The following is a 55427-nucleotide window of genomic DNA, read 5'->3' as shown; positions in this document are numbered from 1 at the left end:
ACGATCGCCACCAAGCTGCCGGAGCTCGAGCAGCAGCTGAATCGCGAGCCGACGCCGAGCGAGATCGCCGAGCACCTCGAGGTCGAGGTGGTCGAGGTCGAGCAGGCGCTCGCCGCGAAGGGCTGTTTCAACGTGTTGTCGCTGGACCGTCCCGCCGAGGCCGACGCCGAACTGACGCTGGCCGACGTGGTCGCCGACGACGATGACGCGAGCATCGACCAGCTGGAAACAGTCGAGATGCTCGAACCCGTACTCGCCGATCTGGGCGAGCGCGACCGCCGGATCCTGCAACTGCGCTTCATCGAAGGCTGGACGCAGTCGGAGATCGGCAACGACATCGGCGTCAGCCAGATGCAGGTGTCGCGGGTGCTGCGCCGGATCCTCGACGACCTCCGCGACAAACTGGCCCCGGTCCAAGCCGCGGCCTAAGCGTCGCGCGTCCCGACCCTCGACCCTTCCGCGGGACTTTGAGCACCTACCAACCAGCTGAGCGGCCGCCAGTTGGTTGGTAGGTGCACAAAGTGCGGCGAGTCGGTTCGGTGGTGCTCACCGCGGATGCGGGGGAGCGGCACAATGGGGGGAGGACGAGGGGATACGTAGTTGCTGTTGGCCTTGCGCATGTTCAAGACCGTGCCCGCGGACGCGGTCTCGGTGCTGCGCGCGTACCCGCCGATGGTGGTGTGCTTCGCCGCTGCGCTGACCGGCACTGCCGTTGTGTTCGACGTCTTCTATCTCGTCGCCAGCCCCGGCCTGACGCTAGCGCTTGTTTATACAGTCCCGGTGCTCGCCGGCCTGATCGCGGGCCTCGTGGCCGCGGCCGACGACGTCGGGCTCGAGCGGCGGGTACTTCTTTGTACTGTCGGTCTGGCGATTGCCCTCGGCATCACCAACTCGATCGTGGTGGCGATGATCGCCGCGATGTCCCGCACCGATCCGTCGAACTGGTCGTCCGGCGGCCAGTCCGTCCTGTTCGCCGGCTGCACGGTGCTCGCCGTCGCGGTCTCGATCGTTGCCTGCAGCAAACTGATCGATGCGCTCGGCATCGAAATGAGCACCCGCCTCCCGCACCGCCGTCGTCCGGTCCCGGCGGCGACCGTCTCACTCGTGGCACCGCGTCCGCGGGTGAGCAAGGAGTCGGCCGCGCGCGCCCAGCCTGCCCCACCGTCACCTCCGCCGGTCGTCGTCGAGGATGAGGAAGAGACGATCCCGGTCTTCGTCCCGCCACCCCTCAAGGTGGTCGATCCGGACGAGGCCCGCCCGGTGACCGCGTCCGGCCAGCTCACCCCCCACGCCCCGCGCATGCGCCGTACGACCCGCCGCGGCAACAAGCCCGGCCGCCGCCCCGGCACCTAGCAAGACTCCGGGGTACTGCGAGACTGACCCCGTGTGGGATCTGGTGATTGTGGGGGCCGGCCCGGCGGGTGCCGCGGCCGCGCTCGGTGCGTTGGGGGCGGATCCGAGTCTGTCGGTGCTGCTGGTCGACCGGCACGACTTTCCGCGGGACAAGGCCTGTGGCGACGGCATCGCTCCGCACGTACTCGATCTGCTCGCCGGCGTCGGCGTCAAGGGGATCCTCGACGACTGGACCCCGGTACGGCGGTTCGTCCTGAACCGCGGGAGCGCCGGCGTCGACCGAGAGATGGCCCGGCCGACCTGGGTCGTGCCGCGGATGGTGTTCGACGAGCGGCTCGTCAAGGCCGCACAAGAGGCCGGCGCGCAGCTGATCCGGCGGCGGGTCCGCAGCCTGGCAGTCCAGCGGCAGTCCGTCACGGTCGACGGCGACCTGCACGGTCGGTTCGTCGTTGGCGCGGACGGCGCCCATTCCGTCGTACGGCAGGAGCTCGGAACGAGGCCCGGTCCGGTCGCGCTCGCGATCCGCGGCTACGCGCCGACACCCTCCGCGCGGGCGGCGAGCCAGGTGATCGCGTATGGTCCCGGCCGGCAACCGTCGTACGCATGGTCCTTCGATCGCGGCGACGGCTGGTCGAACGTCGGGTACGGCGAACTCCTCGCCGGCACGCGCCCCACGCGGGCCGACCTGCTCAAGAACCTCGAGACGCTCCTGCCGGGAGCGACCGATGGCGGCAAGTCGTGGTGGGGCCATCACTTGCCTCTCGCCGGCTGGTCATGGCGACCGCAGAGCGGGCCGGTGCTCCTCGCCGGCGATGCGGCCGGTCTCATCAATCCGATGACCGGTGAAGGCATCTATTACGCAGTCGCGACGGGGCTCATCGCCGGCCGGTCGATCGCGGATGCACTACGGTCGGGCGACTCGGACGCAGGTACGCCGTACCGACGCCGGACGTCCCGCCTGTTGTCGAGGCACCTGCGGCATACCGCACTCGTCGCGCAGCTCAGCCGCTCCGACCGGATCCTCGACGCTGGCATCCGCGCGGCCAACGCCGAGCAGGGCATCTTCGACGACCTCGTCGAACTGGGCCTCGCCGACGGCTACCTCACTCGCCGGCTGCTCCGGAAGCTGCTGCCTTGACGGCGTAGTCGACTGCATCGGTCACACGCTCGACAGGCCAGCCCAACGCGGTCGCCAGCTCGTCAGGGCTGAGGTGGCGCTCGGCCTTCCAGAGGACGGCGAGAACAGAGAGGCAGTCATGGAAGCCCGCGCCGCCGGACATGTCCTCGCTGAGTCGCTGGAAGAACTCGGCCATCTGCGTCAGCCGCTCGCCGGCCGGGGTGTCGCGCCCGACCAGGTCGACGCCCTCGGCCGCGGTCTCGGCCCAGTTGAAGTTGGTCCGCGCACTGATCTCCCACGCCTTCAGCCAGACATCCTCGGCGATCACGTAGTGCTGGAGCCGGCGCTCCGGGTCGGGCTCGCGATGAACCATTCCAACCCGCTCCAGGTATCCGATCGCCTTCGAGATCGATGCCGGGCTGACCCGCAACTCCCGCACGAGATCAGCCGCGGTGAGCGTGCGCGAGTCCGACGTATAGAGCAGTGCGAGGACCCGGGATGCCATCCGCGGCAACCCGCCGTCCACCATCATCTCTGCGAACCGTTCGACGTACGCCGCGCGCGGATCGCTGGGCCGACTCGTGCTCGCCGTACGACTCGCATCCGGCTGCCGTCGCCGGGCCCGGGAGGCGGTCGCGTAGTGCGCGTGATCCGCCCGGTATCCGCCCGCGCCGCCGTTGCGGTTGACCTCGCGGCTGATCGTGGACGTCGGCCGCTGCAGTTGACGCGCGATCTCGGCGTACCCGAATCCGTCGGCCAGGCCGGCCGCGATGTCGAGCCGGTCCTGGTGACTCAGCCTGCCTCCGGGCATCCGGTTCCTCCGCGCGTTTACCGTCAGGTCATTGCAACGCATTGCGTTCTCTCACAATCTCATTGCACAGAATGCCAGGTATTACAGGGTTTTGCGAGCAGCGATCCTTCTATCACGATTGCCGGTTGAGTGAACGCAACGTAGCTTCGCTGCCATGGTGCTGACAGTGGACGGTCTGCGGATGCGGTACGGCGACCGCGAGGTCCTGCATGAGGTGTCGTTCGACGCGAGCGCCGGCGAGGTGATCGCGTTGCTCGGCCCGAACGGCGCCGGCAAGAGCACGACGATCGAGATCCTCGAAGGCTTCCGGCTTCGTTCGGCGGGCCGGGTCGAGGTGCTCGGCGTCGACCCGGCCGCGGGTGACGAACGGTGGCGGTCGCGAATCGGCATCGTGTTGCAGTCCTGGCGCGACCACGGCAACTGGCGGGTCCGCGAGCTCCTGCATCACCTGGGCTCGTACTACGCGCCGTACGCGGCTCCTTGGCCGGCAGACGAACTGCTCGACGCGGTCGGGCTCGCCGCGCAGGCGCAGCAGAAGATCCGGACGCTGTCGGGAGGCCAGCGCCGGCGGCTCGATGTCGCGATCGGGATCGTTGGTCGGCCCGACGTACTGTTCCTCGACGAGCCGACAGCCGGGTTCGATCCGGAGGCGCGGTACGAGTTCCATGAACTGGTTCGGCGGTTGGCGGTCGATCAGGGTACGACGATCCTGCTCACCACTCACGATCTCGACGAGGCGAGCAAGCTCGCGTCCCGCATCCTCGTCCTCGCCGGGGGCCGCATCATCGCGTCCGGCACAGCCGCGCAGCTGATCGCGGCGGTCGATGCGGGCTCGCTTGAAGATGCCTATCTGGCCTTGGTTCGACAGGAGCACCCATGAGATTCCGACCCGGCCTGCAGCGCGGGCTGATCGAACTGCGTCAGTCGTTCACGAACCCGGCCGAGCTGACCAGCCACTTCCTTTGGCCGGTGCTGATGCTGATTGCACTGTTCTTCCTCCGTCATCGCGACTTCGGCTCGACCGGTCTGTTGCTCGGCGCGCTTGCGCTGCCGAGCATCCTCGGCATGAACGCCGCGATGGGCATGGTCAGCATGAGCCAGCTCCTCACGGCCGATCGAGCCGACGGCACGCTGCTCCGCGCAAAGGCCATACCAAACGGTATGGTCTGCTACCTCATCGGCAAGGTCGTTTCGGTCGCGGGCGGGCTGTTGGTCGATCTGGCGATCCTCTTGATCCCCGGCTTGATCATCGTGGACGGGATTGCACTCGGCTCGGCGCACTGGTTCACGTTGGTCTGGGTCCTGTTGCTGGGCCTGGTGGCGACGTTGCCGATCGGCGCCGTTCTCGGTTCATTGCTCACGACCGCGCGGTCCCAAGGACTGATCCAGTTGCCGATGCTTGCGCTGATCGCAATCTCCGGCATCTTCTATCCCATCACCGCACTCCCCAGCTGGCTGCAGTCCATCGGCCAGCTCACCCCCATCTACTGGATGGGCCTAGGCATGCGCTCCGCCCTCCTCCCACCCGAAGCCGCCACCGTCGAACTAACCAACTCCTGGCGCCCCCTGGAAACCGCCACAGCCCTCGGTCTCTGGGCTGTCGCTGGTTTGTTGCTCGCTCCCGTCGTCCTCCGCCGAATGGCTCGCCGTGAGTCCGGCTCGAAGCTCACCGAACGCCGCGACCAAGCCCTCCGCCGCGTCGCGTGATCGTGAGTCGGATGATTGAGAGATGATGCAGGCGTGGGTGGTCGAGCGGCCTGGGCCGGTTGACGGTGGTTCGCTTCGCAGGGTGCGGCGGGCGCTGCCGGAGCCGGGGCCTGGTGAGGTTCTGGTGAAGGTCGAGGCCTGCGGGATCTGCCGGACCGACCTGCACCTCACCGAAGGCGACCTCCAACCGAAACACCCCGGCGTCATCCCGGGCCACCAGGCCGTAGGCACCGTGATCGCCCGAGGGCCAGCAGACAGCCAGACCACGACCGCCCGCGCCGCGACCGGCGACAGCTTGGCGGGTCGTGGGCGGTTTGGGGTGGGGGAGCGGGTGGGGATTGCTTGGTTGCGGGGGACTTGTGGGAGGTGTGAGTTCTGTCGTGGGGGTAGGGAGAACCTCTGCCCGTGGTCGACGTATACGGGCTGGGATGCCGACGGCGGGTTTGCGGAGTACGCCGTGGTGCCTGAGGACTATGCCTACGCCCTGCCGGATGACCGGCCTGCGGAGGAGCTGGCGCCGTTTCTGTGTGCTGGGATTATCGGCTACCGCTCCCTGCTGCGGGCGAACCTGCCGCCCGGTGGCCGGCTTGGGATCTACGGGTTCGGGTCCAGTGCGCACCTGACCGCGCAGCTTGCGAGCGCCCAGGGGGCCGAGCTGTTTGTGGTGACCCGTGGCGAGAAGAACCGCGCGCTTGCGCGCGAGCTGGGTGCGGCGTACGTCGGCGACCGCCCACCGGTGCCGCTGGATTCGGCGATCGTGTTCGCCCCGGCCGGCGACGTGGTCCCGCATGCGCTCGAGGCGCTGAAGCCCGGTGGCACGGTCGCGGTTGCCGGCATCTACCTGTCTGACGTACCGGTGCTGAACTACGAGCGACATCTCTTCCACGAGCGCGACCTCCGCAGCGTCACGTCCAACACGCGTCGCGACGGGGAGGAACTGTTCCGCCTGGTGGCCCGTCTGCCGGTCCGGCCGCATACGACGGTCGTCCCGTTCGACAAGGTCGATCAGGCGCTCGCAGACGTCGCCCACGGGCGTGCGAGCGGCTCTCTGGTTGCGGTCCTCGACAGTTGAACCGCTCCGCCCCGCCGCGCGTTTCCACTAGACAGGGGAGCGTTAGAACTGGGTGAAGATTCGACCGGGTGGGCGGGCCGAACTTCAGAGCTGACTGCTAGCTGCGTTAGATTTGATCAAATCTAACCGAGCTGCCAGGGAGCGTGAGCATGCGTAGACAGGATCCGGCCAGGCAACAGTGGTCGATCCTTGCTGCCGCGGCCCGGAAGGACGGCCGGTGCTGAGCAAGGTCCTCGGCGCGGTGGGTCTTCTCCTGCTGGTCGTCGGGGCGGTGTTCGCTGTCCGGCCGGTGCACGCCGGCGGTGACGGCTGTGGCTCGGTCTTCCAGCCAGACAAGGGCATCACGCCGATGCAGTGCGACGCCCGGCTGAGCAGCCGCGGCGACCTGGTCACCGGCTTCGGCGCGGGCGGCGCCGCGCTCATCGTCACGGCCGTGGCGGTCGCCGCCGTCCGCGACCGCCGTACCCGCGTCACCTCCTCCTGACGACTGCCATCGGGGATCAGCGAACGATCGTCGCGAGCACCTCGTTGAAGGCCTCGGTGGAGGACGGGTGCGTGTAGATCGAGTCGCGTAGTTCGGTGGCGGTGATCCGGTGCCGCATCGCGAGCGTGACCACGTTGATCAGCTCCTGCGCGTCGATGCTCAGCAGCGCCGCCCCGAGGATCTCGTCGGTCTCGGCGTCGATCACGAACTTCATCACGCCGCGGGTCTCCTCGACGATGTACGCGCGCGGCATCGCGATGATGTCCGCCACGTTCTCCATCCCGATCCGGACCTGGTACCCCGCTTCGCGTGCCGCCTTCTCGGTCAACCCGACCGTCGCCAGCGGCGGCGACATGAACAGGGTCTGCGGTACGGCGACCCGGTCGGCCGTCGACCGCTTCCCGCTACCGAGCAGCTGGTCCAGCACGATCCGGCTGTCGTCCAGCGAGATGTAGGTGAACTGCGGCCCGCCGTTCACATCGCCGAGCGCGAAGATGTGCGGCCGGCTGGTCCGCAACTGCGCGTCGACCTCGATCGCCCCGGACGACGTCGTACGGACGCCCGCGTTCTCGAGCTTGAGCTCGGCAGTGGCCGGCGCACGTCCGGTCGCGGCCAGGACCGCGTCGACCGTGAGCGTGTGCTCGCGACCGCCCTTGCGGTAGACGACGGTGTCCTCGTCGCGGATCTCCAGTACTTCGGCGCCGGCGACGATCTCCACGCCCTCGCCGGCCAGGATGTCCGCCGCCACTGCCGCGACATCGTCGTCCTCGCGGCCGAGGATCCGGTCCGACGACTCGAGTACGGTCACCTGGGTGCCGAACCGGCGGTAGATCGAGGCGAACTCGATGCCCTGGTACCCGCCGCCGATCACGGCCAGCCGGCCGGGCAGGTGCGCGGTGTGGATCAGGTCGACGTTGGTCACGGTCCGCGGGCTCTCGCGCAGTCCGGGGATGTCCGGGATCACCGACTCCGACCCGGTGTTGATCAGGATGGTCTCCGCGGCGATCCGTACGTCGCCGACCGCGACGGTGTGCTCGTCGACGAACGACGCCGTACCGGTGATGACGGTGATGTTCTCCGCGTCGTTCAGCGCGCTGTAGTTCCCGGCCCGGAACGTCGAGGTCAGGGCCTTCACCTCGGCGATCGACCGCTCGAACCACTCCTCGGGCGAGTCGTCCGGCCGACGCTTGCTGGAGTGGTGGACGAGCTGCTTGGTCGGCACACAGCCGACGTTCGGGCAGGTCCCGCCGTACATCTGGTCGGAGCGTTCGATCAGGATCACCCGACGACCGGCCCGGCCGAGCGCGGCGGCCGTCACCTTCCCGCCCTTGCCGAAACCGATCACGACGACATCTGCCGTCAGGTTGGAAGTCATGCTCTTGAGTCTGCGACGTAGTCTTGAGTCAGAACAGTCGATAAGTGCTCAATTTCATGCTGAGGCGTCTCATGGATCTGATCAGTCACCTCGTCGGCCTGGCCCGCATCGGGGCCAGGGTCGACAAGCGCTGCCTGTTCGCGGCCGACACCGAGATGAAGGTGCCGGCGTACGCCGACGACGAGGCCGCGTTCCACTTCGTCCTCGAGGGCGAATGCACACTCGAGCTTCCCGACCGCGAGATCCAGCTGAGCGCGGGCGACGCGGTCCTGCTCGCCGAGAGCCCCGCGCACATCATCCGTACGCCGGGCGCGGGCCGGCTGCGGGCGTCCGTCGAGACACCGGGTACGGCGTTCGACACCGTGAACAGCCCGTCCGGCGAGGTGACCACCGACATCTTCTGCGGCCACTACACGGTCGGATCCGGCTCCGGCGTACTGCTCCTGCGCAGCCTGCCCGATCCGCTGGTCGTCTCGTTCGGCACCGACGAATCGGTCCGGGCGCTCGCCGAGCTGCTGCGCGCCGAGGCCCGCGACGAGGGTCCGGGTACGGCGGCGATCGTGGACTCGCTGTGTGCCGCGCTGCTCGCGATGATGCTCCGCCGCGGCGGCCTGCCCGGCGCCGCGCCCTGGACCGCACTCGCCGACCCGCGAATCGCGACCGCGGTGGAGGCCGTACTGCGGGACCCCGGCGCCGACTGGACCCTCGAGCGGCTGGCCGCGACCGCGTCGATGTCGAGGGCAACCTTCGTCCGGCACTTCGCCCGGCTCACCCCGACCAGCGTCGCCGCTTTCGTGACCCAGCTGCGGATGATGGTGGCCGCCGACCTGCTGACCGACGACCAGACGGTGGCAACGGTCGCCGGCCGGGTCGGGTACCGCTCGGAATCGGCGTTCAGTCAGGCGTTCCGGTCGGCCACCGGCAGCACGCCCGGGAGGTATCGCCGTACTCTCAAGGCTTGACCTTGACACTGTGTCAAGCCGGAAGGTCGTGGCATGTTCACCATCGGAGACTTCGCCGCGTTCGGTCAGGTGTCGGCGCGGATGCTGCGGCACTACGACGCGCTCGGGCTGCTCCGCCCGGCCGTCGTCGACGAGGTGACCGGGTACCGGTTCTACTCGGCCGACCAGTTCAGCCGGCTGAACCGGATCGTCGCGCTGAAGGATCTCGGGTTCACCCTGCAGCAGGTCGGCGAGATCGTCGACGCGAAGCTGTCGGCCGAGGAGCTGCGCGGCATGCTGCGGTTGCGGCAGGCCCAGCTCGAGGACGAGCTCGCCCGCAGCACCGCCCGGTTGACCAGCGTCGAGGCGAGGCTCCGACTCATCGAGAGGGAAGGTCACATGCCTACCGACGACGTCGTCCTCAAACGCATCGCCCCGGCCCGGGTCGCCGAGCTGTCCGCGATCTCGCCGAGCTACGACGGTGAGGACATCGGTCCCGTGCTGCAACCGCTGTTCGGTCAGCTCTTCGAACGACTCGGGACGGCCGGTATCAACCCGTGCGGCTCGCCGGTCGCGTACTACGAGCAGGCCGACGGCGAGACGGTCCGCGTCCACGCCGCCGTACCCGTCGACGCCGCCAAGACGGCCGACGTCGACGTCCTCGAGCTGCCCGAGATCGCGCAGGCGGCCACCATCGTGCACAAGGGCGACATGATGGAGGCCGAGCGCAGCATGCAGACACTCGCGCGGTGGATCGAGGACAACGGCTACCGCAGCCAGGGGTACGCGCGCGAGGTCACGCTCCAGTTCGACCCGGACAACCCGGCGAACTGGGTGCACGAGTTCCAGATCGCGGTCACAAAGCCGAACTGATCGTCGCGAACGAATGCGGCGGCAGCGTCACCCGTAGACCGCGGGGCTCCGGCTCGACACTGAGCGGAGCCGGAGCCACCGCGTCGGGATCGCCGGGCGTGTTGAAGGCCTGCGGCTTCGATGCCGTCAGCAACCGTCCGGCCGGATCCCGCACGTCGGCACCGCGCAGATCCAGTACGACGTCCAGCGGCGCCGCCGGATCGAGGTTGCTGACCGACACCAGTGCCCGGCCGTCCTTCACCGACGCGGACGCCGACACCAGCTCCATCGACCCGTATGTCGGCTGCTCGACCACATGCACCGGTACCGCGGTCGCGTCGTGATGTCCCTTGTTCATCTCGAACACGTGGTACGTCGGGGTCCGCACCAGCCCGCCCCCTGGGTCACTGTCGTCGGTCAGGAGCATCGCCTGCAGCACGTTCACGGTCTGCGCGATGTTCGCCATCACCAGCCGCTCCGCGTGCTTGTGGAACACATCGAAATGCAGGCTCGCCACCAGCGCGTCCCGCATAGCGTTCTGCTGGTACAGGAAGCCCGGGTTCGTGCCCGGCTCGACGTCCCACCACGTGCCCCACTCGTCCAGCACGAGACCGAGCTTGCGCTCCGGGTCGTACGCATCCATCAGCGCGGAGTGCCCGCGGATGACCCGGTCGATGTCCTGCGCCTTGCGGATCGTCGCGTAGTACTCGTCGAGACCGAAGTCGGTCGCGCTGCCCTTGTGCTCCCACGTCCCAGCGACCGTGTAGTAGTGGAACGAGATCGCCTGGAACAGGTTCTTCGGACCCCGCTCGCACCCGAGGCAGCTGACCGCCTTCAGCAGTGCTTCGGTCCACGCCAGGTCGTCGTCGGCCGCACCGGCCGCGATCCGGTACAGCTTGTTGTCGCCGTGGTCCTTGAGGAACGTCGCGTACTGCCGGGCCAGATCGGCGTACGCGTCGGCCCGCATGTTGCCGCCGCAGCCCCAGGTCTCGTTGCCGATCCCCCAGAACGGGACCTGCCACGGCTCGTCCCGGCCGTTCGCCCTGCGTGCGCGGACCATCGGGCTGTCGCCGTTGCGGGTCAGGTACTCGACCCACTCGCTCATCTCCCGCACGGTCCCGCTGCCGACGTTCCCGTTCACGTACGGCGCCGCGCCGAGCAACTCGCACAACGCCATGAACTCGTGGGTGCCGAAGTGGTTGTTCTCCTCGACGTTGCCCCAATGCGTGTTGACCATCGACGGCCGGTCCGCCTTCGGCCCGATCCCGTCCTGCCAGTGGTACTCGTCCGCGAAACACCCGCCCGGCCAGCGCAGGTTCGGGATGTCCAGCGCCAGCAACGCCTCGACCACGTCGAGCCGGATCCCGCCCTCGTTCGGGATCGGGGAGTCCTCGCCGACGTAGAAACCGCCGTAGATGCAGCGCCCGAGATGCTCGGCGAAGTGCCCGTACAGGTGCCGGCTGATGGTCGGACCGGGGACGTCGAGATCGATCACGACCCGGGCAGTGGATGCGATGGACAACGGATTTCTCCTTGAGCTAGATAGTCAGGTTCGGTCCGACCGCGGCCAAAGCCGCTACTGTACGGCGCAGTCTCGTCGGAGACTCCTCTACGTAAGGTGGGTGACATGAAGCGAGCGGGGCGGCGGGGTGGGGATGGACAGAAGCCGGCCACGACCGCGGTGACGATGGCCGATGTCGCGCGGTCCGCGGGGGTGTCCACGATGACCGTGTCGAACGTGATCAACGGGCGACCGCGGGTCGGTGCCGCGACGCGTGAACGGGTCCTGCGCGCGATCAGCGACCTCGGGTACCAGGTCAATCTGGCCGCCCGGCATCTGCGCGCCGGCCGGACCGGAGTGGTCGGTCTCGCCGTTCCGGAGCTCGAGCGTCCGTACTTCGCGCAGCTGGCCGGCCGGCTCGCGGACCGGTTCGAGGCACACGGGTTGCGCATCGTGATGGAGCGCACCGGTGCCAGCCGCGAGGGGGAGGCGGACGCGGTCGCGTTCTCCCGGCTGCGGATGTACGACGGGCTCGTCCTGAGCGTGGTCGACAGCGACCCGGCCGAGCTGACCCAGCTCCGCAACGACGAGCCCGTGGTGATGATCGGCGAGCGGGCGCTGCCGTCGAAGTACGACCACGTGATGATGGACAACATCGACGGCGCCCGGCAGGCGACGGCCCATCTGCTCGCAACCGGCGCCCGGCGGATCGCGATGCTCGGCGGCAATCCGGAGATCGTCGCGAGCATGCCGGGACTGCGCGCGGAGGGGTACGCGCTCGCGCATGCCGACGCCGGCGTGCCGATGAATCCCGCGCTGACGGTCCGCTCCAGCTTCAGCCTGCAGGACGGGTACGACGGGATCCGGTCGCTGCTCGACCGCGGGATTGCCTTCGACGCGGTGTTCGCGCTGACCGATGTGGTTGCCGTGGGCGCGCTCCGGGCGCTGGCCGATGCGGAGCTGCGGGTGCCCGAGGACGTCCAGGTGATCGGTTTCGACGACATCGACGAAGCGCCGTACCTGGTCCCGGCGCTGTCCACCATCAACCCCGGGCACGAGCAGATGGCGGACTCGATCGTCGCGCTGCTGATGGCGCAGATCAACGGCGGCGCGGGCGGCGAACCGCAGGAACTGATCGCGCCGGCGCGGCTGATCCTGCGCGGCACCACCAAACCTGTCGTCTGACACCACGGTCCACCTCGTCACGCAGCGGGAAGCTGTTGCGGAGAGGTATATCGATAAACCCCGCTCATGACAAGACCTCGGCCCGGAACCGCCCCTGAAGCGGTTGCCGGGCCGAGGAGTGGGGGATCAGTCCGCGATCAGAGTCGCGATCTCGGTCAGCTGGGCGTCCCTGAGCGGTCCGAACGCCATCGCGCCGGCGTTCTGCTCGGCCTGCTCGACCGTCCGGAAGCCTGGGATCGGCACGGTCTTCTCGCTTCGCGCCCACAGCCAGGCGAGAGCTCCCTGGGCCAGTGTCCGGCCGTCGCTCTGCAGCAGCTCGCGGATCGCGGACACCTTGTCCCACCACTCAGGAGCCGGTACGCCACCTTCCGCGAAGTACCGCAGCCAGGACGGCGGCAGCGTGCGGATGTCGGCGCCCGTCGCCGGACTGCTTGCGTCGCGGCGACCGAGGATGCCCATCCCGAGCGGAGTCCGGTTGATGCTCGCCAGATCCTCGCGCTCGCACAACGCGAAGAAGTCCGGGGCGTCGTGCAGGACGCTCGCCTCGTGCTGGATCGCGGCGCAGTGTTTGCCCTGGGCAAAGAGCTCCGCGCTGTGCAGTGTGTCGGTGCTCCAGGCGTAGCTCCGGATCAGCCCTTCGCGCACGAGATCCTCGCACGCGTCCCGTAGCGGCAGCGCGATCTCGTCGGTGGTGTCGAAATGCAGCTGGTACAGGTCGAGGTAGTCGGTCCCGAGCCGGTCGAGCGAAGCCCGCACGGCCTGGTGTACGTACTCAGGGGTTGTGTCCTGGTGGTGCATGACCCTGGTCGACTCGTCGAACGTGTTGCCCCACTTGGTGGCGATGACAACCTGGTCGCGTATCCCGGCGAGAGCCTTGCCGAGTACGCGCTCGCTGTGGCCCGCGCCGTACACGTCGGCGGTGTCGAAGAAGGTCACCCCGAGCTCGACCGCCCGCCGGATCGCCCGCGCCGACTCGTCGTCGTCGACCTCGCCCCAGCCCAGCGGTTCGCCGGCCGGGTTGCTGAACGGACCGCCGATCGCCCAGCAGCCGAATCCGACCGGGCTGACCTCGATCCCTGCTCGTCCCAATCCGCGCATATCCATGCCGTCGACTCAACCAGCCGGCGGTTCATCCGTCCAATGAATCCTCCGCCATCAGTTGATGCGCTCAGCGCATGAAGGATGCCAAGGGTTTACCTTCCGGCAACTGTTAGGTAACCTTCCTAACAATTCTGCTCCGCGCCCCCGGAGGTACATCGTGAGACTGCGCCTGCTTGCGCTGGTGCTCCCGATCGGTCTGCTCGCCGCGCTCGGCGGATCCGCGGCCGACGCCCGGACGAACGCCGATGCCCTGCTCTCGCAGGGCAAACCGGTCCTTGCCTCAAGCATCGAAGGCGATACGCTCGCCGCCACGAAGGCGGTCGACGGCAACACGTCGACCCGCTGGGCCAGCGCCGAAAGCTCCGATCCGCAGTGGATCCGGGTCGATCTCGGCCAGCCGGCCGCGATCGGCCGCCTCAAGCTCAGCTGGGAGGCCGCGTACGCGAAGGCGTACCGGATCGAGGTCTCCGACGACGGGACCACGTTCAGTTCGGTCAAGGAGGTTGCGAATGGCAACGGCGCGACCGACGACCTGACCGGCCTGCAGGCACACGGCCGCTATCTCCGCCTGGTCGGCACGCAGCGCGGGACGTCGTACGGCTATTCGCTGTGGGAGCTGGAGGTCTACGGGACCCCGGACTCGAGTGGCGACACGCAGGCGCCGTCGGTGCCGACCGGCTTGAAGAGCACCGGCGCCACGGCCACCTCGGTGGCCCTGAGTTGGTCGGCGTCGACCGACAACGTGGGCGTGAGTGGGTACGACGTACTGCGTGACGGCGTCGTGGTCGCGTCGACGCCGGGTACGCAGTACAACGACGCCGGGCTGACCGCGAACACGTCGTACCGCTATTCGGTGCGGGCCAAGGACTTGGCCGGCAACGTGTCCGCGGCGAGTACGGCGATCACGGTCACCACGAGCGCGGGCGGGACGGGCGGGTTCATGCTCGCGGCGGCCGGCGATATCGCGGACCGGTGTACGGCGTCCGACTCGAGCTGCATCCATCCGAAGACGGCCAAGCTGGTCGAGGCGATCAAGCCGGCCGCGGTGCTGACGATCGGCGACAACCAGTACGACGACGCGCACCTGACGGACTTCCAGAAGTACTACGCGAAGACGTGGGGGAAGTTCAAGGACATCACGCATCCGATCCCGGGCAACCACGAGACGTACGACGACGTGCCGTACGACGGCTACCACAAGTACTTCGGGTCGATCGCGACACCGCAGGGCAAGAACTACTACAGCTGGGACCTCGGCAACTGGCACTTCGTCGCGCTCGACTCGAACGACTTCGTCAAGGAAGACGATCTCCGCGAGCCGGCGCAGCTGACCTGGCTGAAGCAGGACCTCGCGAAGAACACGAAGGGCTGTATCGCGGCGTACTACCACCATCCGCGCTTCAGCTCCGGTGACCACGGCGACAACCCCGATGCCGCGCCGCTGTGGCAGACGCTGGTCTCCGCGAAGGCCGACCTGGTCCTCAACGGGCACGACCACCACTACGAGCGCTTCCTACCGCAGAACGTCAACGGCAACCCGGATCCGAACGGGCCGGTTCAGATCATCGGCGGCATGGGCGGCGCCCCGCTGTATCCGGTGCACGCCGCGCATCCGGCGACCGCCAAGATCATCTCGGACTTCGGCGTACTGAAGCTGTCGATGACCGACACCACGTTCACCAGTCAGCTGATCGGTCTGGACGGGAAGGTCCTGGACAGCAGCCCGACGTACAGTTGCCACTGATGTACCTCGCGTCCGTCGGCCCGCTGCGGACACCACTGCGCCGGGTGCCGGGGAATGTCGTTGCCCTCGGCATCGTCAGCCTGGTGACCGATGTCTCGGCCGAGATGGTGACCGCGATCCTCCCGCTGTACCTGGTCTTCGGGCTCGGGCTGAACCCGCTTCAGTTCGGCTTGCTCGACGGCCTGTACGCCGGGGCGACCGCGGTACTGCGGCTGGTCGGCGGACATGTGGCCGATCGCTGGGGACGGCTCAAGACCGTCGCCGGCGTCGGCTACGCCCTCTCCGCGATCTCGAAACTCGGGTTCCTGGCGGCAGGTTCGACGGTGCCTGCGATCGGCGCGGTCCTGGCGGTCGATCGCGCCGGCAAGGGCATCCGTACTGCGCCGAGGGACGCACTCATCTCGTTGAGCAGTCCGCCCGAAACGATGGGCCGCTCCTTCGGTGTCCACCGAGCCCTCGACACAGTCGGCGCCTTCCTCGGCCCGCTGGTAGCCACGGCGGTGTTGTGGGCCAGCCTCAACGACTACAACTCGGTCTTCGTCACCAGCTTCTGCCTGGCAGCCTGCGCTGTCATTCTCCTGACCACCACGGTTCGCGATCACACTCCACCACCGCCGGCGCCAACTCAGCTAAGGATCTTCGGGCTGCTGCGCGACCGCGACTTCCGGCGGTGCTGTGTTTGGGCTGCAGCACTCGGTCTGTTCACGATCACCGACTCCTTCGTCTATCTCGCCGTACAGCGGCGTTGGGACATCGCCACCAGCCTGTTCCCGCTCCTCCCACTCGGCACGGCCGGCACGTTCCTCGTGCTGGCCATCCCGCTCGGACGTCTCGGCGACCGCATCGGACGTTGGAAGGTCTTCCTCGCCGGCCACCTGGCCCTGATCCTCGCCCTGCTGCTCATCTGCGGCCCGACCGGCACTTGGTGGCTCGTCCTCGCCCTCCACGGCACCTTCTACGCCGCCACCGACGGCGTACTCCCCGCCGCAGTCGGTCCGCTCCTCCCTGAACAACTCCGTGCCAGCGGTCTGGCCGTCCTGCAGACCGGTCAAGCCCTGGCTCGCATGGCCGCCGCCGTCACCGTCGGCCTCCTCTGGACCCTCTGGGACCTCCGACCCGCAATCCTCGCCATCACCCTTGCCTTGCTGGCCGTCACGATCGCCGCCGCCATCCTCAAACCCCTGGAGGTACGCCGATGAGCCGCCGACTCCTCCTCTCCGGGCTCGCCGTCGTCACGCTTGTCGGCGCCGCGATCACGTACGTCGTCCACGCCCGCACCGGCGGCGCGACCGAGAACGCCGTACCGGTCGTCACCGGTCAACCGATGACACTCGAGGCGAGAACGCTCTTCTTCCGCAACCTCGCCGACGGACCTGACTCCGGCCGCCTGGCCGCCGTGCCCGTGGGTGATCCCGGTGCTGCCCGGCGTGTGGGGGAGTTGCACTGCGACCGGTTCGCCGCGGCCCGCAGTACGGCGATCTGCCTGCGGCTGAAGCCCGGTTCGCTGCCGCCGCTGACCGACATGATCGTCCTCGACGCGAACCTCCACGAACGCCACCGCGAAACGTTGCCCGGGACACCGAGCCGGGCCCGCGTGTCGCCCGACGGACGGATCGTGAATTGGACAGTGTTCGTCACCGGCGACTCGTACGCCGCGACCGGCTTCTCGACCCGGACCGGCCTGTACGAGGTGGACACCGGGCGACTGGTGAAGACCATCGAGGAGCTCGCGGTCTTCGTCCACGGCAAGCGGTACTTCGCCTCGGACGTGAACTACTGGGGTGTCACGTTCGGGGCCGACGGCAACCGTTTCTACGTGACGCTGGGCAGCAGGGGAAAGACGTACCTGATCGAGGCCGACTACCGCGCGTACCGCGGAACCGCGATCGCCGAGAACGTCGAGTGCCCGTCCCTGTCACCGGACGGTCGCAGAATCGCCTTCAAACAAAAGGTTGCCACCGGCACCTGGCGCCTAGCCGTCCTCGACCTCACCACCCACCAGATCATCCACCCACCGGAATCCCGCTCCGTCGACGACCAGCCCGTCTGGCAGGGCAACTCCACCCTGCTCTACCCCCTCCGCAACGCCACCAACTCCTCAGACACCTGGTCCGTCGGCCTCACCACACCCCCCAAACTCCTGATCCCCCAGGCAGACACCCCGTCGTTCAGCTCGCCGAACTGATCACCCCGCGGCGCGGGCGGCGATTGCTCGGTTCATCGCCTCGAACTGCGGCTTGATGGTGTTCTTGAGCATGGACTGGGTGAACGGAACCGCCGCGCCGGTGAACTTCTCCTCCTGGACCAGGTGCGTGCGTCCGCCGGGCAGCGCGGTCAAGCGGAACGAGTGCTCGCCGGTGAACAACGCGCCCGGGGGCACCTTGCCGACCCAGCGCAGCTCCTGGTCGGGGACGACGGCCAGGAGTGTCGGGTCGAACTTCGTTTCGCTGCCCTTGGTGTCGCGCAGCACGTTGGTGATCTTGCCCCCGACCTTCAGATCGCCGGTCGAGGAGATGATGAACGGGTTCCACTCCGGGTAGGTCTGGCGGTCGGTGAGCACCTTCCACACCTGCTCGGGCGACGCGTCGATGTCGAGCTCGGTGTGCAAGGTGAACGGCCGGACGACCGTATAGACCGTGTAGCCGGCCAGCAGGACGAGAACGCTGCCGAGGGCAACGAGGAACTTCTTCATGACTTCTTCTCCGGTCCGAGAGTGCTGTGCACCAGCGCCCTCACGTAGGCGGGATCGATCGGCTCACCCGTGATGAGGAGCCGGTAGTACAGCGGTCCGACGAGCTGGTCGACGACGACGCCGGGATCGGCGTGCGCGAGCAGCAGCCCGTCGGACTGGGCTTGGGCGATGACTGCAGTGACGGCCGCGTGGCGCTCGGCCCAGAGGGCGCGGACGCTGTCGCCGACGCGCGGTTCGCGGGCGGCTGCGGCGGTGAGGTCGGCGACCAGCGTGGTCGGGATGACCTCGAGAGTTGCGGCGATGCCGGTGACGAGCTCGGTCAGGTCGCGTCGTGCGTCCCCGCTCGGCTCGAACGGCACGGCGCTGCGCAGGCCGGCGATCATCGCGACCACCAGCTCCGCCTTGCTCGGCCAGCGCCGGTAGATCGTGGTCTTCGCGACCCCGGCCCGTTCGGCGACACGATCGACCGACATGCCGTCGTACCCACGGGCTCGCATCTCGGTCATCGCGGCCTCGAGCACCCGCCCCTCGACGCCGGCGTCCCGCGGTCGCCCTCGTCCCACCATCGCCATCCTCTTTTCGCTACTGCGGTGTCGAAATCAGAGTAGGCCGCCGCCGGCGATTTACGCAACCGGAGTAGCGTAAAACAATCACTGCCATGGATTGGCAGGTTTTGCTGCCACCGTGGATGCCGTGACCTCAAGACCCCGCCTGCTGCTGCCCGCAGCGTTCATCACGTCCCTCGGCAACAACATCCAGCTCCTCGGTGCCGCGCTGCTGCTTGTCCGTGCGCAGGGCTCGATGCTCGACGTCGGCTGGCTGTTCATCGCCGTCGCGGTGCCGCAGGCAGTCCTCTCGCCGTACTTCGGTCGCCTGGCGGACCGCTTCGACCGTCGTCGGCTCTGGGTGACCTGTGACGTGGTCAGCGCCGTCGCTGCTATGGCGCTTCCCGTCGGCCTCGCCCTGGGTATCTCGCAACAGCCCGTCATCTACGTCACCAACTTCGTCCTGGCGATCATCGCTGCTCAGTTCGCCCCGGCCAGCGCCGCCCTGATCCGCGAACGCGTGCCGGCCGTGGATCTCCGCTCGTTCAATGCCCACTACGAGATAGCCCTCCAGTCCGGCATGCTCCTGTCCGCATCACTGGGCGGCATCGCCCTCCAGTACTTCGGCCCCCGGCCCCTCTTCACCTTCAACGCCCTGACCTTCGCGCTGTCGGCCGTTCTGGTGGTCGCGGTCGGCGCGAAGCGCAGGCCCGCCGAAGAGTTGCCGCAGGCAATCAAGCGGGACGTCAGGCCGAATGGTCTACCGCTGGCGCCGCTCGCCTTGCTGTTCGGGCAAGGGCTGGTTGTGGTCACCGTGTTCAACGCGTTGCTTCCTGTCTTGCTGATCGGCGAATGGCATCGCGGGCCGGCCGTTCTCGGCGTGGTCGACGCGGTCGGCGGCGCCGGGTTCCTGCTCGCCGCCGCGGTATACCGCCGGTCGACGGCGCGGATCGGTGATCTCCGGCTCGCCACCGGCGGCTTCATGGTCTGCAGTGGTCTCCTGGTGCTGCAGCCGTTGTTCGGCGTACCCGCGTTGATGGCTCTGGTGCTGCTCGGCGCGTTCCTCTTCGGTCAGGCGCGCATCGCGACCCGCTCGTTGCTGATGACGTCTGTCGACGAGTCGCGCGTCGGCCATGCGTTCGGCGTCGCGAACGGTTACGGCCTCGCGGCAACGATCGTCGTCATGCTGATCGCGTCGGTCGTCACCGGGCATACCGACACCCGCTACGGCTTCGCCGTCCTCGCGCTGATCAGCGTCCTGGCCGCCGCGTTCGCCACCCTCCGGTTGCCCAGGCGGAGCGCCGTCGAGGAGCCAGACGTAACAGTGCTTATATAAGTGCTGTTATGATCGGCGCATGGACGATCCCACCGAGCAGAGTCAGTGGCGGCCGCTGCACGAGTTGCTGGGCCGGATGGATGCCGAGATCGGGCGGATCTACACCGATCGGGAGATCAAGGGCCTGAAACCGAGCTACGTGCGCGAGCTGATCCAGCTGCACCTCAAGGGGCCGATGACGATCACCGAGCTGGCCGACGCCATCGGCCGGACCCACTCGGCGCTCAGCCAGAAGGTCGCCGCGATGCGCACCGCCGGCCTGGTCCGGACCGTGCCGGGCGCGGATGCGCGCAGCAAGAAGGTCACGCTCACCGCCAAGTCGAAGAAGCTCGTCGAGCTCCTGACGGCCGAGTGGCAGGCGACCGAGGCGGCCATCGCCGAGCTCGAGGCCGAGCTGCCGTACCCGATGACGCAGGTGGTCCGCGACATCGAGCAGGCCCTGGCCCGTAAGAGTTTCCACGAGCGCATCACGGAGAAGCTGCCGGAGTCCGACCGGTGAAGCAGGCGCTCATCGACCTCGGCCCGCTGCGGGTCACGGCGTACCGGCGCCTGTGGACCGGGCAGGTACTGTCCGGGTTCGGCGGGCAGTTGACGTTCGTCGCGGTCATGTTCCAGGTGTGGGACCAGACGTCGAGCCCGGCCTGGACCGGCGCGGTCGGTCTTGCGCAGGCGTTGCCGTTGATCGTACTCGGCCTGTTCGCGGGCACGCTGGTCGACCGGCTCGAACGCCGCCGGATCTACCTGATCACGACCTGCGGGCAGTTGCTCACGGCAACCGTGATGGCCAGTCAGTTGCTCTTCGGCCGGGTCCCGGTCGGTGTGCTCCTCGCGCTGATCGCCGTACAGGCGTCGTTCGGCGCGACCGCCGGCCCGGTGGCGCGGACCGTCCTGCCGCAGCTGCTGTCCCGCGACCAGCTCGCCGCCGGCATCGCGCTCAACCGGATCGGGTTCCAGGGCGCGATGCTGCTTGGTCCGGCGCTCGGCGGTGTGATCATCGGGGCCTGGGGTGTCGGCGTCTGCTACTCCATCGACGCACTCAGCTTCCTCGCCGCGCTGTACGGCGTACTCGGACTGCCGCGGATGCAGATCGAGGCGACCGCCAAGCCGGGGCTGCGTGGGGTGTGGGACGGCTTGACGTTCGTGGCATCGACCCCGGTGATCCGTGGCGCATTGATCACCGACCTGGCAGCGACCGTGCTGTCGATGCCGATCAGCCTGTTCCCAGTGATCAATGCGGAGCGTTTCGGCAACAATCCGCGCACGCTGGGGTTGTTCCTGACCGCGATCGCCGTCGGCGGTGTCGCCGCGTCGCTGTTCTCCGGATCGTTCACACGCCTGTCGCGTCATGGCGTCGTGATGCTGTGCGGTTCGGCGGCGTGGGGGATCGCGTTGGCGCTGTTCGCGTTCTCGCCGGTCCCGTGGCTGGCGTTGGTCTGTCTGGCCTTCGCCGGTGCCGCGGATACGGTCGCCGTCGTCTCACGCAGCACGATCGTTCAGCTGCACACGCCGTCCGAGTTGCTCGGCCGGGTCAGCGCCGCCGAACAGATCGTCGGCCAGGCCGGCCCCGACCTCGGCAACCTCCGCGGCGGCGTTGTCGCCCAGCTCACCTCACCGGTCGCCGCACTCGCATCCGGTGCCCTGCTGTGCGTCGCGGCTGTAGCCGCGGTTGCCGCGAGTACGCCGGGATTGCGGAAGTCCGCGGTCACTCAGGACGCGTGAGACCGACCGTACGGAAACCGGCGTTCCCCATCGAGGACTCGGGCGTGTTCGACGAACGGGCCGCGTTTCGGTAGCGGTTGCAGTACGAGATGTGGCACAGGTACGAGCCGCCGCGGATCACCCGGGCCGCGCCGAGCGACGGGCCGATCGGGTTCTCGGTGGGGGAGAACTTGTAGTACCGCGGGCCGAACCAGTCCCCGCACCACTCCCACACGTTTCCGACCATCTGCCACATGCCGTAGCCGTTCGGCTCGAAGGTGCGCACCGGGGCCGTCGTGAGGAAGCCGTCCTCCTCGGTGTTCGACCGCGGGAAGTCGCCCTGCCAGATGTTGCAGCGCCACTCGTCGTCGATCAGCTCGTCGCCCCACGGGTACCGCGCGCCGTCGAGGCCGCCGCGGGAGGCGTACTCCCACTCGGCCTCGGTCGGCAGTCGCCGTCCCGCCCACTTGCAGTACGCGATCGCGTCGTTCCAGCTCACATGGACGACGGGATGGTCGTCGAGGCCGTCCAGGTCGGACCGCGAGCCGCCCGGGTGCCGCCAGTCGGCGCCGCGGACGCCGGCCCACCACGGCGTACCGGAGGCAGGCCCCATCAGCTCGTCCGGCTCGGCGGCCAGGGCCAGATGGAACACGGCGGAGTACCCGAAGATCTCGGCCTCGGTCCGGTATCCGCTCGCGTCGACGAACCGGGCGAAGTCCGCATTGGTCACGCTCGTTGCATCGATGCTGTACGGCGACAGTTCGACCGTGTGCACCGGCGTCTCGCCGTCGCCGGCGTTCTCGTCACCGTTCGTGTTGCCCATCGCGAACGAACCGCTCTCGAGCACCACCTGCTCGATCCCGTGCTCGCCGCGTGCCTCCGGGGCAGGCGGAGGTGTCGCACTCTCACCGCGCGCGGGTGCACAGCAGTCGTCGCTCATACCGCCAAGTTTCTCAACTTATGTCGAGGCGAGCGATCGCAGGTCCTGATGATTGAGATAGACCACGATCTGCCACTCGCCGCTGACTCTGCGCAGCAGATACGTGGAGGTGAAGATCGTGCCCTCCGGGACTCTCGACGACTCGGTCCGCTCGAGTCGCCAGGTCGACCGCACCAGTGTGTGCTGCTCGTCGATCGGCGATTCGTCCAGCGAGTCCAAGACCATTCCGTTGATCCCCAGCCCGGCGAAGAACTCCTTGCGTTTCGGCAGGCTGGCAACAACCTGCTCGCGGGTTACCGGTGTCACCGACACCGGGTCCAGCGTGAGCAGGTTCGGATGGAAGCCGGATCCGTCGCCGGCGGCGAACCGCTCGAAGAACTCGGCCACGTCATCGCGTACCTTCATCGCACCCCCTTGATCAGCCAGTTGATCAGCCAGGGGTAGCAGTCTAGACAGTAGCTGTCGCGACAGCAATAGCGCGAAGGAGGCCGGACATGCCGGGTCCGCGGCTCGTGCTGACCAGTTTGGTGACCCAGGTGGCCCGTGGGGTCCGGACGGCCCTCGACCAGCGCTTCGGCGAACTCGGCCTGACGTCGCAGCAGGCCGGCGTACTCCTGCATGTCTCCGGCGGTACGACGAGTCCGCGCAAGCTCGCCGACCTGCTCGGGACCGACACCGCCGGCATGACGCGGCTGGTCGACCGGCTGGTGGAGAAGAACTACCTCCGTCGCCTGCCGGCCACCGTCGATCGGCGTGCCATCACCGTCGCGCTGACGCCGGCGGGTGCCGAGATCCTGCCCGCGATCAAGCCGATCTTCGACGACGTCGCCGATGCGATCACGGCCGGTGTTCCGGCCGAGGTGCTGCCCGAGGTGGTCAAGGCGCTCGAGGCGATGCAAGCTGCCGTACGGCCTGCATCGCCCGACGCCGAACCGGCTTGACGGCTTATCCCAGCGTCGGCGGGCCCTGCTCGATCCGGCGCAGGACCGGCTCGAGGCGGTAGAACTCCTTGCCGCGGATCAGCTGCCGCTCGTCCCACCAGGTCGCGCCGGCCTCGGCGAGCGGCTCGATGAGCGCGCGGGACTTGGCCGCGTCGGCCGGGCTGATCCCGCCCACGATCACGTCGTACGGCGTACTCCGGTCGTCGCGCTGATCCTCGATGAAGGCAACCAACTCGCGCAGCTCGTCCACGGGCGGGGCCTCGCCGTGGTTGGCGCTGGTGAACAGCGGTACGGCGCCGTCCCAGCGGGCAGCGCGACGCATCGGGGCCTTCTTCGGCCAGTAGCCCGCGATCCACACCGGCGGCCGCGGGCTCTGAACCGTTGCCGGCAGCATCTCCACGTCATCAACCTGGTAATGCTTCCCGGCGTGGCTGACCCGATCGCCGGCCCAGTACGCCGCCAGCAGGTCGAGGCCCTCGTCGAGCCGCTCGGCCAGGACCTTCGGATCGGTCGTGTCGCCGAAGCTGCCGAACTCGTCCTTGATCGGCCCGCCGAGCCCAGCGCCGAAGATCACCCGGCCGTTGCTCATCAGGTCCAGCGTGGCCACCTGCCGCGCGAGTTGCTCGGGCCGCCGGCGCGCGACCGGTGTCACCAGCGGGCCGAGCTTGATCCTCGACGTCGCCAGCGCGGCCGCCGTCATCAGCATCCACGGATCGCCGAACGGCTGCCCGCGCCGCTGCTCCTTGCTGTGTACGACGTGGTCCCACAGGAAGAGCCCGTCCCAGCCGGCCTCCTCGGCCGCGGCTGCGACCCGAGCGACCGTGTGTGCGTCGGCGAAGTCCCCGAAGTTCGGAATGTTGATCGAAAAGCGCATCGTCACCCGGCCAACCGTAGTTCGACGAAGGGGATCGTGTCGCCCGGAATCAGGTACGTCTCGACCTCGACGAACCCGTGGCTCTTCGCGAACCGCAGCCCGTCCTCGTTGCTCGCCAGGATGTGCGTCTCGAAGGTGTCGCCCAGCTCCTGCCCGCGCCGCAGGCAGTGCTGATAGATCGCGTCACCGAATCCGCGCCGCCGGTACTCCGGGAGCACTCGCGCGATCACGGTCACCGCTGACGTCTCCTCCGACGGCGGCCGAACGGTGGAGCATCCGACCAGCACATCACCGTCGTACGCGACCTCGAGCAGGTTCCGCGTCAGCCGCTCGCGGATGTCGTCGACCGACAGCGGCGCCGTCGGGATGATCTCGTTGTGTACCCGCTGCCAGTCCAGCAGCATGGCGTCGTCGGTCACCGGCACGATCCGCAGCCCAGCCGTCATCCGGGCATAGTAACGTCCCGTCGTGTGCGGATTCTCTTTGTGGGTAACAGTTTCACTGCGCGCAACAACCTGCCCGGACTGATCACCGGGCTGGCCGCGGCCCGCGGGATCGAGATCGAGCACAAGCTCATCTCGGCCGGCGGCGCCTCGCTGCGGCAGCACCTCAACGCGGGCAAGGCGCTCGCGGCGATTGCGAGCGGCGGCTTCGACACCGTCGTACTGCAGGAGCAGAGCACGCTGCCGATCAAGAGCCCGGCCCGCTTCCGCGAGAGCGCTCGCGACTTCGACGCCGCGATCACGGCGGCCGGTGCGCGTACGGCGTTCTACCTGACCTGGGCGCGACGGAACGCTCCGGAGACCCAGAAGGCCCTCACCGACGCGTACGGCGGCGCGGCCGTGGAGCTCGGCGCCGCGCTGATCCCGGTCGGACCGGTCTGGGAGCGATTCATCGCGACCCACGACGAGCCGGTCCTGCACGACGCGGACAACAGCCACCCCGCCCTCGCCGGCAGCTACCTCGCCGCGTGCGTGTTCCTGATCGCGCTCCTGCAGGAGGACCCGGTCGGCACCGACGTACCGGTCAAAGGCCTCGATCCGGACACTGCCGCGCTGCTGCGTCAGGCGGCGTGGGACATCTGCAGCGAGCTCGCTAGCTGAAGGAAATCGCGGAAACATGTTGCCTGTAGTGTGCCGTGCTTGTCAGGATGGTCCGGTGACCACGACAGATCAGGGACCGGCCGCGCCGGTTGCAGCCACCGCGCTCCGCCCGCTCGGCCTGCGCGACGTACGACTCGACGGCAGCTTCCTCGGCGAGCTGCAGGCGACCAACGGGACGGTCTCGATCCCGAAGGGCGCCGAGCATCTCGAGGAGCAGTGGCACAACTTCCGCAACGTCGCCAAGGGCGTGACGGACGCGGAGTACCACGGGCCGAACTACGAGGACGGCGAGGCCTACAAGTGGCTCGAGGCCGTCGCCTGGGAGGCGGGCCGGAGCGACGATCCCCGGCTGGCCGACTGGCTGGAGTCGCGGACCGCGTTGATCGCGGCGGCCCAGGACGACGACGGTTACCTGGGCACGTTCGTGCAGTCGGGCCGGCGGGACGAGCGGTACGGGAAGCTCGACTTCGACCACGAGATCTTCAACATGGGCGCGATGATCCAGTCCGCGGTCGCGCAGTACCGGGCGACCGGGCGGACCGCGTTGCTCGACGTCGCGCGGCGGGCCGGAGATCACCTGCATCGGACGTTCGGCACCGGGCCGGGGCAGCGGGAGGGGTTCTGCGGCCATCCGGTCGCGGAGTTGGCGTTGGTCGAGCTGTACCGGACCACCGGCGAGCAGCGGTACCTCGACCAGGCGAAGTACTTCGTCGACGCGCACGGCCGGTCGATCCTTGCCCCGGACAACGCGGGGCGTGCGGCGTACCTGTCCGACCGGATCCCGGTGCGTGAGACAACCGCGCCGGAAGGTCATGCCGTCCGGGCGATCTATCTCGCGGCCGGTGCGACCGACGTCGCGATCGAGACCGGTGACGCCGAGCTCCTGCAGAGCCTCGAGACGCAGTGGCAGAACATGGTGCAGACGAAGATGTACGTCAACGGCGGCCTCGGCAGCCGCTGGGACGGTGAGTCGTTCGGGAACGCTTACGAGTTGCCCAACGACGTCGCGTACGGGGAGACCTGTGCCGGGGTCGCGAGCCTGCAGTGGAGCTGGCGGTTGCTGCTGGCAACGGGCAAGGCGCGGTACGCGGATCTGATCGAGTGGCAGCTCTACAACGCCGTACTGCCAGGGGTATCGCTCGATCGGTCGAAGTACTTCTATGTCAACGCGTTGCAGGTCCGTGCGGATTCTGACGATGCCGACAAGCGGGCTCCGGGCAACGGCCGGCAACCGTGGTTCGGGACGAGTTGTTGCCCTACCAACCTGATGCGCACGTTTGCGTCGCTCCAGCATTACGTTGCCACTAGCAACGAGCTTGGAGTGCAGATCCACCAGTACGCGGCCGGCTCGATCGTGTCAGGTGATCTTCGCCTGAGTGTCGCGACCGACTACCCACTGTCCGGTCGCGTCGTCATCACCGTCGAGCAGCCCGCCGAGACGGCGATCAGCCTGCGGATCCCGGCCTGGGCGGACGGTGCCGAGATCAGTGTCGGAGACGAGGTCGTTCCCGGCGTCGCGGGCAGCTACGCCACGGTCCGCCGGGTGTGGCAGGCCGGCGATCGCATCGTGCTCAACCTGCCGATGGCGCCACGCCTCGTCCACGGCCACCCGCGGGTTGAAGGCATCCGCGGCTCGGTCGCCATCTGCCGTGGCCCGCTCCTGTACGCCGTCGAGCAGGCCGACCAGGAGGTGCCTGTCGACGACCTGGTGCTGACCGGCAGCACGCTCGACGATGTCCCGGGTGATCGCATCACCGCCCGTGGCGCCACTTGGCAGCCTCGGAGCGAGTTGTACGCCGACGCGCCGGCAGCGCTCGGCGACGCCGTACAGGTCACCGCCTTGCCGTACTACCAATGGGCCAACCGCGAGGTCGGCCCGATGAAGGTGTGGCTGCCGTATCAGCCCGCGGTCTCGTCGGTCGACGCGCGGACGACGAGCTGACACGGCACTTGCTCGAGGCCCGCATGCGGCCGTCCTTCGATTGCGTCGAGCAACCGTTGGGCGGCCACCCGGCCGACGTCCGCGAGCCGTAGGTCCACCGAGGTCAACGGCGGACGGGCGCCCTCGGCAATCAGTTCCCAGTTGTCCGTGCCGGTGATGGCGACGTCCTCCGGGATACGCCGGCCGAGCTCCCGCAGGGCGTCGGCGCCGCCGCGGGCGAGGAGATCGCTGCCGTAGTGGATCGCGTCGATGTCCGGGTTCTCGCGGAACAGGATGTGCGTCGCCTGACGGCCCCAGGCTTCGGTCCAGCCGCCGTACATCGCCATGCCAGTCAGCTCGAGACCGGCGTCGGCCAGGGCTGAAGTGAGGCCGGCGTGACGGCTCCGCGCGGGGTCGAAACGCTCCGGCCCGGTGACGTGCGCGATCTTGGTCCGGCCGATCCGGAGCAGATGCTCCGCGACCAGCCGCCCGGACGCGGCGTCGTCGACGACGACCGAGCAGTCGGTGTCGTCGGCCGACGGCGTCAACGCGTACACGACCGGTACGTCGCGGGTGCCGGCCAGGGGAGGCCGGCGGTTGAAGTTGCGGCCGGTCACGATGAATCCGTCGACCCGGCGGCCGAGCAGGACATCGACGTAGTGCCGCTCGCGGATCGGATCTCCGCGACTGTCGCACAGGAACACGGAGATCCGGCCGGCCCCGAGCGCGTCCTCGGCGCCGAGCATCACCGGGACGCTGAACCGCTCGAAGCTGTCGGTGGTGATCATCCCGACCGTGTAGCTGCGCCGCTCGAACACGCTGCGGGCCAGCGCGTTCGGCCGGAAGTCGATCTCCTCGGCCGCCTGCCGGATCCGCTCGCGGGTCGCCTCACTGATCTGGCCGGTGCCGTTGAGGGCCTTCGACACCGTCCCCGGTGACACCCCCGCCCGCGCCGCGACATCCCTGACCGTCGCCCGCTTCTCCTGGCTCAACCGACCTCCTCTGTCCGTGTTTCCGGAAACAACCATACCTGTCCGACCGCCTGAAGCTGTCCCGTTACAACGTTGACCCTTGACCGATTTCGGCTCCGCTCCTATTGTCAGGAAACATGTTGCCGCCGTGTTTCGGTGGCCCGTGTTCGCTGCCCGAGGAGGGCTCATGTCAGCAACAACCTTCGGTCGGCGCCGCGCGCTGCAGCTCGGCGGGCTGGCCACACTCGCCGGACTGGCCGGCTGCAGCGGCAAGTCGCTGGGGGACAGCGGCTCTGGTTCCGGCGGCGGGTCCAAGCAGCTGCAGTTCATGTTCTGGGGCTCGACCGCGGAGCAGAAGGCCATCTCGAACATGCTGAAGGCGTTCGAGCAGGAGAAGTCCGGCGTCACGGTGAAGCCCGTCTTCACCCCCGCCGACTACGACACCAAGCTGAACGCGCTGGTCGCCAGCAACCGCCAGCCGGACCTGTGCTACATGCAGAGCCCGATGGGATACCGCCTTGCAGAGCAGGGCAAACTCGTCAACCTCTACCCGTACTTCGACAAGTACCCCGACCTCGCCAACCGCCTGCCCGGCACGTACTTCTGGTGGGACAAGGGCAAGACCTACGGCACCCAGAGCGCCAACGAGATCATGTCGCTCTGGTACAGCAAGCCGGCGCTGAAGGATGCCGGCGTCGAGACCCCGCCGGCCGAGGCGGACGAGGCGTGGAGCTGGGACACCTTCGTCCAGAACGCCTACAAGCTCACCCTCGACCAGAACGGCAAGCACCCCGACGAGGACGGCTTCGACCCCAAGCGCATCCGGCAGTACGGTGTGTCCGCGGGGCTCGGGCCGACGGTATACCAGCCGTTGTTGCTCAGTCGCGGTATCAACTTCGCCGACGACACCGGCCGCAAGTCGATGCTGGACACCCCCGAGGCGATCGAGGTGTTCCAGAACGTCGCCGACCTGATGTACAAGCACCGCGTCGCGCCGACGCCGGCGCAGCTCGGCAACAACGCGCCGAGTACGACGGTGCAGCTGAAGACCCGCCGGGTGGCGATGGTGATCGACGGGCAGTGGACGCTGCTGGATCTTGCCCAGGGCAAGCTCGAGTTCGGGATGGGCGTGCTGCCGAAGTACAGCAAGCCGATGACGATCACACTCGGCGGCGCGACCGCGATCTTCTCCTCGACTAAGCACGAGCAGGAGGCGGTCGAGCTGTACCTGTTCCACGACAACCCGACCAAGGTCGACCTGTTCAGCACCGGGCTGTGGATGCCGCTGGAGAAGCGGTACTACACCGACCCGAAGGACATCGACGTCTGGACGAAGAACGACGCGCACCCGGCGGAGTACCGGACCGCGGGGGTCGACTACACGATGAACAACTCCGCGCCGTACTTCTACCAGAAGCTGCGCAACATCGAGGCGATCGACAAGGTGCTGACGCCCGCGATCCAGGTCATCCAGCAGGGCAAGACCCCGGCCGCCGACGTACTCAAGCCGTTGGCCGCGAAGCTGAACGGCGGTCTCCTGCAGGGCACGTACCCGGCCAACGGCAGCTGATGCGAGCCGAACGACGCTGGGGATGGTTGCTCGCGGCACCGGCGATCCTGGGCTTCGGTATCTTCACCATCGGGCCGATGATCGCGTCGCTGGTCTTCAGCCTGACCGACTGGCAGATCGGCGCACCGGCGCGATTTGTTGGCCTAGGCAACTATAAGCAACTGGGCCATGATCCACTGTTCTGGAAGTCGTTGAACGTCACCACCTACTACACGCTCGGCGTCGTGCCGCTCACGCTGCTGGTCGGCTTCGCCGTCGCGATGCTGGTCAACCAGGGCGTCCGTGGACGGGGTTTCTGGCGGACGATCTACTACCTGCCGACCTTGGTACCCGCGGTCGCGAGCTCGGTGCTGTGGATCTGGATCTTCAACCCGGACTTCGGGTTGCTGAACAGCATGCTGCGGCAGGGCGGTCTGCCGACGTCGAGCTGGATCTACGGCGAGAAGAGCGCCGTACCGTCGCTGATCCTGATGAGCACCTGGGGCTTCGGGAACGCGATGGTGATCTTCCTGGCCGGATTGCAGGGTGTGCCGCGGCAGCTGTACGAGGCGGTGTCGATCGACGGCGGCGGGTCGTGGGCGCGGTTCCGGCACGTGACGCTGCCGTTCATGACGCCGACGATCTTCTACAACCTGGTCACCGGCACGATCGGCACGTTCCAGGTGTTCAACCAGGCCTACATCATGACGCAGGGCGGTCCGAACAACGCGACCGAGTTCTACATCTACTACCTCTACACGAAGGCGTTCACCGACAGCGAGATCGGGTACGCGAGCGCGCTGGCCTGGGTGTTGTTCGTGATCGTCCTGGTCATCACCGTGCTGCTGTTCCGCAACGCTCGCCGATGGGTGCACTACGAGATGGGAGCGGCCCGGTGATACGAGAAGGCTCGGTGGTTCGGCGTACGGCGGTCTGGGTGTTGCTGGCCGCGGGCGCGCTGATCATGGTCACGCCGTTCGTCTGGCTGGCGCGCAGCGCGTTGATGGACGACAACCAGATCTTCGTGTCGCCGCCGCAGTGGATCCCCAAGCCGTTCGCGTGGGCGAACTTCAGCGGCGCACTGAGCTCGCAGCCGTTCGCGCGGTACTTCCTGAACACGATGATCATCGAGGTGCTCGTCGTCACCGGGACCGTGCTGACGTGCGCGCTGGCGGCGTTCAGCTTCTCCCGGCTGCGCTGGCGCGGGCGGAACCTGATCTTCGGGTTGCTGCTGACCGGCGTGATGCTGCCGTACGCCGTGACGCTGATCCCGACGTTCGTGATGTGGGGATCGGTCGGCGCGCTGGACACCTTCATCCCGCTGACCGTGCCGGCGTGGTTCGCCGGGGCCGGCGGCGGGGTGTTCAACATCTTCCTGTTCCGGCAGTTCTTCCTGACGATCCCGTACGAACTCGACGAGGCGGCGTACATCGATGGCGCCACCCCGTGGAAGGTGTTCTGGGCCGTCATTATGCCGCTGTCGAAACCGGTCGTCGTGGTCGTGGTGATCTTCACGTTCATCGGCGTCTGGAACGACTTCCTCGGCCCGCTCCTCTACCTGACCTCCGACAGCCACTTCACCCTCGCCCTCGGCCTGGCCGGCTTCCAGTCCACCTACACCGCCCAATGGGGCTTCCTGATGGCCGCCTCCCTGGTCGTGATCCTCCCGATCATCCTCATCTTCTTCGTCCTCCAGCGGTACTTCGTCGAAGGCGTGACCCTCACCGGGGTCAAGGGCTGAGATCCTCGGCTATTCGACGAGGGCTGCAGGGGTGGTCCTGGGTTGCCGGGTTGGTGTCGAATCAGGGGCTACGTGTTCGACGCAGGGGTGACTGGCTGCCCGTGGGGGTTGCCGAGAGCATTCAAAGGGAGTACGAGATGACTGCGACCTACACGTTCGACGTCTTCGCCAGCCTGGACGGGTTCGCGTCGTACGACGACGCCGACTGGGGGCCGTACTGGGGCAAGCACGGGCCCGAGTTCCTGGCGCGGCGGATCGCGCAGTACGACGAGCCGCAGCGGATGGTGTTCGGGGCGAACACGTTCCGGCTGATGATGGAGATGATCGGGTCGAGCAAGATCTCCGCCGACGCGCTCGACCCGGTGAACGGGCGAATGCGGCCGATGCCGACCACGGTGGTGTCGTCGACCCTCGAAGGCCCGTTCGACTGGCCGGACGCAACCGTTCTGACCGGCGACGCCGTCGAGACGATCGCCCGGCTGAAGGAGGAGTCCGACGTACCGCTCCGCTCCCACGGCAGCCTGTCGCTGAACCGAGCCCTGATGGCGGCCGGGCTCGTCGACCGCGTCCAGCTGACGATCTTCCCGGTGATCGCCGGCCAGACCGGCGTCGAGCCCGTCTTCGAAGGCGCCGCCGACTTCGACCTCGAACTCCTCGAAACCCACACCCTCGACGGCCGCACTCAGGAACTCATCTACCACTCCATGCTCCACAACTGACCGCTGTGGATGCACTGGCTAGTTGCAGCAGCCTGATTGGGTGCTCGGCTTGTCGTCGATCACCGTGAGCAGGCCGCCGCTGATGCCGGTGGCGAGGCCTCGTCCTGCAGGTGCGGTTGGTTGCGGAGCGGGGCCGCAGCAGCCGCCGGATTCGTTGTCGGTGCCGCCGTACGCCAGGTTGGAAGAGCAGACGCCTGTCTCCGGCAGGTCGAGTTGGACGTCGCGCGCGGCCTCCCAGTCGCCGGCCAGCGCGGCGACCACGGAGCGGGCCTGTTCGTAGCCGGTGGCGAGCAGGAACGTCGGGGCGCGGCCGTAGGACTTGGCGCCGACGGCGTAGTACCCGGGCTCGGGGTGGGTGAGTTCGTCGACGCCGTGCGGCGGGACGGTTCCGCAGGAGTGCCGGTTCGGGTCGATCAACGGCGCGAGTGCCCGCGTCGAGCCCATGATCGGGTCGAGGTCGAGGCGCAGTTCGGAGACGATGTCGTGGTCGGGGCGGAAGCCGGTCGAGTTCACGACGGTGTCGGCCCTGACCGTGCGGTCGCCGGAGGTCAGTTCGACGCGGCCCTCGGAGGTGCGGGCGATCGCCTCGATCCGGAACGCGCTGACGAGTTCGACGTGGCCGGACTGTACGAGCTTCTTCAGTCGGCTGCCGAGCGCTCCGCGGGCGGGGAGTTCGTCGGCGTCACCGCCGCCGTATGTCCGCGCCTGGTCGGTGCCGCGCACGACCCAGACGACCTCGGTGCCCGGCACCTCCTGCGCGAGTTGGCCGAGGTCGAGCAGGGTGGTGGAGGCCGAGTGACCTGCCCCGACGACCGCAGTACGACGTCCCGCGTAGCGGTCGCGGTCGGCGCCGAGCACGTCGGGCAAGGCGCGGGCGATGCCGTCCGCGTCGACCGTCTCGCCGCGGGCCGGGATGCCGGATCCGCCGAGCACGTTCGGCTTGCGCCAGGTGCCGGCCGCGTCGATCACTGCCGACGCGAGCAGTTCGCTTCCGTCAGCGAGCCGGATCAGGAACGGCGCGGTCTCGCGGCCGGCGGTGCGGAGCCGGTCGAAGCCAACCCGGGTCACCGCGGTGACCCGGGAGTTGTAGCGGATGCGGTCGTTGAGCTCCGGGGTCTTGGCCAACGGCTCCAGGTAGACGTCGATGAGGTCGCCGCCGGTCGGCAAGGTGCCGAGGTCGGGCTCGGACCAGCCGGCTTGCTCGAGCAGGCGGCGGGCCGCGGCGTCGATGTCGTAGCGCCACGGACTGAACAGCTTCACATGCCGCCACTCCTCGATGGCTGCCGCGACGCTCGGCCCGGATTCCAGTACGACGAAGTCCAGCCCGCGTTCCGCGAGGTGCGCCGCTGCGGCCAGGCCGATCGGGCCGGCGCCGATCACGACTACCGGGGAGGCTGTGTGCTCGCCCACGATCCAACTCCTGTCTAGAAGATCATCGAAACAGCAGCCAGCTTGCCTCTTGTTTCGACAAGAGTCAATATAGATCTATGTCTAAACAGGAGATCGTTCTGACGCAGGCCCCGACCGCCGGCTGCTGCGCGCCGATCTCCGACGCCGCCCTCGACCCCGCCAAGGCCGCCGAGGGCGCGGCCGTCTTCAAAGCCCTCGCCGACCCGATCCGTCTCCGCCTGCTGTCGATCATCACCTCCGCCGGCGACGAGATCTGCGTCTGCGACCTGACTCCCCAGTTCGACGTCAGCGGCCCGACAATCTCCCACCACCTCAAGGTCCTCCGCGAAGCCGGCCTGGTCGACTGCGAACGCCGCGGCACCTGGGTCTACTACTGGCCCCTCCCCGAACGCTTCCAATGGCTCTCCACCCTCCTCGAGGTCTCCAAGCCCGACGGCACGGCGTCTCGGCGTTGCTCGTGACGGGGTTGTGGAGGCGGGTGGTTGCTGAAGGGCTCGGGACCGGGTTGTTGGTGGCGGTTGTGGTTGGGTCTGGGATCGCGGCGGCGCGGCTGTCGCCTGGTGATGTCGGGCTGCAGTTGTTGGAGAACGCGTTTGCGACCGGGCTTGGGCTTGCCGTGCTGATCGTGATGCTCGGGCCGGTGTCTGGCGCGCACTTCAATCCCGTGGTGTCCGCGGTCGACTGGTGGCTCGGGCGGCGTACGGGGGATGGCCTGGCGCCGCAAGAACTCGTTGCTTATGTGGCTGCGCAGATCGTTGGTGGCGTCGCCGGGGCCGTGCTGGCCAATCTCATGTACGGCGGTCGCGCCGTGTCCTGGTCTACGACCGATCGCAGCGCGGGTCATCTGTACCTAGGCGAGGTTGTCGCCACCGCGGGACTGGTCCTGCTGATCTTCGCGCTGGCTGCTTCCGGCCGGGCCCGGCTCGCGCCCGTCTCGGTCGGTGCCTACATCGGGTCGGCGTACTGGTTCACCTCGTCCACCTCGTTCGCCAATCCGGCGGTCACCGTCGGGCGAGCGTTCAGCGACACGTTCGCCGGCATCGCACCCCACTCCGTTCCCGGGTTCGTCGCCTTCCAGATCATCGGCGCGATCGTCGGCATCGGCCTGCTTGCGTTGCTGTACCCGGGCGCAGGTCGTGCTGCCGGCAACGTCACAACGCCACACACCGAGACCACCACCGCAGGAGCGTCCTCGTGAGCAAACCCGCCGTTCTCTTCGTCTGCATCCACAACGCCGGCCGGTCCCAGATGGCCGCTGGGTGGCTCCGCCATCTCGCCGGCGACACCGTTGAAATCCGGTCCGCGGGCTCCGAGCCCGCCGACCAGATCAACCCGGTCGCCGTCGACGTCATGCGCGAGGTTGGCATCGACATCACCGGCAACACACCGCACTTGCTCGACACCGAAGACGTCCGGGACAGCGACGTCGTCATCACCATGGGCTGCGGCGACACCTGCCCCATCTATCCCGGCAAGCGCTACGAGGACTGGGACCTCACCGACCCCGCCGGCCAGCCGATAGACGTCGTACGCGAGGTCCGCGACAACATCCGCGCCCGCGTCGAAAAGCTGCTCACCGAGCTCCAAGATTGAATCAATCCAGCGTGAGCTGACGGCGATGGAAGTCGTAGTGCTGGGTCGGGAAGCGGTACACGTCCGCCAGCGTCATGTAGTCCTTGAAGAACGGGTCCCATCGCGTCGGATAGTGCATTCCGCGGGCGAGATCGGCGTCCGATTCCGCGTCGAGCCGCCGATGGAGTTTGGCGACGACCTGGTCGAACATCTTGACCATTCGCTCGGGGCTCACGGTTCGCCCGGCGGCATACGAGCCGAGGAAGTTCACCTCGTCGAACGGTCGGGTCGCTGCGTTGAGCAGGCGGGCGTACGCGCGGCCGGCCCTCGGCGGCAGGCGACCGAACGTCCGCACGAGCCGCAGCAGCGCGCGAATGATCAGGTACCCGAGCAGCATGTGGAACAGCAACTGCCGGTTGTTCCACCGCGTGCCGTTGGTTGCCCTAAGCAAACTCTCCCGATCGGCCGACTCGACCAGCCCGCGAAAGTCCACCCGCACCCGCTCGAGCTCGTCGTGGACCGCTTGCCTGTCCATCCTTCATCACACCACCCACCCAGCCCCAACACCAGACCCTTTACTACTTGGCGTCGTGGAAGACGAGGCCGAGGGTGTGGCGTTGGCCGGATTTGATGGGGGAGACACCGTGGCGGACGGGGGAGGCGGACCAGCCTCGGGTTGATTTGACGGGGCGGTCGCGGGTGGTGAAGAGGAGGCCGTGGCCCTGGGGGATGAGGGTGGCGGTGCCTCGGGACTGCGCTCTCGGGCGTTGTTCGACCAGGAGGAACTCGCCGCCGGTGTGGTCGACGCCGGGGTCGTTCAGGTTGATGACGACCTGGAGCGGGAACACCTTGTCGCCGTACAGGTCGCGGTGCAACGCGTTCCAGTCGCCCGCGCCGTACCGCAGGAGGATCGGCGTAGGCCGTGTCTGCCCGGCTCCGTGGCAGATGTCGAGCCACTCGTCGAGCGTGTCAGGCCATTCCGCAACCCGGTTCAGTTTCGAGTACCAGTCCCGTGCGATCGGCAGCAACCGCGGATACAGCGCCTGCCGCAACGCGTCGACCGCCTCAGGGAACGGATGGTCGAAGTACCGGTACTGCCCCTCGCCGAACCGGTGCCGCGCCATGTCGACCGTCGCACGGAAGCGCGCAACGTCGTCGTACAGCGCCGCGATCCGGGCAGCCTCGGTCGGCGTCAGCAACTGAGGGAGCAGTGCGCAGCCGAGATCATTCACCTCGGCCGTCACCCCGTCCCAGTCCGCTCCGGCGACTCGTCGCTCGTACTTGTCCATACCGATGGAACGCCGCAGCCCGCGATCGTGTGAGGGCCTGCGCTTACAGCTGTTCGAGGACCGTGATCGGGGCCAGCAAGGTTGCGTCGTCGAGCGGGCGCTCGCCGGTCTCGAGCATCTTCAAGAAGACCTTCAGACCAGGTACGACGTACTCCGCGTCCAGCTCGACCGCCCGGCTCGCCAGCCCGGTCCGCCCGACGACCGCGGCGTGGAACGGCACCCGCCCGTCGTCTGTCGGCTTGACGAACTGCAGCGTCACCAGCACGCCGTCGCTGCGATACCTCGCCACCACAGTCGAACCCACGTGCTCGACCGAGACCGGTCCCGGTTCACCAGGCGCCAGCCGCTGGGCGAGGTCGGCGATGTGGATGCCGTAGAAGAAGATGCCGCTGTACTCGCTGCCCGGGTCAGCCGGCCCTGTCACAGTGACCGTCTGCACCTCGCCGACCTGAGCCTCCGCAAGAGCATCAGCATCCGCGACCCACCGCACAGCGGAGTACGACGTCACGAGCGCGCCGCCCACCCGCGCCGCGTCGAGGATCGCCCGCGCATCCGCCGTGCTCGCCGCGAGCGGTTTGTCCACCCAGACCGGGGTTCCCGCTTCGAGGAACGGTACGGCGAGCTCGCGGTGCACCGCGCCGTCGCGATTGGTCACGATCAACGCGTCGACCGAGCCGATCAGCTCGTCCGACGTGGGGACGACGTCAGCGATGCCGCCGAGAGCCGCGAGCTTGCGGGTCTTCTCGTCGTCGCCGACCAGCGCGACGATGCGCGCGCCCGAGATCTGGTCCACGTTCAACGAGCGGACGATGTGGTCCGCGTGGCTGTTCTCCGTCCCGACCAAGGCCATGCGCATCAGTTCTCCTTCAGCTCGACGGGACGCCCGAGGCGGGCGGATTCGTACACGGCGAGCACGGTCGCCAACGACCGCCGACCGGCCTCCAGCGACACGGCCGGAGCGCGCCCGTCCCGAACGGCGGCGATGAAGTCGCGGTACTGCGCGAGGTGGGCCAGCTCGACCGGACCCCAGTCGGCGGGTCCTTCCAAGACAGGCGCCGACGGCTCCGAACCCTCGGCCGAGGCGAAGTATGCGAGCTGGTCGTCGTCGAGCACCGCCGTACCTTGGTCGCCGTGGATCGTCAGCCGCACCGGACGACCCGGGTACGCCGCTGTGCTGGCCAGCAGCAGGCCGATCGCCCCGCTCTCGAACAGGATCGAGGCGCCGGCCAGATCCTCCACCTCGATCCCAGAGTGGGCGAGCATGCCGGTCTGCGCGCTGACCTGGACCGGGCGGCCGAGCATCCAGACCAGCAGATCGAGCGCGTGAATCCCTTGGTTCATCAGCGCGCCGCCGCCATCGATCGCGAGGGTCCCCCGCCAGTCGTCGCCGTCGTAGTACGACTGCGGCCGGAAGAACGCGGACTCGGAGATCCCCGAGGTCACGCGGCCGAGCGCGCCGCTGTCGATCGCCGTACGGATCTGGGTAACCGGCGGCTGGAAGCGGCGCTGGCTGATGACCGAGACCGTGAGGCCGGTCGCTCGCTGCGCCTCGATCAGACGGTCCGCGGCCTCAAGTGTGATGTCGACGGGCTTCTCGACGATCACGTGATTACCGGCCTGCAAGGCTTCGATGGCGTTGTCCGCGTGCAGGGCGCTCGGTAGACAGATCGCGACGGCGTCGACCGGCGAAGCGGCGTACGCCTCGGCCTGGGTGGCGTACGCGTGGCCGCCGTACTGCTCCACCAACTTGCCGGCGCGGTCGAGGTTCTGGTCGACGACGGCGACCAGCTCGGCTTCGTTACCGAGGGCTTCGATGAGGCGAGCGTGCACGGTGCCGATCGCGCCGGCACCGATCAGGGCGAAACGCATGAGACCTCTCTCTTCCATCGGGGGATCAGGGAGTCGTCCAGGGGAGCGGTACGCCGCCGGTCTCGGCGGACTGTTGGGCGAGCAGGGCCAGGCGGGTCGCGAGCAGGCCGCGACTCGTGGTGATGTCCGGCTCGTTGCCTGCAGCAAGCGCCTGCAGAGGGAGCTCGGCGGGACGGTGGCCGGCCGGCAGCGGTACGTCGTGTGGCGCGAGGTCGGTCGTGGTGACGACCAGGCGGTTGCGCGCCCAGAGCAGTTCGGCGGTGCCGTCGGTGCCGACGAGTTTCATCCGGTAGTCGCCGTGCATCGGGGAGCCGGCCGGATTCATCCAGTCCACGCCCGCGGTGATCAGCGCGCCAGGTCCGCTCAGCGTCGCCACGCCGTACGAGCTGTCCACGACGAAGCCGCTCACGGTCCCACTCGTGAGGCCGGTGAAGAGCAGCCCGGCGTCGATGTCGTGGACGGCGAGATCGTTCAGCAAGCCGCCGTACTGCGCTCGGTCGAAGAACCAGTCCGGACGGGTCGGGCGGTTGAGCTTGTGCGGACCGGAGGCGGTCACGCCGTGGATCGTGCCGAGCTGAGTGGAGATCTCCAGGGCCGCGAGCGTGACGGGGTAGTAGCGCTTCTCGAGCAGGAGCGTGACGTGGCGGCCGGTGCGTTGCGCGGCTTCGGCGATCGCGTCGAGGTCTTCGAGGGTCGTGCACAGCGGCTTGTCGGCGATGACGTGGCAACCGGCGTTCAAGGCATCGACGACCGTCCGGCCGCGGTCGCCGTAGATGCCGGCGACCATGACGATGTCGGGCTCGACCTCGCGGAGCATCTCTTGGTGATCCGTGAACACCTTCGCGTCGTACGGCGCTGCCCAGCGCTCCGCGAGCTCCCGGCTCGGGTCCGCGACCGCGACCAGTTCGAGGGAGTCGACGGCGTCGACCTCCGCGGTCGCATAGGCCACGTGCGGATGGGCGGCTCCGGCGACGGCGATCCGAGTCATCTCGTGATTCCAGCATGCAACCGGTTGCACGTCAACGCGTCATCGGCGCCGTCGTGGCTCTGATCACCAGATGGGTTGCGATCGTGATGCACTCCGCGGTGGGGTCTTCCAGGAGCTGGATCAGGAGCTTCGCGGCCGCCGTACCGGCGGTGGCTGCGCCTGCCGAGACACTGGTGAGCGCCGGCGTCGTGAGCGCGGCGAGGGTGTCGTCGCAGCCGATCAGGCTGAAATCCGAAGGCACCGAGATTCCGCGCAGTTCGAGCCCGGCCAGCACGCCCTGCGAGACCACGTCGTCGAACGCGATCGCGGCAGTCGCGCCGGATCGTACGATCGCCGACACCGAGTCGCGCCCGGCCGCGTAGCTCGGGCGGCCGACCTCGATCACCTCGACGGTCAATCCCGACGCGGCGGAGGTCAGAACCTCCCGGCGCTGCTGGTCGGACCATGAGTCCCGCGGGCCGGCCAGGTACGCGATCCGCTGGTGGCCGAGCTTCTTCAGCAACATCACCGCCTCGGTCATCCCGCCGGAAGAGTCGATCAGTACGCGGGGAATGCCGTCGAGATCGCGGTTCACCAGGACGACCGGACGGGTGGCTGCCAGTTCGCGGATCAGCTCCTCGGACAGCCGCGGTGACGCCAGCACGAACCCTTCGACCTGCGGCGCGAGCCGGGCGATCAGCTTCGCCTCCCGCTCCGCGGACTCGTCCGAGTCGCCGAGGAAAACCGCCAGGTCCGCGGTCTCCGCGGCCGACTGCAGGCTACGAACCAGCGGCGGGAAGAACGGGTTCGCGATATCGGGTACGACGACGGCGATGTTCCCGAACCGCCCGGTCGACAACGCCCGCGCCGCCTGGTTCCCGACGTACCCGAGCTGGGCCGCGACCGCGCGGACCTGATCGACGGTCTCCGGGCTGAGCAGCTGCGGCCGGGTGAACGCCCGCGACACCGTCGATCGCGATACCTGGGCTGCGGCAGCGACATCGCCGATCGTGACCCCCGGCGCCCGCTGCGTACGTGGCGACATGTGCCCACGATAGTGCAACCGGTTGCAGAAGTGTGCCGCTTCATTGCAACCTGACGACACGTCCATGTCTGGCCGGTCACGGTGTCTTCATTGCGGGCCACCGGCGAGTAACACTGTGAAGTGAACGCCTGGTTGGACGACCGGACGATGGGCACTGGGATGAACATGGTGGACGTCGAGCTGCGGTATTCGCGCATCTGGCGGGCAGCCGTGGGACTGCTGGCCGCAATCGGAGTTGTTGCGTCGCTGGTGTTCATCACGCCGTCGACGAACCTGGTCGCGTTCCTGGTCGCCGCGTTCACCGCGGGAGCCGTTTGCCTCAGCATCGGCCTGGGCCGCGACCTGCCGTCCGCCGACCTGGCGTACCTCGTCCCGCGCTGGGCGGTGCTGGGCGGCCTGTTCGTGCTCGCGGTCTGCGGGTACGCCGCAGCCGTCGGCGCTCGCACGGTCGCGCTGATGGTCCTTGTCGTCGGCGCCTCCCCGCCCGTCGTCAGCTGGCTCCGCTCCGGGACGGCCGACAAGCCGTCCCGTGAGGTACGGCGGCGCCGGCCGATCAAGTTGCCCACGGCAGCTTCCGAGCTGCTGCAGGTGGTCCAGACCGACGGCCGCGCGGCGGCGGACTGGCCGATGCCGAAGTACCTCGCGGCCGTCGTACGCAGCGTCGGCGAGCTGAGCGACGAGGAATTGTGCCTGGCCTGGCGACGGAGTTTCACCCAGCTCCAGCGGGCTCTCGGGGCGGATCGCCGGCAGGCCATGGTCGACGTACGGCGGGCTTATCTCGACGAGCTCGAGCGCCGCCATCCGGACTCTTTCACCACCTGGCTCGCATCCAGCCCACGAGCCGCCGGCAACCCCGCGCGCTTCTTCACCCACCGCGCCGAGCACTGACCCCCAACCCCCCGAGGAGAGGTCCTGCCTTGAGCAGCCCGGAGACCGCACGTACCCAACGCACGTTCTTCGGCCACCCGCCCGTCCTGGCCAACCTGTTCGGCGTAGAACTGTGGGAGCGCTTCTCGTTCTACGGCATGCAGGGCATCCTGCTGATCTACCTGTACTACACCGCGGACCGCGGCGGCCTCGGCATCGACGAAGGTACGGCGACCAGCATCGTCGGCGCGTACGGCGGACTCGTCTACCTGTCCACGATCCTCGGGGCCTGGCTGGCCGACCGCCTGCTCGGTCCGGAACGCACGCTGTTCTACGCCGCGGTCGTGGTGATGGTCGGTCACATCGCGCTGGCATTGCTCCCCGGTCTGGCCGGGGTTGCGGTCGGGCTGGTGCTGATCGCGGTCGGCAGCGGCGGGGTGAAGGCGAACGCAACCTCGCTGGTCGGGACGCTGTACACCGAGGACGACGATCGCCGCGACGGCGGCTTCTCCCTGTTCTATCTCGGCATCAACCTCGGCGCCTTCGCCGGGCCTCTGCTGACCGGTCTGTTGCAGAAGAACATCGGCTTCCACTACGGCTTCGGGCTGGCTGCGGCCGGGATGTTTCTCGGCCTGGTCCAGTACGGCGCCGGCCGGCGCCGGCTGAGCGACGAAGCCCGCCGGGTGCCGAACCCGTTGACCCCCGACGCGCTGCGCCGGGTGGGTATCGCGGCCGCGGTCGCGCTGGTGGTCATCGTCGGGATCCTGCTCTCCGGCATCCTGCCGGCCGCGCGGTACGCGCTCGCGGTCGCCGTCATCAGTGCGCTCGCGGCGATCGCCTATTTCGTCGTGATTCTCGGCAGCGGCCGGTTGACCGATGTCGAACGGAGCCGGGTGCTCGCGTTCATCCCGTTGTTCATCGCGAGCGCGGCGTTCTGGTCGCTCTACCAGCAGCAGTTCACCGTGGTGACCGTCTACTCCGACCAGCGCCTCGACCGGAACATCTTCGGCTGGGAGATGCCGGTGTCGTTCGTGCAGTCGATCAACCCGGTGATGATCATCATCCTGTCCGGTGTGTTCGCCGCGCTGTGGACGAAGCTCGGGTCGCGGCAGCCGTCGACGCCGATCAAGTTCAGCGCCGGTCTGGCCGTGATGGGTATCGCGTTCCTGCTGTTCCTGACCATGGCCGGCGGCGGTCCGAACAGCGCGCCGCTGCTCGGACTCGCCGGCATCCTGCTGGTGTTCACGATCGCCGAGCTACTGCTCTCGCCGGTCGGTCTCTCCTTGTCGACAAAGCTCGCACCCGAGGCGTTCCGAACCCAGATGGTTGCCTTGTTCTTCCTTTCGGTCGCACTCGGTACGGCGATGTCCGGCGTACTCGCGAAGCTCTACAGCACCGAGCACGAGGCCGCCTACTTCGGTGTCATCGGTGTGGTTGCACTGGTGCTGGGCGGGCTGCTGGCGCTGGCGACGCCTCCGATCAGGCGACTCATGCGCGGGGTGCACTGAACGTCGCGCGGAGGTCGGCGCCGATCAGCTCGACCGCATGACGTCCGGCTGACAACGCGGCGGGGAAGTTGAGGAACGCGTGCATGGTGTCGGCGTACTCGACCAGCTTGGTTGGTATACCGGCTTCGGTGAGACGGCTGGCATAGGCGATGGCGTCAGGTCGCAGTGAGTCTCGGCCGGCGGCGAGTATGAGTGTGGGCGGGAGGCCTGCGAGCGAGTCTGCTTGGAGAGGTACAGCGGTCGGGTCGTTGGTCGGGGCGTACCACTCGTGCCAGTCCTCGTCCGGGTGGAGGTCCAGGGTCGGGTAACAGAGGACCTGGCGGTCGGGGAGTGGGGTGCCTTCGTCCCGCGCCAGCAGGCAGGTGCCGGCGGCAAGCGCTGCGCCTGCGCTTTGCCCGCCGATGACGATCCGGCCGTCGCCGTTGAGCTCGGCTGTGTGTTCGTGGATCCATTGCAGGGTTTCGTAGGTGTCGTGAAGTCCTGCTGGGTAAGGGTTCTCGGGCGCGAGGCGATAGTTGAGTGAGACAACGGTGACGTTGCCGTTGGCAGCGATCCCGGAGGTTGCGTACTCGATGTCGCGGAGGTGGCCGCCGACGAAACCGCCGCCGTGCAGCCAGAGGACGATCGGCCGGGGCTGCGTCGCGTATCGGTATACCCGCGCTTCCAGCCTGCGTCCCGGTAGTTCGATCGTCAGGTCGTCCAACGAAACCCGGGGATCGGGGTGGCCTGCCAACGCGGGATCCGGCAGGTCCTCCCGGTCCAGCAGCAAAGCTTCGTAGGGGTCGCCGTCGAGTTCGGGTGCGTCGGCGAGCATCTTCAGGAGCGCATCGGTTTCCGAGCCGTACTCCGGGCTCTCGATCAGCTCTCGGTTCATGCGGCAACCGGCTGGAGATGGCGGGCCGCGTGGGCGAACAGGAACCCGTCCGGGGTCGTGGACACGTATTCGGCCAAGGCCCCGATCCCGCCGTCGAACCCGGCGCCGGTCGACGGGTCGGCCCACGCCTGGTCGTCGTACTGCTCGATCTCGGCCAGGAGTGCGGCGCCGACGCTGGTGAATCGGTGGAGAACCAGCTCGGACGGGATCCGCCGTCCAGCCTCGACGCCGCCCAGGTTGAGGGCTCGGCCGATCTCGGCGGTCTCCCAGCGCGGGTCGAGGCTCCAGTGCAGACGTCCCGCTTTGGCATCTCGCAGTACGGCGAGGTTGATCTCGTCCCACATCAGCACGTGGGCGACCAGGTCGTGCAAGGAGTCGCAGAAGTCCCCGAGCGGGCCGGCGGCCACGTCGTACGGCGCGCGTAGTTCGTCGTCGCTCTTTCCCGCGACCCGGCTCAAGAGGAGTTCCTGGTCCCGGCGGATCATTCCGGCTGCCTGCGCCGGGGTGGTAGTCGGTGTACGCATGCCGACAATCAACCAGCCTGGTTGGCGGCGCCCCGGTGGATTGCGCGAAGTTCTCAATTCACCGCGCGGTACGTCGCCATCTTGGCGCGGGCGCCGCAGGTGTTCATCGAGCACCAGCGGCGCTGGCCAGGGCGGCTCGTGTCGACGAACAGCAGGGAGCAGTCGTCGGACTCGCACACCCGGATCCGCTCGGCCAGTGGTCCGGTGAGCAGGTCGACGGCGTCGCGGGCCAGCCTGCTGAGCAGCTCCGGGACGTCGGTCAGGCCAGTAGCCAGGCGACGGTCCGGGGTCAGGCGCGGGCCTGCCAGTGGGCGGCTGCTCCACTGGTTGACGACCTCGAGGTCGGCCGGGAGGGTCGCGCCGGTGAAGAGCCGGTAGAGCGCCTCCCGGAGCTGGACCGCTTGACCGTACGTGCGCCGGGATACCGGCACCTCGTCCTGGGTGAGGCCTGCTTCGCGGAACCAGCGAGCGAGATCTGCCGGCTCGGGCATGCGCTCGAACGGCTCCTGCTCCCGCTTGCCGACGGTCGCGGTGAAATCGACCGACGGGCGGCCGGCGACCCAGGTGAAGCGCGTGTTCATGGTCGTAGCCTATCATCGGTGTTACCAGTTAAACCGGTAACAAGGGAGCAGCTTGTGAGGATCGGGATCGTCGGCGCTGGCGGCGTTGGTGGGTACTTCGGCGCACGGCTGGCTGCGGCGGGGCAGGATGTCGGGTTCGTGGCGCGGGGCAAGCACCTCGAGGCGCTGCGGTCGGACGGGTTGGTCGTGCGGAGCCCGGCCGGCGATCTGCAGTTACCGGTGCAGGCGACGAACGAACCGGCCGAGCTCGGCGTGGTCGATTTCGTTCTGGTCAGCGTGAAGACCTGGCAGCTGCCCGAGGCGATCCACTCGATCCAGCCGCTCGTCGGCCCGGACACCGCGATCGTCACGGTGCAGAACGGCGTCGAGGCGCCTGACCAGGTGGCAGAGTCGTTCGGGCGGGACGCCGTACTGCCCGGTGCCGCCGAGGTGATCGCTTATGTCGACGGGCCCGGGATCATCAGGCATCTAGGCAGCGGCAAGCTGACATTCGCAGAGTGGGACAACCGGCAGTCCGCCCGGGCCGACTCGCTCCGGGAGGTGTTCGTCGCCGCCGGCCTGCAAGCCGTCGTGTCGGAGGACATCTGGGCCGCGCTGTGGGCCAAGTTCCTCTCGGTCGTCCCGAGCGGCGGCCTCGGCACCGCGACCGGCGCCGGGTACGGCGTGCTCCGCACGCATCCCGCCACCCGGCGACTCCTCACCGACGCCACCACCGAGATCCGCGACGTCGCCGTTGCCCGAGGCATCCACCTCGCCGCCGACGTCGTACCCCGCACCCTCGCCTGGATCGACGGCCTCCCCGCGGACGGCACCACCTCCCTCCAACGCGACCTCACCGCCGGCCGCCCCTCCGAACTCGACGCCTGGACCGGCGCAGTAGTCCGCCTGGGCAACGAAGCAGGCGTCCCCACCCCCGTCAACACCTTCCTCTACGAACTGGCCACCGCGAGAGCAGTCGCTGCCGGCAACCTGTGAGGGATTGACGACGCGAACGACAGCACCGCCATCAACGACCAGAAGTACGCCGTCACCCAGACCTCGCGCGGTCCGATCGTGGAGTTCTGCGCGAGCGTCGCGATGAGCCATCCCGGTATCGGCAGTAACGCGACCGCAGTACAGGCGATCCGTGCCCACCGTCGACCGGTGCCGGCGAGCGCGTAACCGCCTGCCATACCGAACAGCGGTACGGCGAGCGCGCCGCCGCCGATCCCGTCAGCGAGGAACTGCGAGGGATTCGCGAGCCCGGGAAGGAGGACGGCTGCCAGCAGCAGCGGTGAGAAGATCAGCCACCGCGGACGCCGTTCGTTCGTGCGCCGCAGGTACTCGGACCACCCGAGGAGGACGCCGAGCACGGTCCCGGGCAGGAGGATCCAGCCGAAAGTGCCGGACCAGGTGACCGCGGACCCAGGCCCCGCGACCTGAGCCATGAACCCACGCAGGCCGCAGGCCCAGGCGAGGCCGCACGCACCCCCGGCTGCGGGCAGCTGCCATCGGGCGAGCATCCTCAGCTCTCGATCCGGGCGCTGATCCGGGGCTCGGCAGCTCGCGGCCGACGTGTGCGGACGGCCGCGAACAGCGCGCAGAGCGTCAGCCCGTAGATCGCGACGCCGACCGGGAGCGCGCTGGTCGCGCTGACGCCGATCATGACGAGTGACCAGACGCCCGCGACCAGCGCGGCGTACCGCTGCCACCCGGTCCACTCGGGCGAGCGCAGGACGGCAATACCGGCCATGGTCAGACCGATGCCTGTGAGCGCGACGCCGAGCCCGAAGAACGCCCCGACCAGTTGCGGACCGGTCTCGTCCAGCCGCTGATCGGCGATCGGGAGCGACGCGAACTCGGCGAGGAACAGGATCGCCGCGCCGGCCGTGGCCAGCGCGCCCCCGACGCGGCCGGCCCGTTGAGTCATCACCTGCAGGAAGCCGATCGTTCCGAGGAGGACGAGGAGATGCAGTGCGGCGTTCGCGAGAGAGGCCGGGACCAGGCTGTCACTGGTCCACGGGTAGCTCCACATCTTGTCCGAGACGTCGGATGCCGGCTTCACGACGGCCTCGATGGTGATTCCGGACACTGTGGTCAGGGCGGCGCCGACCAGGCCGAGGACGCTCAGTTTGCGGTTCATGGTTCCCCACCTTTCGAAGAGTGTGCTTCGACGGTAGGAATTACTCGTTGCCGCGCACATCGGCGGCAATACGACGTTCGCCGTACGTGCCAGCACTGTTGGCGGGACGGTCCGGCGCTGCGACGATGGTGCCGTGCGAGGGCGTCGGCCGGTGCCGGCCGTGATGTTCGGGGTGTGCGTGGTCGCGGAGATCGCCGCGATCTGTCTGTCGTGGCGTCTCGAACCGGTGTACGACACGCTGCTGTACGGACTGTTCGCGCTCGCCACCGTCGGTGCGGGCGCGATGATCGTGCAGCGGCGGCCGGGGAACGCAATCGGCTGGTTGTTCTGCGGGTTCGGACTGCTGAACGCGTTCGCGTCGGATCTGGCGCAAGGATGGGGTCTCCGCGCGGCCGCGGAGGGGTGGCCGGGCGGCCCCGTCGGCGAGGCTGTCTCGGCGGCCAGTTGGCTGCCGAGCGGGTTCGGCTGGACGCTGACCTTCCTGCTGTTTCCGACCGGCCGGTTCCTGAGCCGGCGTTGGCGTGCGCTGGCCTGGACCGGCGCCGTCGGCCTGCTGATCAGCACGGCGGCGTGGTCACTCAGCCCGGATCGCGGCCGCGACTTCGCCTCGGGTCGCAACCCCTGGGCGGTCTCCTCGCTGCCGACCGGGCTGCTGCTCGGGACCGGAATGCCGTTGTTCATCGGCTCGTTGCTCGGCGCAGTCGTCTCACTCGCCGTACGGTTCCGCCGGTCGACCGGGCTGGAACGTCAACAGCTGAAGTGGTTCGTGCTCGCGGCGGTGATCGCGGGCATCGCGCTGCCGACGAGCTTCGTGCTCTGGTATGTCAGCCCTGCCGCCGGGATCATCGCCGCGGTCGCCCTGACCGGGTTGCCGTTGGCAGCCTGCGCGGCGATCCTGCGGTACCGGCTCTACGACATCGACTTCTTCATCAGCCGGACCGTTGCCTACGCGAGCCTGACGGTTCTCCTGCTCGCGTCGTACGCCGCCGTGACCGTTGCCCTGGGCGCCTTTCTCGGCCGGGGATCGGCGTGGCCGGCAGCGGTCGCGACGCTCGTCTGCGCGGTCCTGTTCCGGCCGATGCGGTCGCGGCTCCAGGACGCGGTCGACCGGCGCTTCAACCGGTCCCGGTACGACGCCCTCCACCGGATGACCGCATTCCTCGACGACGTCCGCGCCGGACGCCGTCCGCCGGAGGATGTGCAGGCGGTCCTCGGCGAGATCCTCGGCGACCCGGCACTGGAGCTGCTCGTCTTCCTCCCGGAGAGCCGCCGGTACGTCGATCTGTCCGGTGCGACTCGTGAGGACAGCGACGCCCGGCACCGGATCGCGATCGAGCGCGGCGATCAACCGATCGGAGTGGTGCGGTACGACGACAGCGCGCTGGGCCCGGACCTGATCCGCCGCGTCGTCGAGGACGGCGGGCTCGCGGTCGAGATTGCCCGGTTGCGCGCCGAGCTCAACGTCCAGCTCGTCGAGGTCAAAGCCTCGCGCACCCGCATCATCACCGCCACGCACGCAGAACGCCGCCGGATAGAACGAGATCTCCACGACGGCGCCCAGCAACGACTGGTCTCGATCGGCCTCGCCCTCCGCCACGCCCAGCATCAACTCGACACAGAACTGGCCCAAGGCAGGCCGGCCTCGGTGGCTACCGGCGTTGTACCGAACGCAGTGGCCGCGAGTATTCAGGCGACGCTGGAGGGTGCAGTAGTCGAGGCGACGGTGGCGATCGGAGAGCTGCGCGAGTTGGCGCGAGGGCTTCCTCCGGCACAGCTCGACGCGGGGCTTGCACCCGCGTGTGAGGAATTGGCGAGGCGGGCTCCGTTGCCGGTTTCGGTGCGGATGCCGGAACGACGGTTCGACGCCGGCATCGAGGCCGCGGCGTACTTCATTTGTTGTGAGGGCCTCACCAACGCGGTCAAGCACGCCGATGCCACCCGCGTCGACCTGATCGCCGACCACGACGATGAGCGCCTCCTCGTCCGCGTGATCGACGACGGCGTCGGCGGCGCCGCCCCGCGGCACGGCACCGGCCTCACCGGTCTCGCCGATCGGGTCGCGGCGCTCGGTGGCACGTTCGACGTCCGCAGCCGGCCGGGTGCCGGTACGACGCTTGTCGCGGAGCTGCCATGCGGATCGTGATCGCGGAGGACCAGGTGCTGTTGCGCGAAGGGCTCAAGATGCTCTTCGTCGACGGCGGTCATGAGGTTGTCGCGACCCTTGGCGATGCGGACGGGCTGCTCGCAGCGGTCGCGACGTACCAGCCGGATCTCGTCGTCGCGGACATCCGCATGCCGCCGACGCATACGGACGAGGGTGCCCGCGCCGCGCGGGCCGTGAAGCGCGCGCATCCGGAGCTCGGCGTACTGCTTCTCTCGCAGCACATCGACACGCAGCACGTGGTCGATCTCGTGTCGCGCGGCGGATTCGGCTACCTGCTGAAGGACCGCGTGCTCGACGTCGCCGACTTCCTCGCCGCGGCCGAGCGGGTTGCGACCGGCGGTTCGGCGCTGGATCCGCAGGTGGTCGCCGGCTTGGTCGCTCGACACGACCCACTCGGGACATTGACCGAGCGCGAGCGCGGCGTACTCGAGCTGATGGCCGAAGGCCTGACCAACAGCGCCATCGCCAGACGGCTGTACCTCAGCGAGCGCACGGTCGAGGCGCATGTACGGCACCTCTTCACCAAGCTGTCGCTGCCCGAGAGCGAGGACGGTCATCGCCGCGTGCTCGCCGTACTTGCACATCTCGGTGCGGCTACTCCAGGCCGAGGTCGGTGAGGACGTCCATCACCGAGCGGTTCGGTGGGGCGGAGGCGACCAGGCCGCGGATGCAGCCGGTCATGACCATTTGGAAGTACGCCGCGGAGCTGATCTGCGGGAGCTCCTGGTGGGCCGCGAGGAGCAGATCGTCGGTGGCGAGGAGGGCGTAGACCTTCTCGAGCTCGCGGCGGTGCGGGCCCTCGAAGTACGGGCGGTGGCGCTCCTCGGCAGCCGTCAGGTTGATCGCGAGCGAGGCGACGGTGCCTGACATCAGTACGGCGCCGGCGGGGGTGTAGCCGCGGCGCCCGAGCGCCTCGATCGCCTCGCGCTGCAGCCGTACCCCGGACTCGCCGCGCGGGAACAGCGCCTGCATGTACGCCGCGAGACCCGGGCGGTCGAGCACGAACGTGTGCAGCTGCTGGGCGAACGACAAGAGGTGCTTCTCGACGTCGTCGGACGGGTCGTCGGCGATGTGCAGCTCCCGCAGTACCGCCTCACCGACCACCGCCTCGAGCCCGAGCTTGCCGTCGACGTGCCGGTACAGCGCGGTCGGTGAGACGCCGAGCGCGGTCGCGACGCCGTTCACGGTGAGGTTGGTCAGGCCGAGCCGCACCCCCTCGCGCTCGATGTCCGCAAGGGTGATCTGCGCCGGCCTCGGCGCCGGCACGATTCTGGCCACCTCGCTGGCTGCCAACGCGGCCGGCGACGGCTTCGGCCTGCACATCACCGAGCGGAACGAAGACGATCCGCGGATGTGGTACTACCGCTTCCAGACCGACCAGATCGGCTGGGCGCCCGCCGTCAACGTGCTGCTGCCGAGCGACTACCACACCAGCGGCCGGACGTACCCGGTGCTGTACCTGCTGCACGGCGGCAACCAGGACTTCATTGCCTTCGACAACCTCGGCGTCCGGGACTGGACCGCGGGAAAGCCGATCATCGTGGTGATGCCGGACGGCGGCAAGGCCGGCTGGTACTCCAACCCCGTCAGCACGAACGTCGGCCCGCGCAACTGGGAGAACTTCCACCTCAACCAGCTGATCCCGTGGGTCGACGCGAACTTCCGCACGTACGCCGAGTTCGCCGGCCGCGCCGTGTCCGGCTTCTCGATGGGCGGATTCGGCGCGCTCAAGTACACCGCGAAGTACTACGGCCACTTCGCCTCCGTCAGCGCGCACTCCGGGCCGGCGAGCGTACGCCGGGATTCCGGGCTGGTCGTGCACTGGGCCAACGTGTCCTCCGCGGCCGTCGACCTGGCCGGCGGGACCATCTACGGCGCCCCCGCCTGGGACGAGGCCCGCGTCACCGCCGACAACCCGATAGAGAACCTCGAGCGCTACCGCGGCAAACGCATCTTCCTGGTCGCCGGCACCAGCCCCAGCCCCGACCCCTTCGACTACGCCAACGAAACCCAGGTCCTGGCCGGCCAACGCGAATTCCGCGCCGCCCTCGACAACGCCAACATCCCCCACACCGCCTACGAAGACCCGGGCGGCCACATGGTCCGCCCCAACCGCATGCTCGAAGACCTGGAAGGCATCCTCGCCCACCTCAAGAAAGCCTGAGGCACGTAGTACTTCCCGGTGTCGTGCGCAACGAGCGCGGCACCGGGCATCCTCGGATCGAGTGTCAGGACTAGAGACGCTTGGGTGCGTTCTTGAGTTCACCGACGATGACGTCGAGTCCCAGATGTTCCTGCAGCATGTGCTTCAAGTGGTTGCCCTCGATCAGCTGGATGCGGCCATGTTCGGCGGCGAAGTCGTGCGACTGCTTGCCGAACCACGAGGTCGTGACCAGGACGCCGCGGCTTGCCTTCAGCTGCCCCATGACACCTGCGAGGGCACGAACAGCCTCGGTCGCCACCACGCCGCGGTACCGCTTCGCCTGGATGACGCAGACGCCACCCATGATGGGGTCTTCGTTGACGGCGACGCCGTCGACGCCGTCGTCGCGCGATGCCTGAGTGACCCATGACTTCAGGCCCATCGCCTCGAAGAGTTGGCGGACGAGGTGCTCGAACTCGGTGGGATCCATCTCCAGAAGGACTCGCCGGCTGTCGAGACCAGCGGCGGCGTCGTGCGCATCGACAAACTTGTACCGCGACAGGTCCGGGTCGAACACCGGCCGCACTGCCTCGAGATCCCAGGGATGCTTCGACACCAAGGCGTTGAGGTGGCGCAGGCACTCACCTGGATCCAGCTCGCTCAGGACGAGGTCGCTGAACTGCTCTCGGGTGGTGATCAGGCTGACCAGGCAGGGTTTCTCCGGTCTCCCAGTGGCCTTGTTGCGGGTCGACACGTGTGCATTGACGGCGACGTCTGTCACCAGGTTCTCACCGGTGACCTCGAACGCGTCGCGCATGGTACGCAGTACCAGCTGGGCAACGAGATTGCTGTACCGCTGGTTGATCTCACGCGGGGGACGTGGCTTCGGTGTGATCTCGTCTTTGGTGCGCACGTACCTGAACTCTGTCTCCGCCGGAATCGCTTCGACGCCAGGAAGCTCCATCACGACGAGCAGGCGGCGAATGTCCGGTTGGTACGCGACTTCGACATCCGATGTGAACCCTGCAAGCAGTGGACGAGATTCCAGCGTCAGTTCAAGGTAGTCGCTCACCGCCTCCGGGCGACCTTGCCGGTACGCCTGTTCGAAGGCATCCACCTTCGCGTTGGCATCGTCTGCACGCTGCCTGGCGGCGTCGACCTCGAGGCGATGCGCTTGCTCGGCTCGCTGGAGTCGCTGGATTCGAGCTGTCTCGGCGGCCTGGTGGTGCGCCTGAGCATCGTTGAACGCGGCTTGACGCTGCTGATTCGTTCGCTCCACTGCCTGCTTCTTGAACATGCGCTGCACGGCGCTCGGGGGAGGCGGAGCGAACTCTTCCCAGGAAGGCGGTGCGATGGGTACGCCGTCGTGCCCGGGGTCGAACCGGGGCAGATCAGGTTGCCTGCGCAGCGCCGCGAACGGGATCCGAGCCGACCTATGCAGGCTGCCGATCAGGAGACCGTCGAGCTCTCCGATGCGCTCGGCCAAACCTTCGTTCAGCGCAGCGACCTCGGTCTGCCTCGCCTGGAGGTAGAGCGCCGCCGCTTCCTTTGCCGCTTGCTTGTCGGCTGCTGCGGCGGCCTTGGCGAGACGCTCACGCTGACGCTGCGCCTGGGCGATGAGCCGGTCGCGGTCCCGTTGTTCCCGGGCAGCCTGCTTCACTCGCAGGTTCCGTTGATGCTCCATCTCGGCGAAGAAGCCCCGACGTCGTCCCATGCTGCCCCCATCGACAGACCGTCACAGAAACCAGCCCAGATTTGACTCTAGGTGTTGGACCTGATTTTCGCGTCTGTCGCGGCGCGTCTGCCCGCGCGCTCAGTCTTCGGCGAGGCGGTGGAGGAGGTGGGCGAGGGTTTGTTGTTCGGTGGGGGTCAGGCGGGCGAGTTGGGTGTGCATGACGTCGCGGCGTTTCTCGCGCAGGGTGTTGAGGATCTGGCGGCCGTCGGGCGTGAGGTCGACGAGGGTGGCGCGGCGGTCGTGGGGGTCGGGTTGGCGTTCGACCAGGCCGGCGGCTTCGAGGTCGTCGACGACGGAGGTGGCTGAGCGCGGGACGATGCCGAGCTGGGCGGCGAGTTCGCTCAGGCGGAGGGCGCGGTCCGCGCGGTCGAGCGTCCGCAGTACCCGGAACTGCCCGTGCGTGACGCTCTCCCCGAACCCCTCCCGCGAAGCCCGCCGCTGCCGCCGGACGATCCCGTCCAGCAACGCGGCGATCTGTTCCGCAGCATCATCCGGCCCATGCATGGACAGAGCCTAGTATCCGGCGGCCCGTAGGGCCGTCGTGCGCGCGAGGGAATGAAAGGGCATCTTGTGAGGTTGTCTCATAGTGAGTTAACCTCAGTATAACTGTTCCCTGCCGAAAGGGTCTGTATGTCGCAGATTTCTGGACTTCCCGGCGGGGGAGCCGGGGGCGGGCGTGCGATGCGCTCGCTGATGAAAGACTCCTCCGTCCGTCACCACAAACTGTCCGCCGGCACGCTCCGGCGGATTCTTTCCTTCGCCCGTCCGTACCGCGGCTACCTCGCGTTCTTCCTCGTGCTCGTCGCGTTCGACGCCGGGACCGGCGCGGTCACCCCGCTGCTGTTCCGCGCGATCATCGACAAGGGGATCGTCCCGGGGCACGCCGAGGTCGTCGTCTGGCTCGCCTTCGTCGTTGCAATGCTGGCGGTCGCGAACAGCGCGATCACCCTCGGCGAGCGCTGGTTCTCCGCGCGCATCGGTGAAGGTCTCGTCTACGACCTCCGTACCGCCGTCTTCAACCACGTGCAGCAGTTGCCCGTCGCCTTCTTCAGCCGGACACAGACCGGCGCCCTGATCCAGCGGCTCAACGGCGACGTCCTCGGCGCCCAGCAGGCGTTCACCTCGACGCTCTCGAACGTCGTCAGCAACCTGCTCAGTGTCGCCCTCGTCCTCGGCGCGATGTTCGTGATGTCGTGGCAGATCACCCTGCTCGCCCTCGTCGTGATGCCGCTGTTCGTGATCCCGGCCCGGCTGCTGGCCGGCAAGTTGCGCGAGGCAACCGCTGAGACGTACAAGCTCAACGCCACGATGGCCCAGACCATGACCGAGCGCTTCAACGTCGCCGGCGCGGTCCTGGCCAAGGTCTTCGGCCGTACCCAGGACTCGTCGCGTGACTTCGCCGGCAAGGCTGCCCGCGTCCGCGACATCGGCGTCACCACCGCCATGTACGGCAGCATCTTCCGCGTGTCGCTCACCCTGGTCGCCGCACTCGCGGTCGCCCTGGTGTACGGCGTCGGCGGTGTCTTCGCAGTAGAAGGTGCCCTCGGCATCGGTACGGTCGTTGCCCTGACGGCGTACCTGAACCGCCTGTACGGCCCGCTGACCGCGCTGTCCAACATCCAGGTCGACGTGATGACCACGCTGGTCAGCTTCGAGCGTGTGCTCGAGGTCCTCGACCTCCAGCCGATGGTTGCCGACCGCAAGGATGCACGCGAGCTGCCGCCGACCGTGGAGCCGTCGATCGAGTTCGACCACGTGTCGTTCCACTACCCGTCGGCCGAGGAGGTGTCGCTCGCCTCGCTCGAGTCGGTCGCGACGCTATCGGCCGAGACCGGTGAAGAGGTCCTCAAGGACGTCACGTTCACCGTCGAGCCCGGGCAACTGGTCGCCGTCGTCGGCCCGTCCGGTGCCGGCAAGTCGACGCTGTCCTCGCTCGTCTCCCGCCTGTACGACGCAACCGGCGGAGCCGTCCTGATCGGTGGCCACGACGTCCGCGAAGTCACGCAGAGCTCGCTCCGCGCGGCGATCGGCGTCGTCACCCAGGATTCGCACATGTACCACGACACGATCCGCGCCAACCTGCTCCTGGCCCGCCCGGACGCCACCGACGACGAACTGCAGGAGGCGCTCGTAGGCGCCCAGATCGCGACGCTCGTCAACAGCCTGCCCGGCGGCCTCGACACCGTGGTCGGCGATCGCGGCTACCGGCTGTCCGGTGGCGAGCGCCAGCGCCTCGCGATTGCCCGGCTGCTGCTCAAGTCCCCGTCGATCGTCATCCTCGACGAGGCGACCGCCCACCTCGACTCCGAGTCCGAGGCCGCGGTCCAGGCCGCGCTGGCCAACGCGCTGGTCGGCCGCACGTCGCTCGTCATCGCGCACCGCCTGTCGACGATCCGCAACGCCGACGTCATCCTCGTCCTCGACGAGGGCCGCATCCGCGAACGCGGCACCCACGACGAGCTGCTCGCCGCGGGTGGTCTGTAC

59 protein-coding genes (2 of these 59 running past the window's edge) are annotated in these 55427 nt (G+C 68.3%); 33 read left to right on the top strand and 26 right to left on the bottom strand.

The genetic code is table 11. The annotated features are described in order from the left end of the window. From ABT313_RS02420 to ABT313_RS02410, 3 genes are all read left to right on the top strand, one after another. A protein-coding gene (locus tag ABT313_RS02420; protein ID WP_350847812.1) for a SigB/SigF/SigG family RNA polymerase sigma factor crosses the window boundary here: on the top strand, positions 1–429 show its 3' portion. The gene continues 393 nt to the left of window position 1, outside the view; only the last 429 of its 822 coding nucleotides appear in the window; the start codon falls outside the window, past its left edge; it ends in the stop codon at positions 427–429. A gap of 189 nt (positions 430–618) precedes the next feature. After that, entirely contained in the window at positions 619–1353 is a 735-nt protein-coding gene (locus ABT313_RS02415; RefSeq protein ID WP_350847810.1) for a hypothetical protein, read from the top strand. A gap of 31 nt (positions 1354–1384) precedes the next feature. Continuing rightward, positions 1385–2491 carry an NAD(P)/FAD-dependent oxidoreductase gene (locus ABT313_RS02410; protein ID WP_350847808.1) on the top strand — a complete coding sequence of 369 codons (1107 nt, stop codon included), beginning with the start codon at positions 1385–1387 and terminating at the stop codon, positions 2489–2491. Here the strand turns inward: ABT313_RS02410 and ABT313_RS02405 are convergent. Then, entirely contained in the window at positions 2457–3281 is an 825-nt protein-coding gene (locus ABT313_RS02405) for a GbsR/MarR family transcriptional regulator (RefSeq protein ID WP_350847806.1), read from the bottom strand. The two genes, ABT313_RS02410 and ABT313_RS02405, sit on opposite strands and share 35 nt — an antisense overlap. Positions 3282–3435: 154 nt before the next feature. Between ABT313_RS02405 and ABT313_RS02400 the strand changes: the two genes are divergently transcribed. From ABT313_RS02400 to ABT313_RS02385, 4 genes are all read left to right on the top strand, one after another. Next, positions 3436–4161, top strand: coding sequence for an ABC transporter ATP-binding protein (locus ABT313_RS02400; protein ID WP_350847804.1), 726 nt, complete (start codon positions 3436–3438; stop codon positions 4159–4161). Then, complete coding sequence (locus ABT313_RS02395; protein ID WP_350847802.1) at positions 4158–4988, top strand: ABC transporter permease; 831 nt, start codon at positions 4158–4160, stop codon at positions 4986–4988. Before ABT313_RS02400 ends, ABT313_RS02395 begins: the two co-directional genes overlap by 4 nt. A gap of 22 nt (positions 4989–5010) precedes the next feature. Then, positions 5011–6060, top strand: a complete 1050-nt coding sequence (locus ABT313_RS02390; RefSeq protein ID WP_350847800.1) for a zinc-dependent alcohol dehydrogenase family protein — start codon at positions 5011–5013, stop codon at positions 6058–6060. 217 nt (positions 6061–6277) lie between these two features. Continuing rightward, entirely contained in the window at positions 6278–6544 is a 267-nt protein-coding gene (locus tag ABT313_RS02385; protein ID WP_350847799.1) for a hypothetical protein, read from the top strand. A gap of 16 nt (positions 6545–6560) precedes the next feature. Here the strand turns inward: ABT313_RS02385 and ABT313_RS02380 are convergent, their stop codons facing one another. Then, positions 6561–7919 carry an FAD-dependent oxidoreductase gene (locus ABT313_RS02380; RefSeq protein WP_350847797.1) on the bottom strand — a complete coding sequence of 453 codons (1359 nt, stop codon included), beginning with the start codon at positions 7917–7919 and terminating at the stop codon, positions 6561–6563. Positions 7920–7990: 71 nt separating this feature from the next. On the opposite strand from ABT313_RS02380, the gene ABT313_RS02375 reads away from it, so the two are divergent. Further along, positions 7991–8881 (top strand): AraC family transcriptional regulator, encoded by an 891-nt coding sequence (locus ABT313_RS02375; protein ID WP_350847795.1) that lies wholly within the window; start codon positions 7991–7993, stop codon positions 8879–8881. Between the two features lie 33 nt (positions 8882–8914). Beyond that, positions 8915–9733, top strand: a complete 819-nt coding sequence (locus tag ABT313_RS02370) for a MerR family transcriptional regulator (RefSeq protein WP_350847793.1) — start codon at positions 8915–8917, stop codon at positions 9731–9733. On the opposite strand, the gene ABT313_RS02365 is transcribed toward ABT313_RS02370, so the two are convergent. After that, a complete protein-coding gene (locus ABT313_RS02365; protein WP_350847791.1) occupies positions 9717–11234 on the bottom strand; it encodes an alpha-N-arabinofuranosidase in 1518 nt (505 codons plus the stop codon). The two genes, ABT313_RS02370 and ABT313_RS02365, sit on opposite strands and share 17 nt — an antisense overlap. Before the next feature lie 105 nt (positions 11235–11339). Here ABT313_RS02365 and ABT313_RS02360 point away from each other — a divergent pair, with 105 nt between their 5' ends. Beyond that, positions 11340–12398, top strand: coding sequence for a LacI family DNA-binding transcriptional regulator (locus ABT313_RS02360; RefSeq protein WP_350847789.1), 1059 nt, complete (start codon positions 11340–11342; stop codon positions 12396–12398). Positions 12399–12524: 126 nt separating this feature from the next. On the opposite strand, the gene ABT313_RS02355 is transcribed toward ABT313_RS02360, so the two are convergent. Then, the gene (locus ABT313_RS02355; RefSeq protein ID WP_350847786.1) at positions 12525–13502 is read right to left on the bottom strand and encodes an aldo/keto reductase; all 978 of its coding nucleotides are present in this window, start codon (positions 13500–13502) and stop codon (positions 12525–12527) included. Positions 13503–13656: 154 nt separating this feature from the next. On the opposite strand from ABT313_RS02355, the gene ABT313_RS02350 reads away from it, so the two are divergent. The 3 genes from ABT313_RS02350 to ABT313_RS02340 are packed head-to-tail and all read left to right on the top strand — an operon-like array spanning position 13657 to position 17428. Next, complete coding sequence (locus tag ABT313_RS02350) at positions 13657–15243, top strand: discoidin domain-containing protein (protein WP_350847784.1); 1587 nt, start codon at positions 13657–13659, stop codon at positions 15241–15243. Next, complete coding sequence (locus ABT313_RS02345; RefSeq protein WP_350847782.1) at positions 15243–16442, top strand: MFS transporter; 1200 nt, start codon at positions 15243–15245, stop codon at positions 16440–16442. The genes ABT313_RS02350 and ABT313_RS02345 overlap by 1 nt, the downstream gene beginning before the upstream one ends. Further along, on the top strand, positions 16439–17428 hold the full coding sequence (locus tag ABT313_RS02340; RefSeq protein ID WP_350847780.1) for a hypothetical protein: 990 nt from the start codon (positions 16439–16441) through the stop codon (positions 17426–17428). The genes ABT313_RS02345 and ABT313_RS02340 overlap by 4 nt, the downstream gene beginning before the upstream one ends. Here the strand turns inward: ABT313_RS02340 and ABT313_RS02335 are convergent, their stop codons facing one another. Next, positions 17429–17935, bottom strand: coding sequence for an SRPBCC family protein (locus tag ABT313_RS02335; protein WP_350847778.1), 507 nt, complete (start codon positions 17933–17935; stop codon positions 17429–17431). Beyond that, the gene (locus tag ABT313_RS02330; protein ID WP_350847776.1) at positions 17932–18501 is read right to left on the bottom strand and encodes a TetR/AcrR family transcriptional regulator; all 570 of its coding nucleotides are present in this window, start codon (positions 18499–18501) and stop codon (positions 17932–17934) included. Before ABT313_RS02330 ends, ABT313_RS02335 begins: the two co-directional genes overlap by 4 nt. A gap of 127 nt (positions 18502–18628) precedes the next feature. On the opposite strand from ABT313_RS02330, the gene ABT313_RS02325 reads away from it, so the two are divergent. The 3 genes from ABT313_RS02325 to ABT313_RS02315 are packed head-to-tail and all read left to right on the top strand — an operon-like array spanning position 18629 to position 21535. Then, on the top strand, positions 18629–19816 hold the full coding sequence (locus tag ABT313_RS02325) for an MFS transporter (RefSeq protein ID WP_350847775.1): 1188 nt from the start codon (positions 18629–18631) through the stop codon (positions 19814–19816). 19 nt (positions 19817–19835) lie between these two features. Beyond that, positions 19836–20315, top strand: coding sequence for a MarR family winged helix-turn-helix transcriptional regulator (locus ABT313_RS02320; protein ID WP_350847773.1), 480 nt, complete (start codon positions 19836–19838; stop codon positions 20313–20315). Beyond that, complete coding sequence (locus ABT313_RS02315) at positions 20312–21535, top strand: MFS transporter (RefSeq protein WP_350847771.1); 1224 nt, start codon at positions 20312–20314, stop codon at positions 21533–21535. The genes ABT313_RS02320 and ABT313_RS02315 overlap by 4 nt, the downstream gene beginning before the upstream one ends. On the opposite strand, the gene ABT313_RS02310 is transcribed toward ABT313_RS02315, so the two are convergent. Both ABT313_RS02310 and ABT313_RS02305 read right to left on the bottom strand, forming a co-directional pair. Continuing rightward, positions 21519–22454 carry a formylglycine-generating enzyme family protein gene (locus ABT313_RS02310; RefSeq protein ID WP_350847769.1) on the bottom strand — a complete coding sequence of 312 codons (936 nt, stop codon included), beginning with the start codon at positions 22452–22454 and terminating at the stop codon, positions 21519–21521. The two genes, ABT313_RS02315 and ABT313_RS02310, sit on opposite strands and share 17 nt — an antisense overlap. 18 nt (positions 22455–22472) lie before the next feature. Beyond that, on the bottom strand, positions 22473–22859 hold the full coding sequence (locus tag ABT313_RS02305; RefSeq protein WP_350847767.1) for a hypothetical protein: 387 nt from the start codon (positions 22857–22859) through the stop codon (positions 22473–22475). Positions 22860–22948: 89 nt separating this feature from the next. On the opposite strand from ABT313_RS02305, the gene ABT313_RS02300 reads away from it, so the two are divergent. Continuing rightward, a complete protein-coding gene (locus ABT313_RS02300) occupies positions 22949–23395 on the top strand; it encodes a MarR family winged helix-turn-helix transcriptional regulator (protein WP_350847765.1) in 447 nt (148 codons plus the stop codon). A 4-nt stretch (positions 23396–23399) separates the two neighbouring features. Here ABT313_RS02300 and ABT313_RS02295 read toward each other — a convergent pair whose 3' ends face one another. Together ABT313_RS02295 and ABT313_RS02290 are read right to left on the bottom strand one after the other, a co-directional pair. Then, complete coding sequence (locus ABT313_RS02295; RefSeq protein WP_350849834.1) at positions 23400–24269, bottom strand: LLM class flavin-dependent oxidoreductase; 870 nt, start codon at positions 24267–24269, stop codon at positions 23400–23402. A gap of 2 nt (positions 24270–24271) precedes the next feature. After that, positions 24272–24715 carry a GNAT family N-acetyltransferase gene (locus tag ABT313_RS02290; RefSeq protein ID WP_350847762.1) on the bottom strand — a complete coding sequence of 148 codons (444 nt, stop codon included), beginning with the start codon at positions 24713–24715 and terminating at the stop codon, positions 24272–24274. Positions 24716–24754: 39 nt separating this feature from the next. Here ABT313_RS02290 and ABT313_RS02285 point away from each other — a divergent pair, with 39 nt between their 5' ends. Both ABT313_RS02285 and ABT313_RS02280 read left to right on the top strand, forming a co-directional pair. Next, positions 24755–25372, top strand: coding sequence for an SGNH/GDSL hydrolase family protein (locus ABT313_RS02285; protein ID WP_350847760.1), 618 nt, complete (start codon positions 24755–24757; stop codon positions 25370–25372). Between the two features lie 55 nt (positions 25373–25427). Then, a complete protein-coding gene (locus tag ABT313_RS02280) occupies positions 25428–27314 on the top strand; it encodes a glycoside hydrolase family 127 protein (protein WP_350847759.1) in 1887 nt (628 codons plus the stop codon). Here the strand turns inward: ABT313_RS02280 and ABT313_RS02275 are convergent. Then, positions 27272–28285, bottom strand: a complete 1014-nt coding sequence (locus ABT313_RS02275) for a LacI family DNA-binding transcriptional regulator (RefSeq protein WP_350847758.1) — start codon at positions 28283–28285, stop codon at positions 27272–27274. The genes ABT313_RS02280 and ABT313_RS02275 overlap by 43 nt on opposite strands. 166 nt (positions 28286–28451) lie before the next feature. Between ABT313_RS02275 and ABT313_RS02270 the strand changes: the two genes are divergently transcribed. The 4 genes from ABT313_RS02270 (at position 28452) to ABT313_RS02255 (ending at position 32273) form a co-directional block, all read left to right on the top strand. After that, positions 28452–29834 (top strand): extracellular solute-binding protein, encoded by a 1383-nt coding sequence (locus tag ABT313_RS02270; RefSeq protein ID WP_350847756.1) that lies wholly within the window; start codon positions 28452–28454, stop codon positions 29832–29834. Next, positions 29834–30712, top strand: a complete 879-nt coding sequence (locus ABT313_RS02265) for a carbohydrate ABC transporter permease (RefSeq protein WP_350847754.1) — start codon at positions 29834–29836, stop codon at positions 30710–30712. Before ABT313_RS02270 ends, ABT313_RS02265 begins: the two co-directional genes overlap by 1 nt. Before the next feature lie 14 nt (positions 30713–30726). Next, positions 30727–31554 carry a carbohydrate ABC transporter permease gene (locus ABT313_RS02260; RefSeq protein ID WP_350847752.1) on the top strand — a complete coding sequence of 276 codons (828 nt, stop codon included), beginning with the start codon at positions 30727–30729 and terminating at the stop codon, positions 31552–31554. Positions 31555–31691: 137 nt separating this feature from the next. Then, the gene (locus tag ABT313_RS02255) at positions 31692–32273 is read left to right on the top strand and encodes a dihydrofolate reductase family protein (RefSeq protein WP_350847750.1); all 582 of its coding nucleotides are present in this window, start codon (positions 31692–31694) and stop codon (positions 32271–32273) included. Positions 32274–32291: 18 nt separating this feature from the next. Here the strand turns inward: ABT313_RS02255 and ABT313_RS02250 are convergent, their stop codons facing one another. Then, entirely contained in the window at positions 32292–33683 is a 1392-nt protein-coding gene (locus tag ABT313_RS02250) for an FAD-dependent oxidoreductase (protein ID WP_350847749.1), read from the bottom strand. Between the two features lie 77 nt (positions 33684–33760). On the opposite strand from ABT313_RS02250, the gene ABT313_RS02245 reads away from it, so the two are divergent. From ABT313_RS02245 to ABT313_RS02235, 3 genes are read left to right on the top strand one after another with little or no spacing between them, the layout of a single operon-like run. Beyond that, positions 33761–34144 carry a metalloregulator ArsR/SmtB family transcription factor gene (locus tag ABT313_RS02245; RefSeq protein WP_350847747.1) on the top strand — a complete coding sequence of 128 codons (384 nt, stop codon included), beginning with the start codon at positions 33761–33763 and terminating at the stop codon, positions 34142–34144. Positions 34145–34161: 17 nt separating this feature from the next. Then, entirely contained in the window at positions 34162–34881 is a 720-nt protein-coding gene (locus tag ABT313_RS02240) for an aquaporin (RefSeq protein ID WP_350847745.1), read from the top strand. Next, positions 34878–35276 (top strand): arsenate reductase ArsC, encoded by a 399-nt coding sequence (locus ABT313_RS02235; protein WP_350847743.1) that lies wholly within the window; start codon positions 34878–34880, stop codon positions 35274–35276. Before ABT313_RS02240 ends, ABT313_RS02235 begins: the two co-directional genes overlap by 4 nt. A gap of 1 nt (position 35277) precedes the next feature. Here ABT313_RS02235 and ABT313_RS02230 read toward each other — a convergent pair whose 3' ends face one another. The 6 genes from ABT313_RS02230 to ABT313_RS02205 are packed head-to-tail and all read right to left on the bottom strand — an operon-like array spanning position 35278 to position 40425. Beyond that, positions 35278–35790: a DinB family protein gene (locus tag ABT313_RS02230; RefSeq protein ID WP_350847741.1), complete on the bottom strand. Its 513-nt coding sequence runs from the start codon at positions 35788–35790 to the stop codon at positions 35278–35280. 43 nt (positions 35791–35833) lie between these two features. Further along, positions 35834–36544: a 2OG-Fe(II) oxygenase gene (locus tag ABT313_RS02225; protein WP_350847739.1), complete on the bottom strand. Its 711-nt coding sequence runs from the start codon at positions 36542–36544 to the stop codon at positions 35834–35836. A 43-nt stretch (positions 36545–36587) separates the two neighbouring features. After that, complete coding sequence (locus tag ABT313_RS02220; RefSeq protein WP_350847737.1) at positions 36588–37400, bottom strand: Gfo/Idh/MocA family protein; 813 nt, start codon at positions 37398–37400, stop codon at positions 36588–36590. After that, positions 37400–38413: a Gfo/Idh/MocA family protein gene (locus ABT313_RS02215; protein ID WP_350847735.1), complete on the bottom strand. Its 1014-nt coding sequence runs from the start codon at positions 38411–38413 to the stop codon at positions 37400–37402. Before ABT313_RS02215 ends, ABT313_RS02220 begins: the two co-directional genes overlap by 1 nt. Positions 38414–38438: 25 nt before the next feature. Then, a complete protein-coding gene (locus ABT313_RS02210; RefSeq protein ID WP_350847733.1) occupies positions 38439–39401 on the bottom strand; it encodes a Gfo/Idh/MocA family protein in 963 nt (320 codons plus the stop codon). A gap of 31 nt (positions 39402–39432) precedes the next feature. Beyond that, positions 39433–40425, bottom strand: coding sequence for a LacI family DNA-binding transcriptional regulator (locus tag ABT313_RS02205; protein ID WP_350847731.1), 993 nt, complete (start codon positions 40423–40425; stop codon positions 39433–39435). A 120-nt stretch (positions 40426–40545) separates the two neighbouring features. Here ABT313_RS02205 and ABT313_RS02200 point away from each other — a divergent pair, with 120 nt between their 5' ends. Together ABT313_RS02200 and ABT313_RS02195 are read left to right on the top strand one after the other, a co-directional pair. Next, positions 40546–41313: a hypothetical protein gene (locus ABT313_RS02200; RefSeq protein WP_350847729.1), complete on the top strand. Its 768-nt coding sequence runs from the start codon at positions 40546–40548 to the stop codon at positions 41311–41313. 29 nt (positions 41314–41342) lie between these two features. Continuing rightward, positions 41343–42800 carry a peptide MFS transporter gene (locus ABT313_RS02195; RefSeq protein WP_350847727.1) on the top strand — a complete coding sequence of 486 codons (1458 nt, stop codon included), beginning with the start codon at positions 41343–41345 and terminating at the stop codon, positions 42798–42800. Here ABT313_RS02195 and ABT313_RS02190 read toward each other — a convergent pair. From ABT313_RS02190 to ABT313_RS02180, 3 genes are read right to left on the bottom strand one after another with little or no spacing between them, the layout of a single operon-like run. Then, positions 42781–43674: an alpha/beta hydrolase gene (locus tag ABT313_RS02190; RefSeq protein ID WP_350847725.1), complete on the bottom strand. Its 894-nt coding sequence runs from the start codon at positions 43672–43674 to the stop codon at positions 42781–42783. The two genes, ABT313_RS02195 and ABT313_RS02190, sit on opposite strands and share 20 nt — an antisense overlap. Next, complete coding sequence (locus ABT313_RS02185; protein WP_350847724.1) at positions 43671–44198, bottom strand: maleylpyruvate isomerase N-terminal domain-containing protein; 528 nt, start codon at positions 44196–44198, stop codon at positions 43671–43673. Before ABT313_RS02185 ends, ABT313_RS02190 begins: the two co-directional genes overlap by 4 nt. A gap of 53 nt (positions 44199–44251) precedes the next feature. Next, positions 44252–44779 carry a CGNR zinc finger domain-containing protein gene (locus ABT313_RS02180; protein WP_350847722.1) on the bottom strand — a complete coding sequence of 176 codons (528 nt, stop codon included), beginning with the start codon at positions 44777–44779 and terminating at the stop codon, positions 44252–44254. A 54-nt stretch (positions 44780–44833) separates the two neighbouring features. On the opposite strand from ABT313_RS02180, the gene ABT313_RS02175 reads away from it, so the two are divergent. Next, positions 44834–45754 carry a 2-dehydropantoate 2-reductase gene (locus ABT313_RS02175; protein ID WP_350847720.1) on the top strand — a complete coding sequence of 307 codons (921 nt, stop codon included), beginning with the start codon at positions 44834–44836 and terminating at the stop codon, positions 45752–45754. Here the strand turns inward: ABT313_RS02175 and ABT313_RS02170 are convergent. Together ABT313_RS02170 and ABT313_RS02165 are read right to left on the bottom strand one after the other, a co-directional pair. Next, the gene (locus ABT313_RS02170; RefSeq protein WP_350847718.1) at positions 45709–46281 is read right to left on the bottom strand and encodes a hypothetical protein; all 573 of its coding nucleotides are present in this window, start codon (positions 46279–46281) and stop codon (positions 45709–45711) included. The two genes, ABT313_RS02175 and ABT313_RS02170, sit on opposite strands and share 46 nt — an antisense overlap. Positions 46282–46283: 2 nt before the next feature. Continuing rightward, positions 46284–46901, bottom strand: coding sequence for a hypothetical protein (locus tag ABT313_RS02165; protein WP_350847716.1), 618 nt, complete (start codon positions 46899–46901; stop codon positions 46284–46286). A 133-nt stretch (positions 46902–47034) separates the two neighbouring features. Between ABT313_RS02165 and ABT313_RS02160 the strand changes: the two genes are divergently transcribed. Together ABT313_RS02160 and ABT313_RS02155 are read left to right on the top strand one after the other, a co-directional pair. Then, positions 47035–49044 carry a sensor histidine kinase gene (locus tag ABT313_RS02160; RefSeq protein ID WP_350847714.1) on the top strand — a complete coding sequence of 670 codons (2010 nt, stop codon included), beginning with the start codon at positions 47035–47037 and terminating at the stop codon, positions 49042–49044. Beyond that, on the top strand, positions 49032–49682 hold the full coding sequence (locus ABT313_RS02155; RefSeq protein WP_350847712.1) for a response regulator transcription factor: 651 nt from the start codon (positions 49032–49034) through the stop codon (positions 49680–49682). Before ABT313_RS02160 ends, ABT313_RS02155 begins: the two co-directional genes overlap by 13 nt. Here the strand turns inward: ABT313_RS02155 and ABT313_RS02150 are convergent. After that, the gene (locus ABT313_RS02150; RefSeq protein WP_350847710.1) at positions 49660–50331 is read right to left on the bottom strand and encodes a TetR/AcrR family transcriptional regulator; all 672 of its coding nucleotides are present in this window, start codon (positions 50329–50331) and stop codon (positions 49660–49662) included. The two genes, ABT313_RS02155 and ABT313_RS02150, sit on opposite strands and share 23 nt — an antisense overlap. Here ABT313_RS02150 and ABT313_RS02145 point away from each other — a divergent pair. Then, on the top strand, positions 50291–51229 hold the full coding sequence (locus ABT313_RS02145) for an alpha/beta hydrolase (RefSeq protein ID WP_350847708.1): 939 nt from the start codon (positions 50291–50293) through the stop codon (positions 51227–51229). The genes ABT313_RS02150 and ABT313_RS02145 overlap by 41 nt on opposite strands. Before the next feature lie 70 nt (positions 51230–51299). Here ABT313_RS02145 and ABT313_RS02140 read toward each other — a convergent pair whose 3' ends face one another. Together ABT313_RS02140 and ABT313_RS02135 are read right to left on the bottom strand one after the other, a co-directional pair. Continuing rightward, a complete protein-coding gene (locus tag ABT313_RS02140; RefSeq protein WP_350847706.1) occupies positions 51300–52868 on the bottom strand; it encodes a restriction endonuclease in 1569 nt (522 codons plus the stop codon). A gap of 153 nt (positions 52869–53021) precedes the next feature. Then, complete coding sequence (locus ABT313_RS02135; protein WP_350847704.1) at positions 53022–53447, bottom strand: MarR family winged helix-turn-helix transcriptional regulator; 426 nt, start codon at positions 53445–53447, stop codon at positions 53022–53024. A gap of 189 nt (positions 53448–53636) precedes the next feature. Here ABT313_RS02135 and ABT313_RS02130 point away from each other — a divergent pair, with 189 nt between their 5' ends. After that, positions 53637–55427: the 5' portion of an ABC transporter ATP-binding protein gene (locus ABT313_RS02130; protein WP_350847702.1), read on the top strand. It continues 39 nt past the right edge of the window; only the first 1791 of its 1830 coding nucleotides appear in the window; the start codon lies at positions 53637–53639; its stop codon lies beyond the right edge, outside the window.

Source organism: Kribbella sp. NPDC000426, assembly GCF_040300265.1.
GTDB lineage: Bacteria > Actinomycetota > Actinomycetes > Propionibacteriales > Kribbellaceae > Kribbella.
This window is presented reverse-complemented; position numbering and strand designations above follow the sequence as displayed.

Coding starts and splice junctions, on each gene's coding strand:
- ABT313_RS02415 (WP_350847810.1), top strand. CDS start 619: ATGTTCAAGACCGTGCCCGCGGACGCGGTCTCGGTGCTGCGCGCGTAC.
- ABT313_RS02405 (WP_350847806.1), bottom strand. CDS start 3,281: ATGCCCGGAGGCAGGCTGAGTCACCAGGACCGGCTCGACATCGCGGCC.
- ABT313_RS02400 (WP_350847804.1), top strand. CDS start 3,436: ATGGTGCTGACAGTGGACGGTCTGCGGATGCGGTACGGCGACCGCGAG.
- ABT313_RS02395 (WP_350847802.1), top strand. CDS start 4,158: ATGAGATTCCGACCCGGCCTGCAGCGCGGGCTGATCGAACTGCGTCAG.
- ABT313_RS02390 (WP_350847800.1), top strand. CDS start 5,011: ATGATGCAGGCGTGGGTGGTCGAGCGGCCTGGGCCGGTTGACGGTGGT.
- ABT313_RS02380 (WP_350847797.1), bottom strand. CDS start 7,919: ATGACTTCCAACCTGACGGCAGATGTCGTCGTGATCGGTTTCGGCAAG.
- ABT313_RS02375 (WP_350847795.1), top strand. CDS start 7,991: ATGGATCTGATCAGTCACCTCGTCGGCCTGGCCCGCATCGGGGCCAGG.
- ABT313_RS02370 (WP_350847793.1), top strand. CDS start 8,915: ATGTTCACCATCGGAGACTTCGCCGCGTTCGGTCAGGTGTCGGCGCGG.
- ABT313_RS02360 (WP_350847789.1), top strand. CDS start 11,340: ATGAAGCGAGCGGGGCGGCGGGGTGGGGATGGACAGAAGCCGGCCACG.
- ABT313_RS02355 (WP_350847786.1), bottom strand. CDS start 13,502: ATGGATATGCGCGGATTGGGACGAGCAGGGATCGAGGTCAGCCCGGTC.
- ABT313_RS02345 (WP_350847782.1), top strand. CDS start 15,243: ATGTACCTCGCGTCCGTCGGCCCGCTGCGGACACCACTGCGCCGGGTG.
- ABT313_RS02340 (WP_350847780.1), top strand. CDS start 16,439: ATGAGCCGCCGACTCCTCCTCTCCGGGCTCGCCGTCGTCACGCTTGTC.
- ABT313_RS02335 (WP_350847778.1), bottom strand. CDS start 17,935: ATGAAGAAGTTCCTCGTTGCCCTCGGCAGCGTTCTCGTCCTGCTGGCC.
- ABT313_RS02330 (WP_350847776.1), bottom strand. CDS start 18,501: ATGGTGGGACGAGGGCGACCGCGGGACGCCGGCGTCGAGGGGCGGGTG.
- ABT313_RS02320 (WP_350847773.1), top strand. CDS start 19,836: ATGGACGATCCCACCGAGCAGAGTCAGTGGCGGCCGCTGCACGAGTTG.
- ABT313_RS02310 (WP_350847769.1), bottom strand. CDS start 22,454: ATGAGCGACGACTGCTGTGCACCCGCGCGCGGTGAGAGTGCGACACCT.
- ABT313_RS02305 (WP_350847767.1), bottom strand. CDS start 22,859: ATGAAGGTACGCGATGACGTGGCCGAGTTCTTCGAGCGGTTCGCCGCC.
- ABT313_RS02300 (WP_350847765.1), top strand. CDS start 22,949: ATGCCGGGTCCGCGGCTCGTGCTGACCAGTTTGGTGACCCAGGTGGCC.
- ABT313_RS02295 (WP_350849834.1), bottom strand. CDS start 24,269: ATGCGCTTTTCGATCAACATTCCGAACTTCGGGGACTTCGCCGACGCA.
- ABT313_RS02290 (WP_350847762.1), bottom strand. CDS start 24,715: ATGACGGCTGGGCTGCGGATCGTGCCGGTGACCGACGACGCCATGCTG.
- ABT313_RS02270 (WP_350847756.1), top strand. CDS start 28,452: ATGTCAGCAACAACCTTCGGTCGGCGCCGCGCGCTGCAGCTCGGCGGG.
- ABT313_RS02265 (WP_350847754.1), top strand. CDS start 29,834: ATGCGAGCCGAACGACGCTGGGGATGGTTGCTCGCGGCACCGGCGATC.
- ABT313_RS02255 (WP_350847750.1), top strand. CDS start 31,692: ATGACTGCGACCTACACGTTCGACGTCTTCGCCAGCCTGGACGGGTTC.
- ABT313_RS02245 (WP_350847747.1), top strand. CDS start 33,761: ATGTCTAAACAGGAGATCGTTCTGACGCAGGCCCCGACCGCCGGCTGC.
- ABT313_RS02230 (WP_350847741.1), bottom strand. CDS start 35,790: ATGGACAGGCAAGCGGTCCACGACGAGCTCGAGCGGGTGCGGGTGGAC.
- ABT313_RS02225 (WP_350847739.1), bottom strand. CDS start 36,544: ATGGACAAGTACGAGCGACGAGTCGCCGGAGCGGACTGGGACGGGGTG.
- ABT313_RS02220 (WP_350847737.1), bottom strand. CDS start 37,400: ATGCGCATGGCCTTGGTCGGGACGGAGAACAGCCACGCGGACCACATC.
- ABT313_RS02215 (WP_350847735.1), bottom strand. CDS start 38,413: ATGCGTTTCGCCCTGATCGGTGCCGGCGCGATCGGCACCGTGCACGCT.
- ABT313_RS02210 (WP_350847733.1), bottom strand. CDS start 39,401: ATGACTCGGATCGCCGTCGCCGGAGCCGCCCATCCGCACGTGGCCTAT.
- ABT313_RS02205 (WP_350847731.1), bottom strand. CDS start 40,425: ATGTCGCCACGTACGCAGCGGGCGCCGGGGGTCACGATCGGCGATGTC.
- ABT313_RS02190 (WP_350847725.1), bottom strand. CDS start 43,674: ATGAACCGAGAGCTGATCGAGAGCCCGGAGTACGGCTCGGAAACCGAT.
- ABT313_RS02185 (WP_350847724.1), bottom strand. CDS start 44,198: ATGCGTACACCGACTACCACCCCGGCGCAGGCAGCCGGAATGATCCGC.
- ABT313_RS02180 (WP_350847722.1), bottom strand. CDS start 44,779: ATGAACACGCGCTTCACCTGGGTCGCCGGCCGCCCGTCGGTCGATTTC.
- ABT313_RS02170 (WP_350847718.1), bottom strand. CDS start 46,281: ATGCTCGCCCGATGGCAGCTGCCCGCAGCCGGGGGTGCGTGCGGCCTC.
- ABT313_RS02165 (WP_350847716.1), bottom strand. CDS start 46,901: ATGAACCGCAAACTGAGCGTCCTCGGCCTGGTCGGCGCCGCCCTGACC.
- ABT313_RS02155 (WP_350847712.1), top strand. CDS start 49,032: ATGCGGATCGTGATCGCGGAGGACCAGGTGCTGTTGCGCGAAGGGCTC.
- ABT313_RS02145 (WP_350847708.1), top strand. CDS start 50,291: ATGTCCGCAAGGGTGATCTGCGCCGGCCTCGGCGCCGGCACGATTCTG.
- ABT313_RS02135 (WP_350847704.1), bottom strand. CDS start 53,447: ATGCATGGGCCGGATGATGCTGCGGAACAGATCGCCGCGTTGCTGGAC.